General features: G+C 73.4%; 52 protein-coding genes and 1 pseudogene (2 of these 53 only partly in view). 26 read left to right on the forward strand and 27 right to left on the reverse strand.

Annotation, left to right across the window (positions count from 1 at the left end):
• The 3 genes in view from ACZ6ZN_RS05785 to ACZ6ZN_RS05795 are tightly spaced (at most 14 nt apart) and all read left to right on the forward strand, a layout consistent with a single transcriptional unit that may run on beyond the window.
• Window positions 1-494, forward strand: the 3' portion of a protein-coding gene (locus ACZ6ZN_RS05785) for a sugar ABC transporter substrate-binding protein (protein WP_469643978.1). The gene continues 586 nt to the left of window position 1, outside the view; only the last 494 of its 1,080 coding nucleotides appear in the window; its start codon lies beyond the left edge, outside the window; its stop codon occupies window positions 492-494.
• A gap of 14 nt (window positions 495-508) precedes the next feature.
• Window positions 509-1,288: an ATP-binding cassette domain-containing protein gene (locus ACZ6ZN_RS05790; protein ID WP_398109746.1), complete on the forward strand. Its 780-nt coding sequence runs from the start codon at window positions 509-511 to the stop codon at window positions 1,286-1,288.
• Window positions 1,285-2,547: a sugar ABC transporter permease gene (locus ACZ6ZN_RS05795; protein WP_451878773.1), complete on the forward strand. Its 1,263-nt coding sequence runs from the start codon at window positions 1,285-1,287 to the stop codon at window positions 2,545-2,547. The genes ACZ6ZN_RS05790 and ACZ6ZN_RS05795 overlap by 4 nt, the downstream gene beginning before the upstream one ends.
• Before the next feature lie 108 nt (window positions 2,548-2,655).
• On the opposite strand, the gene ACZ6ZN_RS05800 is transcribed toward ACZ6ZN_RS05795, so the two are convergent.
• Window positions 2,656-5,505, reverse strand: a complete 2,850-nt coding sequence (locus ACZ6ZN_RS05800; protein WP_469643327.1) for an aconitate hydratase — start codon at window positions 5,503-5,505, stop codon at window positions 2,656-2,658.
• Between the two features lie 319 nt (window positions 5,506-5,824).
• On the opposite strand from ACZ6ZN_RS05800, the gene ACZ6ZN_RS05805 reads away from it, so the two are divergent.
• The 11 genes and pseudogenes from ACZ6ZN_RS05805 to ACZ6ZN_RS05855 all read left to right on the forward strand — a co-directional run bounded on the left by ACZ6ZN_RS05805 (window position 5,825) and on the right by ACZ6ZN_RS05855 (window position 16,324).
• Window positions 5,825-6,025, forward strand: a complete 201-nt coding sequence (locus ACZ6ZN_RS05805) for a DUF4236 domain-containing protein (RefSeq protein ID WP_398109749.1) — start codon at window positions 5,825-5,827, stop codon at window positions 6,023-6,025.
• 83 nt (window positions 6,026-6,108) lie between these two features.
• Window positions 6,109-7,638 carry a helix-turn-helix domain-containing protein gene (locus tag ACZ6ZN_RS05810; protein ID WP_398109750.1) on the forward strand — a complete coding sequence of 510 codons (1,530 nt, stop codon included), beginning with the start codon at window positions 6,109-6,111 and terminating at the stop codon, window positions 7,636-7,638.
• Window positions 7,639-7,928: 290 nt separating this feature from the next.
• Window positions 7,929-8,420 (forward strand): annotated as a pseudogene (locus ACZ6ZN_RS05815) (AMP-binding protein); the annotation flags it as partial.
• Window positions 8,421-8,498: 78 nt separating this feature from the next.
• The gene (locus ACZ6ZN_RS05820) at window positions 8,499-9,158 is read left to right on the forward strand and encodes an acyl carrier protein (protein WP_469643980.1); all 660 of its coding nucleotides are present in this window, start codon (window positions 8,499-8,501) and stop codon (window positions 9,156-9,158) included.
• Window positions 9,159-9,288: 130 nt separating this feature from the next.
• A complete protein-coding gene (gene gntA / locus ACZ6ZN_RS05825; protein WP_469643330.1) occupies window positions 9,289-9,993 on the forward strand; it encodes a guanitoxin biosynthesis heme-dependent pre-guanitoxin N-hydroxylase GntA in 705 nt (234 codons plus the stop codon).
• Entirely contained in the window at window positions 9,990-10,685 is a 696-nt protein-coding gene (locus ACZ6ZN_RS05830) for an MOSC domain-containing protein (protein ID WP_469643332.1), read from the forward strand. The genes gntA and ACZ6ZN_RS05830 overlap by 4 nt, the downstream gene beginning before the upstream one ends.
• A gap of 288 nt (window positions 10,686-10,973) precedes the next feature.
• Window positions 10,974-12,470, forward strand: coding sequence for a type III PLP-dependent enzyme domain-containing protein (locus ACZ6ZN_RS05835; RefSeq protein WP_451878764.1), 1,497 nt, complete (start codon window positions 10,974-10,976; stop codon window positions 12,468-12,470).
• Window positions 12,467-13,786, forward strand: a complete 1,320-nt coding sequence (locus tag ACZ6ZN_RS05840) for a pyridoxal-phosphate dependent enzyme (RefSeq protein WP_469643337.1) — start codon at window positions 12,467-12,469, stop codon at window positions 13,784-13,786. Before ACZ6ZN_RS05835 ends, ACZ6ZN_RS05840 begins: the two co-directional genes overlap by 4 nt.
• Before the next feature lie 2 nt (window positions 13,787-13,788).
• Window positions 13,789-14,985 carry an aminotransferase class V-fold PLP-dependent enzyme gene (locus ACZ6ZN_RS05845; protein WP_451878762.1) on the forward strand — a complete coding sequence of 399 codons (1,197 nt, stop codon included), beginning with the start codon at window positions 13,789-13,791 and terminating at the stop codon, window positions 14,983-14,985.
• Between the two features lie 91 nt (window positions 14,986-15,076).
• On the forward strand, window positions 15,077-15,841 hold the full coding sequence (locus ACZ6ZN_RS05850; protein ID WP_469643341.1) for a class I SAM-dependent methyltransferase: 765 nt from the start codon (window positions 15,077-15,079) through the stop codon (window positions 15,839-15,841).
• 183 nt (window positions 15,842-16,024) lie between these two features.
• Complete coding sequence (locus ACZ6ZN_RS05855) at window positions 16,025-16,324, forward strand: hypothetical protein (RefSeq protein ID WP_398109764.1); 300 nt, start codon at window positions 16,025-16,027, stop codon at window positions 16,322-16,324.
• A 44-nt stretch (window positions 16,325-16,368) separates the two neighbouring features.
• Here the strand turns inward: ACZ6ZN_RS05855 and ACZ6ZN_RS05860 are convergent, their stop codons facing one another.
• From ACZ6ZN_RS05860 to ACZ6ZN_RS05885, 6 genes are all read right to left on the reverse strand, one after another.
• Window positions 16,369-17,022, reverse strand: a complete 654-nt coding sequence (locus ACZ6ZN_RS05860; RefSeq protein WP_451878759.1) for an ABC transporter ATP-binding protein — start codon at window positions 17,020-17,022, stop codon at window positions 16,369-16,371.
• Window positions 17,015-17,944, reverse strand: a complete 930-nt coding sequence (locus ACZ6ZN_RS05865; protein ID WP_469643982.1) for an ABC transporter ATP-binding protein — start codon at window positions 17,942-17,944, stop codon at window positions 17,015-17,017. The genes ACZ6ZN_RS05860 and ACZ6ZN_RS05865 overlap by 8 nt, the downstream gene beginning before the upstream one ends.
• A gap of 86 nt (window positions 17,945-18,030) precedes the next feature.
• On the reverse strand, window positions 18,031-18,930 hold the full coding sequence (locus ACZ6ZN_RS05870; protein WP_469643344.1) for an ABC transporter permease: 900 nt from the start codon (window positions 18,928-18,930) through the stop codon (window positions 18,031-18,033).
• The gene (locus tag ACZ6ZN_RS05875) at window positions 18,920-19,888 is read right to left on the reverse strand and encodes an ABC transporter permease (RefSeq protein WP_469643984.1); all 969 of its coding nucleotides are present in this window, start codon (window positions 19,886-19,888) and stop codon (window positions 18,920-18,922) included. The genes ACZ6ZN_RS05870 and ACZ6ZN_RS05875 overlap by 11 nt, the downstream gene beginning before the upstream one ends.
• 20 nt (window positions 19,889-19,908) lie before the next feature.
• Window positions 19,909-21,498, reverse strand: a complete 1,590-nt coding sequence (locus ACZ6ZN_RS05880; protein ID WP_469643347.1) for an ABC transporter substrate-binding protein — start codon at window positions 21,496-21,498, stop codon at window positions 19,909-19,911.
• Window positions 21,499-21,675: 177 nt separating this feature from the next.
• Window positions 21,676-22,152 carry a DUF6299 family protein gene (locus tag ACZ6ZN_RS05885; protein ID WP_469643349.1) on the reverse strand — a complete coding sequence of 159 codons (477 nt, stop codon included), beginning with the start codon at window positions 22,150-22,152 and terminating at the stop codon, window positions 21,676-21,678.
• A gap of 246 nt (window positions 22,153-22,398) precedes the next feature.
• On the opposite strand from ACZ6ZN_RS05885, the gene ACZ6ZN_RS05890 reads away from it, so the two are divergent.
• A complete protein-coding gene (locus tag ACZ6ZN_RS05890; RefSeq protein ID WP_398109770.1) occupies window positions 22,399-22,593 on the forward strand; it encodes a DUF5999 family protein in 195 nt (64 codons plus the stop codon).
• A gap of 35 nt (window positions 22,594-22,628) precedes the next feature.
• Here the strand turns inward: ACZ6ZN_RS05890 and ACZ6ZN_RS05895 are convergent, their stop codons facing one another.
• Window positions 22,629-23,027, reverse strand: a complete 399-nt coding sequence (locus ACZ6ZN_RS05895; RefSeq protein ID WP_469643352.1) for a RidA family protein — start codon at window positions 23,025-23,027, stop codon at window positions 22,629-22,631.
• Window positions 23,024-24,154, reverse strand: coding sequence for an acyl-CoA dehydrogenase family protein (locus ACZ6ZN_RS05900; protein WP_469643354.1), 1,131 nt, complete (start codon window positions 24,152-24,154; stop codon window positions 23,024-23,026). The genes ACZ6ZN_RS05895 and ACZ6ZN_RS05900 overlap by 4 nt, the downstream gene beginning before the upstream one ends.
• A gap of 127 nt (window positions 24,155-24,281) precedes the next feature.
• On the opposite strand from ACZ6ZN_RS05900, the gene ACZ6ZN_RS05905 reads away from it, so the two are divergent.
• The 3 genes from ACZ6ZN_RS05905 to ACZ6ZN_RS05915 all read left to right on the forward strand — a co-directional run bounded on the left by ACZ6ZN_RS05905 (window position 24,282) and on the right by ACZ6ZN_RS05915 (window position 27,390).
• Window positions 24,282-25,904: an AMP-binding protein gene (locus ACZ6ZN_RS05905; RefSeq protein WP_469643357.1), complete on the forward strand. Its 1,623-nt coding sequence runs from the start codon at window positions 24,282-24,284 to the stop codon at window positions 25,902-25,904.
• A 15-nt stretch (window positions 25,905-25,919) separates the two neighbouring features.
• Window positions 25,920-26,732 carry a PaaX family transcriptional regulator gene (locus ACZ6ZN_RS05910; protein WP_398109774.1) on the forward strand — a complete coding sequence of 271 codons (813 nt, stop codon included), beginning with the start codon at window positions 25,920-25,922 and terminating at the stop codon, window positions 26,730-26,732.
• A gap of 88 nt (window positions 26,733-26,820) precedes the next feature.
• Entirely contained in the window at window positions 26,821-27,390 is a 570-nt protein-coding gene (locus ACZ6ZN_RS05915) for a cysteine hydrolase family protein (protein ID WP_469643360.1), read from the forward strand.
• Window positions 27,391-27,400: 10 nt separating this feature from the next.
• Here ACZ6ZN_RS05915 and ACZ6ZN_RS05920 read toward each other — a convergent pair whose 3' ends face one another.
• Together ACZ6ZN_RS05920 and ACZ6ZN_RS05925 are read right to left on the reverse strand one after the other, a co-directional pair.
• Window positions 27,401-29,752: a bifunctional salicylyl-CoA 5-hydroxylase/oxidoreductase gene (locus tag ACZ6ZN_RS05920; RefSeq protein ID WP_469643362.1), complete on the reverse strand. Its 2,352-nt coding sequence runs from the start codon at window positions 29,750-29,752 to the stop codon at window positions 27,401-27,403.
• Window positions 29,737-30,564, reverse strand: coding sequence for an enoyl-CoA hydratase family protein (locus ACZ6ZN_RS05925; RefSeq protein WP_398109777.1), 828 nt, complete (start codon window positions 30,562-30,564; stop codon window positions 29,737-29,739). The genes ACZ6ZN_RS05920 and ACZ6ZN_RS05925 overlap by 16 nt, the downstream gene beginning before the upstream one ends.
• Window positions 30,565-30,875: 311 nt before the next feature.
• Here ACZ6ZN_RS05925 and ACZ6ZN_RS05930 point away from each other — a divergent pair, with 311 nt between their 5' ends.
• On the forward strand, window positions 30,876-31,343 hold the full coding sequence (locus ACZ6ZN_RS05930; RefSeq protein ID WP_398109778.1) for an ATP-binding protein: 468 nt from the start codon (window positions 30,876-30,878) through the stop codon (window positions 31,341-31,343).
• Here the strand turns inward: ACZ6ZN_RS05930 and ACZ6ZN_RS05935 are convergent.
• The 6 genes from ACZ6ZN_RS05935 to ACZ6ZN_RS05960 all read right to left on the reverse strand — a co-directional run bounded on the left by ACZ6ZN_RS05935 (window position 31,300) and on the right by ACZ6ZN_RS05960 (window position 40,457).
• A complete protein-coding gene (locus tag ACZ6ZN_RS05935; protein ID WP_469643367.1) occupies window positions 31,300-32,730 on the reverse strand; it encodes an amino acid permease in 1,431 nt (476 codons plus the stop codon). The genes ACZ6ZN_RS05930 and ACZ6ZN_RS05935 overlap by 44 nt on opposite strands.
• 103 nt (window positions 32,731-32,833) lie before the next feature.
• Window positions 32,834-33,841: an ornithine carbamoyltransferase gene (argF, locus tag ACZ6ZN_RS05940; RefSeq protein WP_469643369.1), complete on the reverse strand. Its 1,008-nt coding sequence runs from the start codon at window positions 33,839-33,841 to the stop codon at window positions 32,834-32,836.
• Window positions 33,842-33,951: 110 nt separating this feature from the next.
• Window positions 33,952-35,175, reverse strand: coding sequence for an arginine deiminase (locus ACZ6ZN_RS05945; RefSeq protein WP_469643372.1), 1,224 nt, complete (start codon window positions 35,173-35,175; stop codon window positions 33,952-33,954).
• 168 nt (window positions 35,176-35,343) lie between these two features.
• Window positions 35,344-37,884, reverse strand: coding sequence for a polynucleotide kinase-phosphatase (locus ACZ6ZN_RS05950; RefSeq protein ID WP_398109782.1), 2,541 nt, complete (start codon window positions 37,882-37,884; stop codon window positions 35,344-35,346).
• A complete protein-coding gene (locus ACZ6ZN_RS05955; protein ID WP_469643374.1) occupies window positions 37,881-39,344 on the reverse strand; it encodes a 3' terminal RNA ribose 2'-O-methyltransferase Hen1 in 1,464 nt (487 codons plus the stop codon). The genes ACZ6ZN_RS05950 and ACZ6ZN_RS05955 overlap by 4 nt, the downstream gene beginning before the upstream one ends.
• A gap of 192 nt (window positions 39,345-39,536) precedes the next feature.
• Entirely contained in the window at window positions 39,537-40,457 is a 921-nt protein-coding gene (locus ACZ6ZN_RS05960) for an LLM class F420-dependent oxidoreductase (protein WP_469643376.1), read from the reverse strand.
• Window positions 40,458-40,694: 237 nt separating this feature from the next.
• On the opposite strand from ACZ6ZN_RS05960, the gene ACZ6ZN_RS05965 reads away from it, so the two are divergent.
• Window positions 40,695-40,877 carry a hypothetical protein gene (locus ACZ6ZN_RS05965; RefSeq protein ID WP_469643380.1) on the forward strand — a complete coding sequence of 61 codons (183 nt, stop codon included), beginning with the start codon at window positions 40,695-40,697 and terminating at the stop codon, window positions 40,875-40,877.
• Window positions 40,878-41,663: 786 nt separating this feature from the next.
• Here the strand turns inward: ACZ6ZN_RS05965 and ACZ6ZN_RS05970 are convergent.
• The 4 genes from ACZ6ZN_RS05970 to ACZ6ZN_RS05985 all read right to left on the reverse strand — a co-directional run bounded on the left by ACZ6ZN_RS05970 (window position 41,664) and on the right by ACZ6ZN_RS05985 (window position 44,373).
• Window positions 41,664-42,134, reverse strand: coding sequence for a DUF6099 family protein (locus ACZ6ZN_RS05970; RefSeq protein WP_451878742.1), 471 nt, complete (start codon window positions 42,132-42,134; stop codon window positions 41,664-41,666).
• A gap of 195 nt (window positions 42,135-42,329) precedes the next feature.
• Complete coding sequence (locus tag ACZ6ZN_RS05975; RefSeq protein ID WP_398109787.1) at window positions 42,330-42,680, reverse strand: nucleotide pyrophosphohydrolase; 351 nt, start codon at window positions 42,678-42,680, stop codon at window positions 42,330-42,332.
• Complete coding sequence (locus ACZ6ZN_RS05980) at window positions 42,673-43,881, reverse strand: AAA family ATPase (RefSeq protein WP_469643384.1); 1,209 nt, start codon at window positions 43,879-43,881, stop codon at window positions 42,673-42,675. The genes ACZ6ZN_RS05975 and ACZ6ZN_RS05980 overlap by 8 nt, the downstream gene beginning before the upstream one ends.
• 96 nt (window positions 43,882-43,977) lie before the next feature.
• Window positions 43,978-44,373, reverse strand: a complete 396-nt coding sequence (locus tag ACZ6ZN_RS05985) for a cell division protein SepF (RefSeq protein ID WP_398109789.1) — start codon at window positions 44,371-44,373, stop codon at window positions 43,978-43,980.
• A gap of 322 nt (window positions 44,374-44,695) precedes the next feature.
• On the opposite strand from ACZ6ZN_RS05985, the gene ACZ6ZN_RS05990 reads away from it, so the two are divergent.
• From ACZ6ZN_RS05990 to ACZ6ZN_RS06005, 4 genes are all read left to right on the forward strand, one after another.
• On the forward strand, window positions 44,696-46,048 hold the full coding sequence (locus ACZ6ZN_RS05990) for a hemolysin family protein (RefSeq protein WP_469643386.1): 1,353 nt from the start codon (window positions 44,696-44,698) through the stop codon (window positions 46,046-46,048).
• Window positions 46,045-47,067 carry a hemolysin family protein gene (locus tag ACZ6ZN_RS05995; RefSeq protein ID WP_451878739.1) on the forward strand — a complete coding sequence of 341 codons (1,023 nt, stop codon included), beginning with the start codon at window positions 46,045-46,047 and terminating at the stop codon, window positions 47,065-47,067. Before ACZ6ZN_RS05990 ends, ACZ6ZN_RS05995 begins: the two co-directional genes overlap by 4 nt.
• A gap of 386 nt (window positions 47,068-47,453) precedes the next feature.
• On the forward strand, window positions 47,454-47,681 hold the full coding sequence (locus tag ACZ6ZN_RS06000; protein ID WP_451878738.1) for a hypothetical protein: 228 nt from the start codon (window positions 47,454-47,456) through the stop codon (window positions 47,679-47,681).
• A gap of 225 nt (window positions 47,682-47,906) precedes the next feature.
• Window positions 47,907-48,080: a hypothetical protein gene (locus ACZ6ZN_RS06005; RefSeq protein ID WP_451878737.1), complete on the forward strand. Its 174-nt coding sequence runs from the start codon at window positions 47,907-47,909 to the stop codon at window positions 48,078-48,080.
• A gap of 89 nt (window positions 48,081-48,169) precedes the next feature.
• Here the strand turns inward: ACZ6ZN_RS06005 and ACZ6ZN_RS06010 are convergent, their stop codons facing one another.
• The 5 genes from ACZ6ZN_RS06010 to ACZ6ZN_RS06030 form a co-directional block, all read right to left on the reverse strand.
• Window positions 48,170-48,505 carry a DUF3140 domain-containing protein gene (locus ACZ6ZN_RS06010; RefSeq protein ID WP_398109794.1) on the reverse strand — a complete coding sequence of 112 codons (336 nt, stop codon included), beginning with the start codon at window positions 48,503-48,505 and terminating at the stop codon, window positions 48,170-48,172.
• Window positions 48,506-48,511: 6 nt separating this feature from the next.
• Entirely contained in the window at window positions 48,512-48,742 is a 231-nt protein-coding gene (locus tag ACZ6ZN_RS06015) for a hypervirulence associated TUDOR domain-containing protein (RefSeq protein ID WP_398109795.1), read from the reverse strand.
• A gap of 117 nt (window positions 48,743-48,859) precedes the next feature.
• A complete protein-coding gene (locus ACZ6ZN_RS06020) occupies window positions 48,860-49,921 on the reverse strand; it encodes a peptidoglycan recognition protein family protein (RefSeq protein WP_469643391.1) in 1,062 nt (353 codons plus the stop codon).
• A gap of 357 nt (window positions 49,922-50,278) precedes the next feature.
• Window positions 50,279-50,527, reverse strand: coding sequence for a hypothetical protein (locus tag ACZ6ZN_RS06025; protein ID WP_469643394.1), 249 nt, complete (start codon window positions 50,525-50,527; stop codon window positions 50,279-50,281).
• Window positions 50,524-51,027, reverse strand: a complete 504-nt coding sequence (locus tag ACZ6ZN_RS06030; RefSeq protein WP_398109937.1) for a DUF2243 domain-containing protein — start codon at window positions 51,025-51,027, stop codon at window positions 50,524-50,526. The genes ACZ6ZN_RS06025 and ACZ6ZN_RS06030 overlap by 4 nt, the downstream gene beginning before the upstream one ends.
• Before the next feature lie 139 nt (window positions 51,028-51,166).
• Here ACZ6ZN_RS06030 and ACZ6ZN_RS06035 point away from each other — a divergent pair, with 139 nt between their 5' ends.
• The gene (locus ACZ6ZN_RS06035; protein ID WP_469643396.1) at window positions 51,167-51,460 is read left to right on the forward strand and encodes a DUF3253 domain-containing protein; all 294 of its coding nucleotides are present in this window, start codon (window positions 51,167-51,169) and stop codon (window positions 51,458-51,460) included.
• 111 nt (window positions 51,461-51,571) lie between these two features.
• Here ACZ6ZN_RS06035 and ACZ6ZN_RS06040 read toward each other — a convergent pair whose 3' ends face one another.
• Window positions 51,572-52,183 (reverse strand): flavodoxin family protein, encoded by a 612-nt coding sequence (locus ACZ6ZN_RS06040; RefSeq protein WP_469643398.1) that lies wholly within the window; start codon window positions 52,181-52,183, stop codon window positions 51,572-51,574.
• Between the two features lie 259 nt (window positions 52,184-52,442).
• Here ACZ6ZN_RS06040 and ACZ6ZN_RS06045 point away from each other — a divergent pair, with 259 nt between their 5' ends.
• On the forward strand, window positions 52,443-53,906 hold the 5' portion of the coding sequence (locus ACZ6ZN_RS06045) for a thiamine pyrophosphate-requiring protein (RefSeq protein WP_469643400.1). It continues 381 nt past the right edge of the window; only the first 1,464 of its 1,845 coding nucleotides appear in the window; it begins with the start codon at window positions 52,443-52,445; the stop codon falls past the right edge of the window.

Below are 53,906 nucleotides of genomic sequence, written 5' to 3' on the forward strand. Positions count from 1 at the left end.
ACGACATCCTGGGCTGGCGTGCGGAGAACGCGCACGACCGGATGTCGGCCGCCATCCGTGCCCTGGGCCCGGACCGGATCGACGGGGTGCTCGCGGCCAACGACTCCATCGCCGCCGGTGTCGTCTCCGCTCTCAAGAGCGCCCGCGTCACACCGCTGCCGCCGGTCACCGGCCAGGACGCCGACCTGGACGCGGTGCGGCGCATCGTGCGGGGTGAGCAGTACATGACCGTCTACAAGCCGTTCCGCAAGGAGACCGAGGCGGCCGCCGCCATGGCCGTGGCCCTGGCACGCGGCAACGACCTGGACGCCCTCGTGAGGACGAGCGTGGACAGCCCCACGACGAAGGACGTCCCGGCCCTGCTGCTCCGGCCGGTGCCGGTGACGCGGGAGAACATCGGCCGGACCCTCGTCCGGGACGGTGTGTACACCGTCGACCAGGTCTGCACCGCGGAACTCCGGTCCGCCTGTGCCCGGATCGGGCTCACCGAGTGAGGGAGGTGGTCCCCGTGGCTCGTCCCCCGGTGCTGGTGCTGCGCGGCGTCTGCAAGCGGTTCGGCGGCGTGCAGGCGCTGGTGGACGTGGACCTCAGGGTCCGGGCCGGCGAGGTCGTGGCGCTCGCGGGCGACAACGGCGCGGGCAAGTCCACGCTGGTCAAGGTGGTCTCCGGGGTCGGCCCGGCCGACCGGGGCGTGATCGAGTGGGAGGGGCGCCCGGTGCAGATCAGACGCCCCCACGACGCCCACGCCCTGGGCATCGCGACCGTCTACCAGGACCTGGCCATGTGCGACAACCTGGACGTGGTGGGCAATCTCTTCCTCGGCCGGGAGATCTCCCGGGCGGGCATCCTCGACGAGGTGGAGATGGAGCGCCGCGCCCGTGATCTGATGCGCGCGCTGTCGATCCGCGTCCCCGACGTACGGGCGCCCGTGGCGACGCTGTCGGCCGGGCAGCGCCAGGCGGTCGCGATTTCCCGCTCGCTCATGGGCTCGCCCAGGGTGCTGCTGCTCGACGAGCCGACCGCGGCGCTCGGCATGGAGCAGACGAGTCATCTGCTGGACCTCGTCGAGGAGGTCCGGGACCGCGGGCTCGGGATCATCCTGATCAGTCACAACATGGGCGACATCAAGGCCGTCGCCGACCGCGTGGCGGTGCTCCGGCTGGGCCGCAACAACGGCCTGTTCGACGTGAGCACCGTGACGCAGGAGCAGATCATCTCCTCGGTGACCGGCGCCGCGGACAACGCCGTCGCCCACCGTGCGAAGGGCGGCGGGGAGGCGTGGCCGTGAGCCGGGACGGCCCGTCCCCGGGGCCGGTCACCACCGGTCCGCGGCCGGCGGCGCGCGCCCGGCGGGACGGTCTGCGAGCGTACGCCGCCCGGGTGCTGGGCGGTGTGCGGGACGGCGAGCGGGGGCCGCTGCTGGTCGTCGCCGGGCTGATCGTGATCTGTGCCGTGTTCCAGGCGCTGGACGACAAGTTCCTCTCGCCGCGCAACCTGTCCAACATCGGCGTGGACGTCGTCGGGACGGGTCTGGTGGCCGTGGGCATCGTGTTCGTGCTGCTGATCCGCGAGATCGATCTGTCGGTGGGGTCGGTCAGCGGGCTGGCGGGAGCCGCGTTCGCCGTGCTGAACGTGAACCAGGGTGTGCCGGAGTGGCTGGCCGTGGTGGTGGCGGTGGCCGTGGGCACGGCCGTGGGCGCCTTCCACGGCGCGTTCTTCGCCTGGGTCGGCGTGCCCGCGTTCGTGGTGACGCTGGCGGGGCTGCTGGTGTGGAACGGGCTGACGCTGTACCTGCTCGGCGCGAGCGGCACGATCAACATCGACGAGGAGGGGCTGGTCGCCTCGCTGACCGGCAGGCACTTCGGCAACGACCTGGCGGCGTACGCGGTCGCGGCGCTCGGCACGGGCGGGTACCTGCTGGCCGCGGGCCGCAGGCGCAGCCGGCACCGGGCCGCCGGGATGCCGTACCGGCCGTGGGGCGGTGTCTGGCTGCGGACGGCGCTGCTGGCCGTGGTGTCCTTCGCCGCGGCCCACACGCTCAACCGCTTCCAGGGGCTGCCGCTGGCGCTGCTGATCTTCCTGGTGGTCCTGGTGGTGTCGGACTACGTGCTGCGCCGCACCCGCTGGGGACGCCGGGTGTACGCGCTGGGGGGCGGTGTGGAGGCGGCGCGCCGGGCGGGCGTCGGGGTGGACCGGGTGCGGATCGCGATGTTCATGGTGTCGGGGACGCTGGCCGCGGTGGGCGGGCTGTTCGTGGCGTCGGGCCTGACCTCGGCGAGTCCGACGACCGCGCGTGCCGCCGGTTCCGGGGTGCTGCTGGTCAACGCGATCGCGGCGGCCGTGATCGGCGGGACCAGCCTGTTCGGCGGGCGGGGGTCGCCCTGGTCGGTGCTGCTGGGCGTCCTGGTCATCCAGTCCCTCGCCTCGGGGATGGCGCTGCTGGGGGTCGAGGACGCGGTGCAGTTCATGATCACGGGCGGGGTGCTGCTGGCCGCCGTGGCGGTGGACGCCCTGTCCCGGCGCTCCCGGGCCCGGGACCGCCCCTGACCGTCCGCGGCGCACCCCGTGACTTTCCGGCGCCGCACCCCGGGGAACGGCGAGGGCCGCGCCCCCGGTCACCCGGGGACGCGGCCCTGCGCCGCACTGCGGTGCGGCCTACTTGCGGATCAGGCTGCGCAGCACGTACTGCATGATGCCGCCGTTGCGGTAGTAGTCCGCCTCACCCGGGGTGTCGATGCGGACGACCGCGTCGAACTCGACGCCGGTGTCGGTGGTGACCTTCACCGTGCGCGGGGTGGTGCCGTCGTTCAGCTCGGTGACGCCGGTGATGGAGAAGGTCTCCTCGCCGGTCAGGCCGAGGGACTCGGCGGTCTGCCCCTCGGGGAACTGCAGCGGCAGCACGCCCATGCCGATGAGGTTCGAGCGGTGGATGCGCTCGTACGACTCGGCGATGACGGCCTTGACGCCGAGGAGCGCGGTGCCCTTGGCCGCCCAGTCGCGGGACGAGCCGGAGCCGTACTCCTTGCCGGCCAGGACGACCAGCGGGATGCCGGCGGCCTGGTAGTTCTGCGAGGCGTCGTAGATGAACGACACCGGCGCGTCGGCCTGCGTGAAGTCGCGGGTGTAGCCGCCCTCGGTGCCCGGCGCGATCTGGTTGCGCAGGCGGATGTTGGCGAACGTGCCGCGGATCATGACCTCGTGGTTGCCGCGGCGCGAGCCGTAGCTGTTGAAGTCGCGGCGCTCGACGCCGTGCTCCGTGAGGTACTTGCCGGCCGGGGTGTCGGCCTTGATGGCACCGGCCGGGGAGATGTGGTCGGTGGTGACCGAGTCGCCCAGCTTGGCGAGCACCCGGGCGCCGGAGATGTCGGAGACCGGGGTGGTCACCATCGTCATGCCCTCGAAGTACGGGGGCTTGCGCACGTAGGTGGACTCGCCGTCCCACTCGAAGGTGTCGCCGGTCGGGATCGGCAGCGCCTGCCACTGGGCGTCGCCCGCGAAGACGTCCGAGTAGGACTTGGCGAACATGTCCTCGCCGATGGCGTTGGCGACGACGTCGTTCACCTCGGCCTCGGAGGGCCAGATGTCCTTCAGGAAGACCGGGTTGCCGTCCTGGTCGGTGCCCAGGGCGTCCTTGGTGATGTCCACCTTCATGGAGCCGGCGAGCGCGTAGGCGACGACCAGCGGCGGGGACGCCAGGTAGTTCATCTTGACGTCGGGGTTGATGCGGCCCTCGAAGTTCCGGTTGCCGGAGAGGACCGAGGTGACGGCGAGGTCGTTGTCGTTGACGGCCTTGGAGACCTCCTCCGGCAGCGGGCCGGAGTTGCCGATGCAGGTGGTGCAGCCGTAGCCGACGAGGTTGAAGCCGACCTTGTCGAGGTAGGGGGTCAGGCCCGCCTTCTCGAAGTAGTCGGTGACGACCTTGGAGCCCGGGGCGAGGGTGGTCTTGACCCAGGGCTTGCGGGTCAGGCCCTTCTCCACCGCCTTCTTGGCCACCAGGGCGGCGGCGACCATGACGTACGGGTTGGAGGTGTTGGTGCAGGAGGTGATGGCCGCGACCGTCACCGCGCCGTGGTCCAGCTCGTAGGAGGAGCCGTCGGGGGCCGTGACGCGCACCGGGTTGGACGGGCCGGAGCCGGCGACGACGGCGGAGTGCTGCGGGGCACCGGCGCCGTTGTCGTCGCTGCCGTAGGCCGGGGCGTCGGAGGCCGGGAAGGACTCGGCGGACGCCTCGTCGACCGGGGACTGCACGCCGTGCGGCTGCTCCTGCTGCGGGACGCCCGCCTTGCGGTCGTCGCCGCCCGTGACGCCGGCGTCGACGTAGTTGAGCACGTCGGCGCCGAACTGCTCGGCCGCGCGGGACAGCTCGATGCGGTCCTGCGGGCGCTTGGGGCCGGCGATGGAGGGGACGACCGTGGACAGGTCGAGCTCCAGCTTCTCGGAGAAGTCCGGCTCGGCCTTCGGGTCCAGCCAGAGGCCCTGCTCCTTGGCGTACGCCTCGACGAGCGCGACCTGCTGCTCGGAACGGCCGGTCAGCTTCAGGTAGTTCAGGGTCTCGTCGTCGATCGGGAAGATCGCGGCGGTGGAGCCGAACTCCGGCGACATGTTGCCGATGGTGGCGCGGTTGGCCAGGGAGGTCGCGGCCACGCCCTCGCCGTAGAACTCGACGAACTTGCCGACCACGCCGTGCTTGCGCAGCATCTCGGTGATGGTGAGCACCAGGTCGGTGGCGGTGGTGCCGGGCTGGAGCTCGCCGGTGAGCTTGAAGCCGACGACGCGCGGGATGAGCATGGAGACCGGCTGGCCGAGCATGGCGGCCTCGGCCTCGATGCCGCCGACGCCCCAGCCGAGCACGCCGAGGCCGTTGACCATGGTGGTGTGCGAGTCGGTGCCGACCAGGGTGTCCGGGTAGGCCTTGCCGTCGCGGACCATCACGACGCGCGCCAGGTGCTCGATGTTCACCTGGTGCACGATGCCGGTGCCCGGCGGGACGACCTTGAACTCGTCGAAGGCGGTCTGGCCCCAGCGCAGGAACTGGTAGCGCTCCTTGTTGCGGCCGTACTCCAGGTCGACGTTCACCTTGAACGCGTCGTTGGTGCCGAACTTGTCGGCGATGACGGAGTGGTCGATGACCAGCTCGGCCGGGGCCAGCGGGTTGATCTTCGCCGGGTCGCCGCCCAGCTCCTTGACGGCCTCACGCATGGTGGCGAGGTCCACGACACAGGGCACGCCGGTGAAGTCCTGCATGATCACGCGGGCCGGCGTGAACTGGATCTCCTGGCTGGGCTGGGCCTGCGAGTCCCATCCGCCGAGAGCGCGGATGTGGTCGGCGGTGATGTTCGCGCCGTCCTCGGTGCGGAGCAGGTTCTCCAGCAGGACCTTGAGGCTGTAGGGAAGGCGGGCCGAGCCCTCCACCTTGTCCAGCCGGAAGATCTCGTACGACTCGTCGCCCACCTGCAGCGTGCTGCGGGCGTCGAAGCTGTTCGCCGACACGACAGTCTCCTTCATTGATGTGCGCGTACCACCACGATCCTGCCGCCACGGCATCTCGACCGATCCGCTAAGGTAAGGCTAAGTTAGGTAACCCTTACCGAGTGGCGGCGTGCGGTGCTTCTCGGCAGATATCTCGATGTCGAGATAACTCTAGTACACGAGGGCCGGAGCGTCATGCCCGGACTGCATGAGATGTGCGGCGGACTCCATGCGATGTGCCGCGGACTCCATGAGATGTGCGGCGAGGTCCGATCCCGCCTGCCATCCATCCGGGAACCCGGGGTAAGCGAACGGAACCGGGAAGGGCCCGGTGAACACCGGAAGGAGGCCCTGAATGCCCCTCACGTTCCGCAAGAGTTTCCGGATTCTTCCGGGGGTGCGGCTGAACATCAACAAGCGCTCCTGGTCCATCACCACCGGCGGCGGCAAGAACGGCCCGCGCTACACCCGCAGCAGCACGGGACGCCGTACGACGTCGATGGATCTGCCCGGACCCTTCGGATGGCGGCGCACCACCCGCACGTCGCGACGCTGAGGCTGCCGGGCGGGGTTGACGGTTCATCACCCGAACGGCCCCCCGGGCGGGCGCCATCTCATATCTGAGATAACCTCAACCCCATGGCAGACGACTACCTCGTACGCATCGGCAAGCTCATCCGTGACGCCCGGCAGCACCGGGGCTGGACCCAGTCGCAGCTGGCGGAGGCGCTCGGCACCAGCCAGAGCGCGGTCAACCGGATCGAGCGCGGCAATCAGAACATCAGCCTTGAGATGATCGCGCGGATCGGGGAAGCCCTCGACAGCGAGATCGTGTCCCTCGGCTACGCCGGTCCGATGCATCTGCGGGTCGTCGGCGGGCGGCGCCTGTCCGGTGCCATCGACGTGAAGACGAGCAAGAACGCGTGCGTGGCGCTGCTGTGCGCCTCCCTGCTCAACCAGGGGCGCACGGTGCTGCGCCGCGTCGCCCGCATCGAGGAGGTCTACCGCCTGCTGGAGGTGCTGGCGTCCATCGGCGTGCGCGCCCGCTGGATCAACGACGGCGTCGACCTGGAGATCGTGCCGCCGGCCGAGCTGAACCTCGCGTCGATCGACGCGGACGCGGCCCGCCGCACGCGCTCGATCATCATGTTCCTCGGCCCGCTGCTGCACCGCGCGGACCACTTCAAGCTGCCCTACGCCGGCGGCTGCGACCTCGGCACCCGCACGATCGAGCCGCACATGATCGCGCTGCGCCGCTTCGGCCTGGACATCGCCGCGACCGAGGGGCAGTACCACGCGCAGGTGGACCGCTCGACCGTCCCGGACCGGCCCATCGTGCTGACCGAGCGCGGCGACACGGTGACCGAGAACGCGCTGCTGGCGGCCGCCCGGCACGACGGCACCACCGTCATCCGCAACGCCTCCTCCAACTACATGGTCCAGGACCTGTGCTTCTTCCTGGAGGCGCTGGGCGTCAAGGTCGACGGCATCGGCACCACCACGCTCACCGTGCACGGCGTGCCCACCATCGACGTCGACGTGGACTACTCCCCCTCCGAGGACCCGGTCGAGGCGATGAGCCTGGTGGCCGCGGCCGTCGTGACGGAGTCGGAGCTGACGGTGCGCCGCGTGCCCATCGAGTTCCTGGAGATCGAGCTGGCGGTCCTGGAGGAGATGGGGCTCGACCACGACCGCACGCCGGAGTACTTCGCCGACAACGGCCGCACCCGGCTGGTGGACCTCACCGTCCGGCCCTCCAAGCTGGAGGCGCCGATCGACAAGATCCACCCCATGCCGTTCCCCGGCCTGAACATCGACAACGTCCCGTTCTTCGCGGCCATCGCCGCGGTCGCCCAGGGCAAGACCCTCATCCACGACTGGGTCTACGACAACCGCGCGATCTACCTCACCGACCTGAACCGCCTCGGCGGCCGGCTGCAGTTGCTGGACCCCCACCGGGTGCTGGTCGAGGGCCCGACCCGCTGGCGCGCCGCCGAGATGATGTGCCCACCGGCCCTGCGCCCCGCGGTGGTCGTCCTGCTGGCGATGATGGCGGCCGAGGGCACGTCGGTGCTGCGCAACGTGTACGTCATCAACCGAGGGTACGAGGACCTGGCGGAGCGGCTGAACTCGATCGGGGCGCAGATCGAGACGTTCCGGGACATCTGACCGGACAGAACCGCGGCACCTTCTCGCCCCCTGCCCGCCCGCCCGCGGGCAGGGGGTGAGAAGCGGTGCTTTCAGACATCCGCGGCACCTCCGACCGGACGGCGGACGCTCACCCGGAATCGCACCCCCTCCCACCGCACCACCGGTGCCTCCCACCGCACCACCGGTGTCACGGACTGCGTGAACGACTTCGGTGGTCCAGCGAATTCAGCCACTGAGCGCAGCACCCGGGGCGCGTCCGGCCTTCCTCAGGACATTGCCGACCGCCGTCCGCAACCGGCTTCGACGTCGCCCAGGAGGAGATCTGGCCGACGCTCGCCGTCGGAGGCACGGTGGCCTTCCTGAACACCCCGGACCGTGCCCTGAGCCCGGCGGAGCTCGCCCGCCGGGTGCGGGACCTGGGCGTGACCGTGCTCCAGCTGCCCACCGCGTACTGGCGCCTGCTCTGCGCCCAGATGCAGGGGCGGGACGGCACCGGCCCCTCCTTCGAGGGCGTGCGCACCGTCGTCATCGGCGGCGAGGCGGCGGTCACGAAGGACGTGCGGGCGCACCGCGACGGTCCGCTGGGCCACAGCACGCTGGTCAACGGCTACGGCCCGACCGAGACGGTGGTGACCTGCACGGCCTTCGTCCTGCGGCCGGACGAGCCGGTCCCGGCGACGACCGGGCTGCCCATCGGCGGGCCGGTGGGCGCCCGCCGGCTGTACGTCCTGGACGCAGACGGGCGCCCCTGTGAGGACGGCAGCCCCGGTGAGCTGTGGGTCGGCGGGAGTCCGCTCGCCCACGGGTACCTCGACGACCCGACGCGCACGGCGGAGCGCTTCCGTCCCGACCCGTTCACCGCGGTGGCCGACGCGCGGATGTACCGCACCGGGGACCAGGTCGTACGCCACGCCGAGGGTGCCCTGGAGTTCCTGGGCCGTCTGGACAACCAGGTCAAGGTTCGTGGCTACCGGATCGAACTCGACGACGTGGACCGGCACTTGACCGCCACACCGGGCGTCACCGGCGCCGCCGCCGTGGCGCTCGACGACGGGACCGGGACCGGCGGGCGCGTCCTGGCCGCCGCGCTCTCGGTGACCACGGGTGGCCCGACGGCCGAGCAGATACGCGAGGACCTGCGCGGACGCGTGCCCTCTCACCTGGTCCCGGGTCTGATACGGGTCCACGACCGGCTCCCGCTGACCGGCTCCGGCAAGATCGACCGCCGCGCCGTGGCGGCGCTCCTCACGCAGGAGTACGCGGCGCCCGTGCCGCAGACGCCCCCCGCCTCCGGTGCGGCCCGGGACGGCTCGGCGGGGCAGGACGACCCACTCGCCCTGCTGCTGGACCTGGTGCGGGCCCAGCTCCGCATCCCCGCCTTCGGGCCCGACGACGACTTCCTGGCCCAGGGCGGCGACTCGCTCGCCGCCCTGCGGGTGAGCTCCGCGATGCGGGAACGCGGGTGGCGCCTGCGGCCGTCGGACCTGCTGACGGCGCGCGACGCACGCTCCGCCGCGGCCAGTGTCGTGCGGTGCTGAACAGGACGCGGTGCCGGTCGACGAGCGGCAGCCGCACGAGCGCCTCGGCACACCCCGGCAGATCACAGCCCGCCACACCTAAGCGCGGCGCAGAAGAGCACGTTGACCGACACACCGAGGGAGAGGTTCGATGACAGCCGTGCCCGTCCATGACCAGTTGGCGGCCTGGATAGAGAGCGAGGAGTTCTCCTGCCTGGGGGCGAAGTCGGCCCTGCGCCGCGGGAGCCTGCGTCAGGTCCACGTGGGTGCCATGGGCACCGGGAGTGCGACGACGGCGCTCCACGACGCCCTCACGGAGTTCGTTTCGCGCGACCTGGCCCCCGAGCAGAACTTCGCCACCGTCGTCGCGGTCTTCGACGGGCCGCTGGGGCTCACGGAGCCGGACTTCCACACCCTGCTGTGGCGGCAGCTGACCGAGCTGCACGCCGTGGACGCCGAGCGCGGTTTCGCCTGGGCGGAGGGTGCGGATCCGGATCCCGCCTCCCCGCGGTTCGGTTTCAGCGTGGCAGGACACCCGTTCTTCATCGTGGGCCTGCACGAGAACGCGTCGCGGGTCACGCGCCGCTTCCCGTTCCCCGCGATGGCGTTCAACTCCCACCACCAGTTCAAGCGCCTGGTGGACAACGGCGTCTACCAGGGCCTGCAGCACCGCATCCGTGAGCGCGACATGCGCCTGCAGGGTTCCATCAACCCCAACCTCGCCGAGTTCGGCGAGGCCTCCGAGGCGCGCCAGTACTCCGGTATGCGGACGGACGCGCACTGGCGCTGCCCGTTCGCCCCCGAGGCCGGTCCGACCGCGGGCGCGCAGCCGGTCACGCGGCGGCCCGACGCGTGAGCGGTGCGCACGGCTCCGTGCTCAGCGTCAACGTCGGCCGGGCCCGCGCGGTGGCCTTCACGGACGCTCCGGGTGGCGCGACCGGAATCGACAAGCGGCCGGTCGACGGGCCGGTCCGGGTGGCCCCCGCGGGGCCACCCGGCCTCGCGGGCGGCGGGGTCCGTGGTGACACGGTCTGCGACCTGCGCTTCCACGGCGGTGCCGATCGCGCCGTGTACGCCTTCGCCCGCGAGGACCTGGACGGCTGGCAGCGGGAGCTGGGACGGGTCCTGGGCAACGGTTCCTTCGGCGAGAACCTGACGGTCGTCGGCATGGACCTGCGCGACGCGCTGGTCGGGGAACGGTGGCGGGTCGGTCGCTCCACCGTCCTGGAGGTGACCGGCGGACGCATCCCCTGCCGTACCTTCGCCGGCTGGCTCGGCGAGAAGGGCTGGGTGCGCCGTTTCACGCAGGCGGCGTCGCCGGGCGCCATGCTCCGCGTCATCGAGGCAGGCGACATCCGCGCGGGCGACCGCATCACCCTCGTGCACCGCCCGGACCACGACGTCACCGTCTCCCGTCTGTTCCGCGCGGTGACGCTGAAGCGGGCCATGCTGCCGGACGTACTGGTCGCCGCCCCCTGGATGGAGCGCGAGCAACGGGAGATCGCTCAGCGGTACACCGCCAAGTACCGCGCCGGCAAGGGCCGGTGACCCGCCGCCGGCCAGCGGCCTCGCCCGGCCGGACGACCGCCCCGGGACCCGTCCGGCGTGGGCGACCGGCTGCACGGGGTGCCCCTCCGGGCGGTGGGGGCGCGCAGTGGGCGCCCGGCGCGCGCCGCCCCCGGGCGTCGTGATCCGCTTCGCACCGGCCGCGGGAGGGGCCCCGGCCTTGCAGGGCGTAAAGCGACCGGGGAATGGATAGGGGTCATACGGCGACACACGGGGAGTGTCCGACGTGCCCGGACATCGGGCCCAGCGGCTTCAGGGGAGGGAGCGCGCATGGACGGCCGGCCGTTGTACGTCGAACCACCGCCGGAGCCCTTGTACCTCGCACCACGGCTGGAGCCGCGGCTCCGGTCGCTCATGGCGGCGCACGGGACGCTGCACACGCTCGCCGACGCGTTCGGCTCGCCCCTGCACGTCGTGGTGCCCGACCAGATCGCGGAGAACGTGGAGGGCTTCCGGTCGGTGTACCGGGCGCACCGGCTGCCGGGGCAGATCTTCTACGCCCACAAGGCCAGCCGCTCCAGCGCCCTGCTGCGGCGGCTCGCGGCGACGGACGCGGGCGTGGACGTCGCCTCGCTCGGCGAGCTGCAGCACGCGCTCGGGGCCGGGTTCGACGCGCGGCGGATCACGGCCACGGGCCCCAAGAACCCCGAGTTCCTGTGGCTGGCGGCCCGTACGGGCGTCACCGTCAGCGCCGACTCCGCCGCCGAGCTGGAGCAGGTGGCGGCGCTGGTGCGCAAGCACGCCCTGCCGCCGGTGCCCGTGCTGCTGAGACTGTCGGGGTTCGAGGCCCCGGGGGTGCGGGTACTGAGCCGCCGCAGTCGTTTCGGCACGCCCGTCCGGGAGTTGGCGCTGCTGCTGGAGACGGTCGAGCGGCACGGCGACGCGATGGAGGCGACCGGGGTGGCCTTCCACCTCGACACCACGAGCGTCGCGGAGAAGGCCGTCGCCCTGGAGGGGTGCCTGGCGGCGCTGGAGGCGTTCCGCAGCCGGGGGCTGCGGCCCCGCGCGGTCGACATCGGCGGCGGGTTCGGCGTCAGCTACCTCGCCGAGCGGGAGCAGTGGGAGGCGTACACGACGGAGCTCACCGCGGCCGTCCTGGGCCGCCGCCCGCCGCTGGCCTGGGGCGGTCACGGGTACGGGCTGCGCGAGGAGTCCGGCACCCTGCGCGGCACGCTCGGTCTGTACCCGGCGTACCGGCCCGTCGCGGGCGCGGCCTACCTCGACGAACTGCTCGGCCGGCCCGCCGCCGCGCTGGGCGGCCGGCCGCTGGCCTCGCTGCTGCTGGAGCACCTGTACGACCTGCACACCGAGCCCGGCCGGGCCCTGCTCGACCAGTGCGGGCTGACGCTGGCGCGCGTGCTGGAGGTGCGCGCCCAGGACGGCGGCGGCCCGCTGCTCGTCCGGCTGGCCGCGAAGGCGGACGACATCGCCCTGGAGGACCACGGCGTGCTGGTGGACCCGGTCGTCGTCCCCCGGGGCGCCGCCGGAGCCGCCGGGGAGCGGCCCGTCGCCGTCCACCTCTTCGGGAGTCTGTGTCTGGAGTCGGATCTGATCACCCGGCGCACGGTCTTCCTGCCGCGCCGTCCCGAGCCGGGTGACCTGCTGGCCTTCGCCAACACCGCCGGATACGCGATGGACTTCCACGCCACCGGCGCCCAACTGCAGCCCGCCGCACGGAAGGTCGCCGCCTGGCAGGACGGCGACCACTGGCGGTGGTGTCTCGACGAGCAGTTCTGGCCGACCACGCCCTCGGGGGGAGTCCTGTGAGGTACGACAGCATCACCGAGGCGATAGGCAACACGCCGCTGGTGCGGATCGACCCGGCCGTGCACGGGCTGCGCCACATCGACCTGTACGCCAAGCTCGAGATGCTCAACCCCTTCGGCTCGGTGAAGGACCGGGCCGCCTGGAGCATGGCGGAGCCGCTGCTGGCCGAGGCGGCCCAACGGGGCAGCCAGGTGGTGGAGTTGTCCAGCGGCAACACGGCGAAGGCCCTGGCGGTCATCGCGGGCATGCACGGGCTGGGTTTCCGGAGCGTGACCAACCGCATGCGGGTGCCGGAGATCAGGGACCTCCTGCTGCTGCTCGGGGCGCGGATCGAGGAACTGCCCGGCCAGAGCGAGTGCCTGGACCCGACCGCCGCGGACGACCCGCTGACGCAGTTCCACCGGACCCTGTCCGCCTCGGGCGACTCGTACCTGCACACCGACCAGTACTTCAACGCGCGCAACACCGAGGCGCATCTCACCGGCACCGGCCCCGAGATCGTGAAGGACCTGGACGGCAGGGTCCCGGACTGGTTCGTCGCCTGCGTGGGCACGGCGGGCTCGTCCACGGGCGTCGCCCGGGCGCTGCGCGCGGAGGACCCGTCGGTGCGCGTGGTCGGCCTGGTCGCGGCCAAGTCCGACTTCATCCCCGGCATCCGCACCATCGACGAGGTGCAGGAGGTCGGCCTGTTCGACCCGGACACCTACGACACGATGGACTCGGTGACGGCGGACGAGGCCATCGAGGGGATGCTCACGCTCAACCGCCGCTGCGGCATCCTGGGCGGCCCCACCGGTGGCGCGGCCTACTTCGGCGCCGTCCGCCACCTGCGCGCCCTGGACGACGAGCAGGCCGGGCGGCGGACCGCGGTGTTCATCGTCTGCGACCGCGTGGAGAGCTACGTCGGCTACGTCCGGGAGCGCCGCCCGGACCTGCTGGGCCGGCCGGCCCGGAGGAACGCGGCGGAGGACCTGACCGAGGCCGAGGTCGCCGGGGCGGCGACGGTCACCGTGGACGAGGCGCGGCGCTGGATCGGGACCGGTGCGCCGCTCGTCGTGGACCTGCGCAGCCCCTTCGCCTACGCGGCGCTGCACATCGACGGATCGGTGAACATCGTCGACGAGCTGTTCGCCGAACTCGCCCGCGGTGGCCTGCCGTTCAGCCGGAGCCGCCCGGTCCTGCTGGCCTGTCCGGTCGGTGAGCAGTCCGCCCGGTACGCGGCGCTGCTGACCCGCATGGGCCACCCGGACGTGCGCAGCCTGGCCGGCGGCATCATCGCCTGGCGGGACGCGGGCGCGCCCCTGGTGCGGGACTGACCATGACGGCACCCACCACGGGCGAGGACCTGCACGCGTGGCAGCGGGAGCTGCGTGCCCAGTTCCCCCTCGTCGCCGGGCACCCGGAGCTGGCGTACCTGGACAGCGCGGCCACCTCGCAGAAGCCGCAGGCCGTGCTGGACGCGGTGCAGACGTACCTGACCACGTCGAACGCCAACGCCGCGCGCGGCACCTACACCTGGGCCAACCGGACGACGGACCTGGTGGAGCGCACCCGGGAGCGGGTCGGGCGGTTTCTCGGGGACACCCGTCCGGGGCGTTCCGGCGTGCACTTCACCAGCGGCACGACCGAGGGGCTGCGCACGATCGCACGGGACTGGCTGCCCGGATTCCTGCGCGACGGGGACGAGATCGTCGTGCCCGGGGCCGACCACCGGGCCAACATCGAGCCATGGCTGGAGGCCCGGCGGCAACTGGCCCGCGAAGGAGTACGGGTGCGGGTCGTGCCGATGCCGTACCAGAGCGGCTCGTGGGACTACGACCACCGCGCGCTGGCCGAACGGGTGGGGCCGCGCACCCGGTTCGTCGCGGCCACCCACGTGCACCACGTGTACGGCGGTGACATGAACGTGCAGCGCATCCGCCGGGCGGTCGGCCCGGAGGCGGTGATCTGCCTCGACGCGGCCCAGGGGGTGGGCCATGTGCCGCTGTCCGTGGACGACCTGGACGTGGACTTCGTGGTCTTCTCCGGGCACAAGACGCTGGCGCTGCCGGGTACCGGGGCGGTGTGGGCGCGGCAGGAGCGCGGGCCGCGGTTCACGCCCGGCGGGTGGGGCGGCACGCCGAACACGGTGGGCATCGCCTCCCTGGAGGCGGCCCTGGACTGGCTGGACGCCGCCGGGGTGGAGCGCGTGGAGCGCTGGACGGTCGGCCTGGCCGCCCGACTCACCGAGGGTCTGCGCGGCCTGGACGCCTACGAGGTGCTGGGCTGCCCGCTGAGTCTGGCCGCGGACTCGGCGGTGCAGCGACGGCGGGGCATCGTGACCCTGCGGCACCGGGGTGTCGACTCGGGTGATCTGGGCTTCGTCCTGTTCAGCCACGGCTTCATGGTCCGCTCCGACCACCTCTGCCAGGGCGACGCCGGCGAGCGGACCGGTTCGGTCCGGGTGAGTCTGCACGTGTACAACACCGTGGAGGAGATCGACCGGTTGCTGTCCGTTCTCGCCTCACTCGCCTGATGGCGGCGGCAGTGCGTAATGGGAACCGTTTCCACCTGTAGGCTCGGGTCCGCAAGGGTCGGGTGCGAGGCGGCTAGGTGGCGCGAGGCGGATGGGGCTGAGTCTGGCGACGGCACAGCGGTGGGTGGAGCGGTGGGAGCTCCAGCAGCAGCGCTACGCCGTCGACCGCGAGGAGCGGTTCACCGTGATCTCCGACGTCGTCGAGCACGCGACGGCGGGCCGGACGGCCCGGCCCCTGGTCGTGGACCTGGGCTGCGGCCCGGGGTCGCTGGCCGCACGGCTGGTCCGGCGGCTGCCGGCGGCCGAGGTGGTCGCCGTGGACCGCGATCCGCTGCTGCTGGAGCTGGGCCGCACCCACCACCCGGACGCGGCCCGCTACGTGGACGCGGAGATCGGCGCGCCCGGCTGGCTCGGGGCTCTGGAGCTGGACCGGCCCCTGGACGCGGCCGTGTCCACCACGGCCCTGCACTACCTCGACCGGGAGACCCTGTCCGCCGTGTACCGGCAGCTCGCCGCGGCGCTGCGGCCCGGGGGCGTCCTGGTCAACGGCGACCACCTGCCCCAGGGCGTGGGGGCTCCGGCCGCGATCGCCGCGCACGTCGGGCGATGCCGTGCCGTGCGCGAGCGGGTGTTCGCCCAGGAGGACTGGGACTCCTGGTGGGCCGCCGCCGCCCGCGACCCGGAGCTGACGGACCTGCTGGCCGACCGCGACCGAAGCGAGGGGTCGGCCGGCACCGGCGCCCCCGCCGGGCTCTCGCTCCCCGCCCACCTGGACCTGCTGCGGCAGGCCGGTTTCGGCACGGTGGGCGTGGTCTGGCAGTACGGCGACAGCTGCGTGGTCGTGGCGGTGCGCTGACCGCGCCGGCCCGGTCACCCGTCCGCACTCCCCCGCACCCCGGTCACCCGTCCGCACTCCCCCGAACGGTGCACGGCGGCCCGCCGCCGGGACAATCGAGACGGAAGCCGCTATAGGTCGAGGTCGCCGAAGAGCCCCCGCGTCCGCCGGGTCCGGCCCGGCGCACAGGCAAGGAGCACCGCCATGACCACCGCTGAGCACCGCACCCACCAGGACCACGCCCACGCCCACGGCGACGACTGCGGTCACCTCGCCTTCCCGCACGGCGACCACACCGACTACGCCCACGACGGCCACATCCACCGGATGCACGAAGGCCACGCCGACGAGTGCGGCGCCGACGGCCACACCGTGCACCACAACCACGACCACCAGCACGGCGACCGTTGCGGCCACCAGGCCGTACGGCACGGCGACCACACCGACTACGTGCACGACGGCCACCGGCACGCCGCCCACGAAGGCCACTGGGACGACCACTGACGGGCCGGCGTCCGCCCCGGCGGCGCACGCGAGCGCGCCGCCGCTCAGCCCAGGTCGTCCCAGTGGACCGTACGGTCGCACCAGCGCCGCAGCAGCGTGCGGTCGTGTCCCACCGCCAGCAGGGCGGCACCGGTCGCGGACCGGTACTCCTCGACCGCGGCGACCAGGGCGGCGGCCGTGGACGCGTCGAGCATCGCCGTCATCTCGTCGCAGACCAGCAGGCGCGGGCGCAGGGCCAGCGCCCGCGCCAGGCACGCCCGTTGCAGCTGCCCGTCGCTGACCTCGTGCGGCCGGCGGGTCAGCAGGTCGTCGGTGAGGCCGACGGCCGGGGCCAGCTCGGCGACCCGCCGCGCCGCCTGCCCGCCCCGGCCGGTGGCCCGCAGGGGCTCGGCGATCAGGTCGGCCAGCGGCAGCCGCGGGTCGGCGGAGAGCCTGGCCTGCTGGAAGACGACCCCGAAAGCGGTACGCAGCTCGCGCGGGGCGCGGTGGCGCCAGCGCCGGACGGGCGTGCCGTCGAGCAGGAGGGTGCCCGAGTCGGGGCGGTGCAGCAGCGCGGCGACACGGGCGAGGGTGGACTTGCCGCAGCCGCTCGGCCCGAGCAGGCCGACGGACTCCCCGGCCGCCACGGTCAGCGAGACGCCCCGGACGACCGGGGCGTGCCGGTCGTATCCGGCGGTGACGGAACGCAGTTCAAGCACGGACGTCCTCCGGCACGTACGGGTGGTGGCAGGCGACCGTGCCGGGCGGTGGAGTGCCGGTGGTGCAGGTGCCGGTGGCCCGGTCGCAGCGGGCGGCGAAGGCGCAGCCCGCGGGGAGGTCGCCGAGTTCGGGCGGCATGCCGGGGATCGGGGTGAAGGCCCGGTCCGGCAGGGCCCGCAGAAGGCCGCGGCTGTAGGGGTGGCGGGGGCCGGGCGATCCGAAGAAGTCGCGGGCGTCGGCCAGTTCGACGATCCGGCCCGCGTACATGACGGCGACCCGGTCGGCGATCCGCTCGGCGGCGGACAGGTCGTGGGTGATCATCAGCAGGGCGCGTCCGCCGCCGTCGGTCCCCGTGGGGTCGTCGACGTGCCGGCGCAGCTCGTCGACCGTACGGTCCACGAGGTCGCGGTCGAGTCCCGTGGTGGGTTCGTCGGCGAGCAGCAGGGGCGCGCCGCCCACCAGGGCGAGGGCGGTGGCGGCCCGCTGGGCCAGGCCGCCGGAGAGCTGGTGGGGGTGGCGGTCGAGGTGGCCGGCGGGGAAGGCGGCCCGTTCGGCGGCGGCCTCGGCGGCGGCGCGCAGGGCGGACCGGCCCCGGGTGGCGGTGAGGGCCGCGACCGTCTCCTCCAGCTGGGAGCGGACGGTGCGTACGGGGGTGAGGTGCGCGGCCGGGCTCTGCGGGACCAGGCCGATGAGCCGGCCGCGCACCCGGCGGGCCAGGACGCGTTCGCCGGCCGTGAGCAGGTCGAGGTCGCCCAGCAGGGCGGACCCGGCGGTCTGCGCGTTGCCGGGGAGCAGCCCGAGCAGCGCGGACGCCAGCACGGACTTGCCGCAGCCGCTCTCCCCGATGAGGGCGAGGCACTCCCCCGCGGCCACGTCGAAGCGGGCGTCGGTGACGGCGGCGACCCGGCGCCCGCCGGGCATCAGGAACCGCACGGACAGCCCCCGCACGGACAGCACGGGCGCCCGCCCGGCCCCGGAGTCCCGCCCGGCGGTGTCGGTCTCGGTGCTCACAGCATCAGCTCCGATCGGTGACGGGGGTTGATCCGCTCCCGCCAGGCCCCGGCGAGACCGGCGACGGCGAGGGTCGGGACGATGAGGAAGAGGCCCGGGAAGAGGGTGGGCCACCACTGGCCGGCGAGCAGCGAGCCGCGGGCGGTCTGGATCAGGGTGCCGAGGCTCGCGGTGTGGGTCGGCAGTCCCAGTCCGAGGAACGACAGGGCCGACTCGTGCCACATGGCGTGCGGCACCATCAGCACGGCGGCGAGGGCGGCCTGGGGCAGCACCGCCGGCAGCAGGTGCCGCACGGTCACCCGCCACCTCGACGCCCCGCCGGAGACGGCCGCGTCGATGTACGGCCGGGACCGCAGGGACAGCACCTCGGCGCGGACGATCCGGGCGGTGGACAGCCAGTGGGTGAGCGCCACGGAGATCACCACGGGCCACACCCCGGGCCGGAACATGGCGACCACGAAGATGCCGAGCAGCAGGTGCGGCACGGACGAGAACGTGTCGACCAGCCGCATCAGCGCCCTGTCGGCCCAGCCGCCCAGCGCCCCGGCGGCCGCGCCCACGGCCGTGCCGACGACGGTCGCCGTCAGGGCGGCCGCCACCCCGACGAGCAGGGAGACGCGCAGCCCGTACACGCAGCGCAGCAGCAGGTCCCGGCCGACGTCGTCGGTGCCGAAGGGGTGCGCCCACGACGGCGGTTGCAGCTTGGCGGCCAGGTCGACGGCCTGCTGGTCGAGCTGGACCAGCGGCGGGACGAGCAGCACGGCCAGCACGGTGAGGGCCACCAGCGCGGCGGAGGTGCGCACGCGCAGGGCGCGGGTGGAGCGGCGGCGCGGGCCGGACGACCGCCACTCGGTCCGCTCCGGGGTGCCTGCGGGCGCGGGCGCGTCACATGTCACTGAGCTTCACCCTCGGGTCGAACAGTCCGTACAGCAGGTCGGCGAGCAGGTTCCCGGCGAGCACGGCGGCGGTGGCCAGGGTCGTCAGGGCGGCGAGCAGCGGGAAGTCGACCGCGGTGGCCGCCTCGACGGTGGCGGCGGCGATGCCGGGCCAGCTGAAGACGCTCTCCACGAGCAGGGCCCCGGTGATGAGTTCGGGCACGCGGGAGCCGATGAGCGTGAGCACCGGCAGCAGCCCGGAGCGCAGGGCGTGGCCGAGCAGGACGGTGCGTTCGCTCAGGCCGCGGGCGCGGGCGCCGCGCACGGGGTCCTCGGCCAGGGCGTCGCCGACGCCCTGGCGCACGTACAGCGTGAACCAGGGCAGCTGCGACACCGCCAGGACCCCTGCGGGCAGGACGAGATGGCTCGCGACCTGGCCGGACGTGACCTGTTCGCTGCCGGTGTCGGTGAGTCCGCCGGCCGGCAGGACGTCCCACTGCAGGGCGAACAGCCAGACGGCCAGCAGGGCGATCCAGAAGACCGGGGCCGCCTCCAGGGTGTAGGCGAGGGAGGTGACGACCCGGTCGACGGCCGAGCCTGGGCGGCGTGCGGCGAGCACGCCGAGGACCGTGCCGGCGAGCACGGCGACGGCGAACGCGGCCGCGCACAGCAGCGCGGACCACACGAGCCGTTCGCCGATGACCTGGGTGACGGGCTGGCGCATGACGGTGGAGTGGCCGAAGTCGCCGCCGAGGGCGGAGGTCAGCCAGTGCCACCAGCGGGCGGCGAACGGCTCGTCCACCCCGAGGTTCTCGCGCAGCCGGTCCAGGGTCTGTCGGTCGGCGCCGAGCGCGGCGGTCCCGGCGTAGGCCTTGACGGGGTCGAACGGGGAGGCGGCGGCGATGGCGAACACGCCGAAGGTGACGACGAGCAGGACGGGGCCGGCGAACAGGGTCCGCCGCCCCGCCAGCCGCGCCATCGCGGCCCAGGGCAGGCGGGTCACTGCTCGGGCTGCCAGTCCTCGATGTTCCACCAGGGGCCGCTGGCGAAGCCGTGCTCGTGCGGCTCCAGCTGGGTGCTCAGCCCCTCCCAGCGGTCGGCCAGCACGTACAGGTGGTCGAGGTGGGTGAGGAACGTGTAGCCGGGGTCCCGCACCAGGGCGCGCTGGAGCGTGTCGTAGGCGGCCTTGCGCTCGGCCGGGTCCTGGCTGTGGCGGCCGTCGTCGAGGGCGCGGTCCACGGCCGGGTTGTCGTAGCGGGGCATGTTGTTGAAGCCGTCGCCGGCGAGGGAGGAGTGCAGCAGGGTGTAGAGGCCGAAGTCGGGGTCGCCGGTGCTGCCGAAGCCCGCGAGGACGGCGGTGTCCTTCATGCGCGGTTCGATGACCTCCCAGGTGGCGCTCTCGGCCGTCACCTCGATGCCCGCCTCCTTGGCGTCGGAGGCGTAGGCGAGGGCGTGGTCCTGGCGGACCTTGTCGCCGGAGGGGTAGAGCAGGGTGAAGGCCGCGCGTCGGCCGTCCTTGGCGCGCACGCCGTCCTTGCCGGGCTTCCAGCCGGCCTCGTCGAGGATCTCGCGGGCCTTGTCCAGGTCCCGGGGGCGCTCGATGTCCCGGGTGAAGGCGGGGTCGTCGACGGGCAGCGGCCCGTAGGCGGGCCGGCCCGCGCCGTCGAGGATCCTGTCGACCATGGCCTCGCGGTCGACGGCGGCGTCGAGGGCCCGCCGGACGGCGCGGTCGCCGGTGACCGGGTTCGCGGTGGGGAGGGCGACGGCGCGGAAGTCGTAGGACCGGGCCCGGTGGGTGCGCTTGCCGTCGTCGTTCTTGAAGGTGGCCGCGAGGTTGGGGGGCAGGACGGCGCCGTCGAGGTCGCCGGAGCGCAGCCGGGTGGCGCGCACGTTGTCGTCGCCGATGACGGCCATGGTGAAGGAGGTGACCTTCGGCTTGCCGCCCCAGTAGCGGGGGTTGGCCTTGAAGGTGAGCTTCTCGCCCTTGCTCCACCTGCTGAGGACGTACGGGCCGGTGCCTATGGGCCTGGTGTTGAAGGTGCCGGTGTTGGGGTCCTGCTCCGCCGCGACGTGCTCGGGGACGATGGGCAGGACGGTGCGTGCGGCGAAGGGCGCGTAGGGGTACTTCAGGGTGAAGACGACCTTGTCGTCGCCGTCCGCCCGGACCTCCCGCACGGCGTCCAGCTCGCTCTTGAAGGTGTTGTTGGTCTTGGCGTCCAGCGCGGTCCGGTAGGTGTAGACGACGTCGGCGGAGGTGAGCGGCTCGCCGTCGCTGAACTCGACGCCGTCGCGCAGGGTGTACGTGTACGTCCGGCCGCCGTCGGTGATCTCGGGCAGCTTCGCCGCGAGGGCGGGCTTCAGCTTCAACTGGGCGTCGCGCGCGAGGAGCCCGTCGAAGATCTTGGAGTTGCCGTCCTTGCCGTAGCCGAGCAGCGGGTTGAGGGTGTCGGGCTCGGTGGCCACGCCGATGACGACCGACGCGGCGGACCCGGCGCCGTCGGCTCCGCCACCGCCGGGAGCGGAGCAGGCGGTGACCGCCGCGGCCAAGGCCGCCGTGGCGGCGGCCCCTCGTATCCGACGGGTCGACATGTGACCTCACACCCTTGTTGCTTCGGTCTGGCTTTTGCACAGACCTCGCAATTAAACAGTCAAGGAGGGGTCGGGCGCACCACCCCCCCTCGGAGGAAGCCGCCGGTCGACCGCGCGCGACGGACCGGCGGCGCCCGCGGGTGCGGCTCGCGCGCCGGTCCGTCGGGGCTCCCGGCCTCAGCCCTGGGTCAGGGTGACCGCCTGGCCCGAGGTGGCGTGGGCGCTGGGCAGGGGCAGGCCGCCGAAGAGGCGCAGTTCCATCAGCGTGGCCTCGACCCGGGCCGCGCCGGGCACGAGGGAGCCGGGCATGGGGCGGCCCGTGTTCACCCAGCGGTGCTCGGCGCCGTCGCACACGGCCCGGGTGCCGCCGATGCCGTGACGGGTCGTGGACACACCCTGACTCACGGAGGAGCTGACGAAGACCGGGCCACTGGCGCTCGCGCAGCGGTAGGTGCCGGTCAGGGTGACGGTGCCGTCGGCGGCGATCCGGCCGATGGCGTCGACGGTGACGCTGTCCGCCACGGCGGCGGAAGCGGTGCCGGGGGTGGCGGTGCCGGGCGTGGCGGTGGACGCGGTGGCGGGGGTCGCGCCCGCGCCGGTCAGCAGGAGCAGCGCGGCACCGGCCGCCGCGCCGAGAAGGGAACGTGGACCCATGAGGGAAACCTCCAGAATGAGGTGAAATGTCCGTCTCCCACTCGTACCGGCCCCCGGGGCCGGGGCCCGTGACCCTCACCCCTTCGGTGGCGAGTCCGCACCGGCCGTCGTGGAACGGTCGCGGCGATGTCCTGGACTCGTCACGCTTGCCGGCGCTCCGTTCCCCCGCGGTCGAGACGGGAGGATCGTCTGTCCGTAAGAGGTAGGGGAAAGCTTCACACGGCCCAATCGACGTGGAGGTGCGCCATGTGTGCCCACCGGACCCAGTGCCCCGCGACCGACTCGTCCGCCGCGCACGTCGTCGCCGCCCACCCCGAGCAGGGGTGGAGCCTGCTGTGCGACGGCGCGATCGTCTTCGACGACACCGGCGAACTTCTGCCGGACGGCCGGGTGGTGGAGCCCCACCGGGGCACGGCGCAGGGCCTGGCCGTCGCCGCCTGACGCCCCGGGGCCGCGGCCCCGCCCGCACGGCGCGGCTAGGGAAGGACGGCGAAGCCGTCCAGTTCCACCAGGGCCTGCGCGTCCCACAGGCGGACGACCTGGACGACCGCCATCGCCGGGTAGTCGCGTCCGGCCGCCTCGCGCCAGATCGCGCCCAGCCGGGGAGCGTGCGCGCGGTAGTCCTCGACGTCGGTGGCGTAGACGGTGACCCGCGCGAGGTCGGACGGGGTGCCGCCCGCGGCCGCCAGCGCGGCGAGCAGGTTGGCGAGGGCGCGTTCGAACTGCTCGGGCAGGGTCGCACCGACCACCTTGCCGTCGCCGTCGAGCGCGGTCTGGCCGGCCAGGAAGACCACGCGCGAGCCGGAGGCCACCACGGCGTGGGAGAAGCCGGCCGGCGGGGCCAGCCGGGACGGGTTGACGCGCTCGACGGTCACCGCTGGTCCTCCAGGTGGGCGTACAACTCCTTGGCGATGATGCCGCGTTGCACCTCGCTGGCCCCTTCGTAGATGCGCGGCGCGCGCACCTCGCGGTAGAGGTGTTCGAGCAGGTGGCCGCGTTGCAGCGCGCGGGCGCCGTGCAACTGGACGGCCGTGTCGACGACGTACTGGGCGGTCTCGGTGGCGAGCAGCTTCGCCATGGCCGCACGCCGGGGCACGCCCGGGGCGCCGTCGTCGTACGCGGTGGCCGCCGCGTAGACCATCAGCCGGGCGGCCTCCGTGCGCAGGGCCATCTCGGCGACCTGGTGGGAGACGGCCTGCAGGTCGCGCAGGGTGCCGCCGAAGGCGTCCCGGCCGGCGGTGTGGGCCAGGGTGGCGTCGAGGGCCGCCTGGGCCATGCCGACCGCGAAGGCGCCGACGCTGGGCCGGAACAGGTTCAGGGTGCCTATGGCGACGCGGAAGCCGGAGCCCACCTCCCCGAGCACGTCGGCGGCGGTGACCGGTACGGCGTCGAAGTCCAGTGCGCCGATGGGGTGCGGGGAGAGCATGTCCAGTGCGCGGCCGGTCAGCCCCGGGCGGTCGGCGGGCACCAGGAAGGCCGTGACGCCGCGGGCCCCGGCGTCCGGGCCGGTCCGGGCGAACACCGTGTGGAAGTCGGCCTCGGGGGCGTTGGAGATCCAGCACTTCTCGCCGGTCAGACGCCAGCGGGCGGAACCGTCGGGGACCGCGCGGAGGGCGAGGGCGGCCGCGTCGGAGCCCGCTCCGGGCTCGCTCAGCGCGAAGGCGGCGATCGCGCTGCCGTCGGCCACCTCGGGCAGCCAGCGCTCCCGCTGCTCCGGGGTGCCGTGCAGGTGGACGGGGTGGGCGCCGAGGCCCTGGAGCGCCAGGGCCGTCTCGGCCTCGGTGCAGCCGTGGGCGAGGGACTCGCGCATCAGGCACAGCTCGAGCGCGCCGGAGGTGAACAGCCGGCCGAGCAGCCCCGCCCGGCCCAGTTCGGCGACCAGGGGGCGGTTCACCCGGCCGGGTTCGCCCTTCTCGGCGTACGGGCGCAGCCGTTCCACGGCGAGGGCGCGCAGTTCGGCGCACCAGGCGAGTTGTGCCGGTTCGAGCGAGAATGCGGTCATCGCCGGTCCCTTCTCCGCCACCCTGCGTTCCGGCCGGGTCACTCCGAGGCTATCGCGAACCGTTGACTGTCGTCACCAACACGATACGCTCCAGGGGCGAGCCACCCACGCCAAGGGGGCGAACCGTATGGATGCACGGCGCACGGCCCACGTCGACACCTTCGCGCGCGACCATCTGCCTCCCCCGGACCAGTGGCCCGAGCTGCGCTTCGACCTGCCGGAGCTGCGCTACCCCGACCGCCTCAACTGCGCCGCGGAGCTGCTGAGCGGCCCGCCGGACGACCGCCCCGCGTTCCTCACCCCGGCCGGCGAGCGGTGGACCTACGGTGAGCTGCGCGCCCGCGTGGACCGGATCGCCCACCTGCTCACCGGCGAACTCGGCGTCGTCCCCGGCAACCGCGTGCTGCTGCGCGGCCCCACCACGCCCCGGCTCGCCGCCTGCTGGCTGGCGGTGCTGAAGACGGGGGCCGTGGCGGTCACGGTGCTCGCCCAGCAGCGGCCGCACGAGCTGAGCACCATGTGCGAGATCGCCCGGGTCCGGCACGCCCTGTGCGACGTGCGGGCCGTCGACGACCTCGTCAAGGCCGAGGTCCCCGGTCTGCGCATCACGACCTACGGCGGCGACGGCCCGGACGACCTCTTCGCCCGCCCCGCGCCCGGCACCCCCTACGAGGCCGTCGGCACCGCGGCCGACGACGTGGCGCTGATCGCCTTCACCTCGGGCACCACCGGCCGCCCCAAGGGCTGCATGCACTTCCACCGGGACGTCCTGGCGATCGCCGACACCTTCTCCCGGCACGTCCTGCGGCCGGGCCCCGACGACGTCTTCACCGGCAGCCCCCCGCTGGGCTTCACCTTCGGCCTCGGCGGCCTGGTGGTCTTCCCGCTGCGGACCGGGGCGAGCGCGCTGCTGCTGGAGCAGGCCGGGCCGCGGCAGCTGCTGCCGGCGATCGCCCGGCACCGGGTGTCGGTGCTGTTCACGGCCCCGACGGCCTACCGCGCGATGCTCGCCGACCTGGACGGCCACGACGTGTCGTCCCTGCGCCGCTGCGTCTCGGCCGGCGAGAACCTGCCCGCGGCCACCTGGCGGGCGTGGCGGGAGCGGACGGGGCTGCGGATCATCAACGGCATCGGCGCCACCGAGCTGCTGCACATCTTCATCTCCGCGGCCGGCGACCGGATCCGGCCGGGGACCACCGGGACGGCCGTCCCGGGCTGGCAGGCGCGCGTGCAGGACCCGGACGGCAACCCGGTGCCCGACGGGGAGCCCGGACTGCTGGCCGTGCGCGGCCCGGTCGGCTGCCGCTACCTGGCCGACCCGCGGCAGCGGGAGTACGTCCGCGGCGGCTGGAACATCACCGGCGACACCTACGTCCGCGAGCCCGACGGCTGGTTCCGCTACGTCGCCCGCGCCGACGACATGATCATCTCGGCCGGGTACAACATCGCGGGCCCCGAGGTGGAGGACGCGCTGCTGCGGCACCCGGACGTGGTCGAGGCCGCGGTCGTGGGCCGCCCCGACGAGGCGCGCGGGCAGGTCGTGGTGGCGTTCGCCGTCCTGCAGGAGGGCGCCGCACGCGACGCCGAGGCGCTGCGCGCCTTCGTCAAGGCCGAGCTGGCGCCCTACAAGTGCCCCCGGGAGATCGTCTTCCTCGACGCCCTGCCCCGCACCGCCACGGGCAAGCTCCAGCGGTTCCGGCTGCGCACGGCGGGGACCGGGGACGGATCGGCGGAAGAGGACCGGCACTGATCCGTACGACCTAAGATGATCAACGTGTCCGACCAGCATGCACCACGGTCTCTCATCGTCACGCTCTACGGCGCGTACGGGCGCTTCGCGCCGGGCCCCGTGCCCGTCGCCGAGCTGATCCGGCTCCTGGCCGCGGTCGGCGTGGACGCCCCGTCCGTGCGCTCCTCGGTGTCGCGGCTGAAGAGACGCGGGCTGCTGGTGCCCGCCCGCACCGCGCAGGGCGCCGCCGGGTACGCCCTCTCCCCCGACGCCCGCCAGCTCCTCGACGACGGTGACCGGCGCGTGTACGCCACCGCCCCGCCCGAGGACGAGGGCTGGGTGCTCGCGGTGTTCTCGGTGCCCGAGTCGGAGCGGCAGAAGCGGCACGTGCTGCGCTCGCGGCTGGCCGGCCTCGGCTTCGGCACCGCGGCCCCGGGCGTGTGGATCGCGCCCGCGCGGCTGTACGAGGAGACCCGGCACACCCTGGAGCGGCTGCGGCTGGACGCGTACGTGGACTTCTTCCGGGGCGATCACCTGGGCTTCGCGCCGACTGCCGAGGCCGTGGCCCGCTGGTGGGACCTGGCCGCCATCGCCAAGGAGCACGAGGCCTTCCTCGACCGCCACGAGCGCGTGCTGCGCGACTGGGAGGAGCGCGACGGCACCCCCGAGGAGGAGGCGTACCGCGACTACCTCCTCGCTCTGGACTCCTGGCGGCACCTGCCCTACACCGATCCGGGGCTGCCCGCGGCGCTGCTGCCCGGGGACTGGCCCGGGGTGCGCTCGGCGGAGGTGTTCCGGGGGCTGCACGAGCGGCTGCGGGACGCGGGGGCCCGGTTCGTGGGGCTGTGACCTGCCCGTACGGTGTTGTTAGTCTCCTCGGCCCCCCGGGTACCCGGCGCGTCCCCGTACCCCACGCTGCACATCGGGAGACGCGACCATGGAAGAACAGTCGGGTCCGAAGCGGCCGGCACTGATCGTGGTCGACATGATCAACACGTACGACCACGAGGACGCGGAACTGCTGCTGCCCTCCGTCGAGAAGGTCGTGCCGGTCATCGCGGACCTGATCGGCCGGGCCCGCGAGGCGGACGTGCCGGTCATCTACGCCAACGACAACTTCGGGCGGTGGCGCTCGCACCACGGAGAGCTGGTGGAGAACGCCCTCGCCCGGCCGCACGCGGACCTCATCGAGCCGATCCGGCCCGACGACGAGTCCCTCTTCGTGATGAAGGCCCGCCACTCCGTCTTCTACGAGACGCCCCTCGGCTACCTGTTGTGGAGCCTGGGGGTCGGTCACGTGGTGCTGACGGGTCAGGTCACCGAGCAGTGCGTGCTCTACTCCGCCCTGGACGCGCACATCCGGCACCTTCGGGTCACGGTGCCGAGCGACGCCGTCGCCTCCATCCACCCCCATCTGGCCTCCGCCGCCCTGGAGATGATGGAGCTCAACATGGGCGCCCGCATCATCACGGCCGAGGAGACGGACTTCACCGAGGGCGCCGCGTGAGGGCCGCCGCTCACAGGCTCAGGCGGGGCTTCGGGGCGTCCGTGCGGCCCGTCCGGGGAGGGCGGCTGCCCGCGCGGTAGGGCGCCGGCCACACCGCCGCCTCGCCCGAGTAGCCCTGTTCGGCCGCGGCGTGCAGGGTCCAGTGCGGGTCGTACAGATGGGGCCGGGCCAGGGCGCACAGGTCGGTGCGGCCCGCCAGGATCAGGGAGTTGACGTCGTCCCAGGAGGAGATGGCGCCCACGGCGATCACGGGCACGCCGGTGCCGTGGCGGATCCGGTCGGCGAACGGCGTCTGGTACGAGCGTCCGAAGTCGGGCCGTTCGTCGGCCACGACCTGGCCCGTGGAGACGTCGACGGCGTCGGCGCCGTGCGCGGCGAAGGCCCGGGCGATCTCGACGGCCTCCTCGGCCGTGGTGCCGCCCTCCGCCCAGTCGGTCGCGGAGATGCGCACCGTCATGGGCCGCTCCCCCGGCCACACCGCGCGCACCGCGTCGAAGACCTCCAGCGGGAAGCGCAGCCGCCTGTCCGGTGAGCCGCCGTAGGCGTCGGTGCGGCGGTTGGTGAGCGGGGAGAGGAACCCGGAGAGCAGGTAGCCGTGCGCGCAGTGCAGTTCGAGCAGGTCGAACCCGGCCCGGGCGGCCCGGCAGGCGGCGGCCGCGAACTGCTCGCGGAGGTCCGTGAGCTGGGCCCGCGACAGCTCCCGCGGGGTCCGTCCGTCCGGCTTGTAGGGCAGCGCGGAGGCGGCCACGAGCGGCCAGTTGCCGTCGTCGAGCGGCTCGTCCATGCCCTCCCACATGCGTTTCGTGGAGCCCTTGCGGCCGCTGTGGCCGAGCTGCACGCCGATGGCGGTGCCCGGTGCCTGCTCGTGCACGAAGTTCGTGATCCGCTTCCACGCCTCGGCCTGCCGGCCGGTGTACAGACCGGCGCAGCCGGGCGTGATGCGGCCCTCCTCGCTGACGCACACCATCTCGGTCATCACCAGCCCGGCCCCGCCCAGCGCCCGGGCGCCCAGGTGGACCAGGTGGAAGTCGCCGGGGACGCCGTCGGTGGCCGAGTACATGTCCATCGGCGAGACGACGACCCGGTTGCGCAGGGTCAGGCCGCGCAGCCGGAACGGGGTGAACATCGGGGGCGTGCCGGGCGGGCAGCCGAACTCGCGCTCCACCGCCTCCGTGAAGCGGGCGTCCCGCAGCCGCAGGTTGCCGTGGGTGACGCGGCGGCTGCGGGTGAGCAGGTTGAAGGCGAACTGGTGCGGCGGCTGGTCGAGGTAGAGGGAGAGGTTCTCGAACCATTCCAGGCTGGCCCGGGCGGCACGCTGGGTGGAGGCGACGACGGGGCGCCGCTCCGCCTCGTACGCGGTGAGGGCCTCGGGAAGCGTGTCGTGCTCGCTCAGGCAGGCGGCCAGGGCGAGGGCGTCCTCGACGGCGAGCTTGGTGCCGGAGCCGATGGAGAAGTGGGCCGTGTGGGCGGCGTCGCCCAGGAGGACGACGTTGCCGTGCGACCAGTGGTCGTTGACGACCGTGCGGAACGTGGTCCACGCCGAGTTGTTCGACTTCAGGGGGCGGCCGTCCAGGGCGTCGGCGAAGATCTTGGCGCAGCGTTCGACGGACTCGTCCCGGCCGAGCTCGTCGAGGCCGGCCGCCTGCCAGACCTCCTCGCGCATCTCGATGATCACCGTCGAGGCGTGCGGGGAGTAGGGGTAGCCGTGCAGTTGCATCACGCCGTGCTCGGTCTCGGCGATCTCGAAGCGGAAGGAGTCGAAGGCGAAGTCGCCGGCGAGCCAGATGTAGCGGCAGCGGTGGGGGGTGATCCGCGGCCGGAAGACGTCCGCGTGCCGCTCGCGCGTGGTGCTGTGGACGCCGTCGGCCGCGACGACCAGGTCGTGGGTGCGGGCGAGGTCCTGCGGGGCCTCGGTGGAGAAGCGCAGGCGTACGCCGAGGTCGCGGCAGCGGGCGTGCAGGATCTCCAGCAGGCGCCGGCGGCCCAGGGCGGCGAATCCGTGTCCGCCGGAGGTGTGGCGGGTGCCGCGGTGGACGATGTCGATGTCGTCCCAGCGGACGAAGTCCCTGCGCAGGGCCTCGTAGACCTCCGGGTCGGCGTGCTCGATGCCGCCGAGGGTCTCGTCGGAGAGGACGACGCCGAAGCCGAAGGTGGTGTCCGCGGGGTTGCGTTCCCAGACGGTGATCTCGCGGGACGGGTCCAGGCGCTTGAGGAGGGCGGCGGCGTAGAGACCGCCGGGGCCGCCGCCGACGACCGCCACGCGCCGGGCCCGGCCGGGGCCCGGGTGCGGGTGCCGCTCGTCCGCGGCCCGTCGCGCGGTTCCGCGCGTCCCGGAGGGCGTGGCCGTCACCGTCCGCTCCATTTGGGAGGGCGTTTCTCGGTGAACGCCGCGTGGAACTCGGCGTAGTCCGCGCCGTTCATCAGGAGCGCCTGGGTCGACGCGTCCAGTTCCACCGACGCCGCCAGGGGCATGTCCAGCTCCGCCGTCAGCAGCGCCTTGGTCTGGGCGTACGCCAGGGCGGGGCCCTGTGCCAGGCGCTGGGCGAGCTGCCCGGCCGCCTCGTCGGCCCGGCCCTCCTCCGTCAGCTCGCTGATCAGGCCGATGCGCTCCGCCTCGGTGGCGCGGACCGGGTCGCCGAGCATGAGCAGCCGGGTGGCGTGGCCCAGCCCGACGACGCGGGGCAGCAGGTAGGCCGCGCCCATGTCGCCGCCGGACAGGCCGACGCGGGTGAAGAGGAAGGCGAAGCGGGCGGTGGGGTCGGCGATCCGGAAGTCGCAGGCCAGGGCCAGCACCGCACCGGCGCCGGCCGCCACGCCGTGCAGGGCGGCGATCACCGGGAAGGGGCACTCGCGGATCGCGCGGACCACCTGCCCGGTCATCCGGTTGAAGTCCAGGAGCTGGGCGGTGTCCATGGCCAGGGTGGCGCCGATGATCTCGTCGACGTCGCCGCCGGAGCAGAAGCCGCGGCCCTCACCGGCCAGCGTCAGCGCCCGCACGGACCGCTCCCGGGACAGCTCGGCGAGCAGGTCGCGCAGGTCGGCGTAGGCGCCGAAGGTGAGCGCGTTGAGCTTCTCGGGGCGGGCGAGCGTGACGGTGGCGACGCCGTCGGAGACCTCGACGCGCAGATGCTCCCAGCGCGGGGTGCGGGCGGCGGAGCCGGTGAAGGGACTCATGACGTGCGGCCTCCTCGGGCGGGCACTGCCTCACTGAGCTCTACCCCCCGAAGCTATCACTCATTCGTGACTGTCGTCAGGAGTGCGCGATACGCCGCAGGGGTAGGAACGGAGTGAGGGGCCCGGACGCGACCCGGGCCGGTTACATCCGTCACAGGTCGTCCACACCGGCGTAACGGCGGGAGCGGCGGTGCGCAACACCGCCTTCACCTGGGTAGGCCGTCCGGCGAGGGGGCGACGGCGCCTCCTCGCGGTGCCCCTCGGACGTCCTCCGGAGGCGGCGCCGTACCATTCATCAGGTTGAAAGCAGGATGTCCTGCTCCATGAACGGACCCGCCTTGTACGAACTCCCCTCAGCCCCCGCCTCCTGGCGCGTCGCGCTGCCGCACACCGCCGCCGCGGTGCCCGTGGCCCGCGCCCTGGTCCGCACGGCGCTGGCCGAGCTGGAGCACGGGGCGGACTGCGACACCGCGGAGCTGCTCACGGCCGAGCTGGTGGCGAACGCCGTGGAGCACACCACCGGCGAGAAGCCGATAGAGCTGGTCGTGGAGCTGATGCCGTCGGGCTGCCGGGTCGAGGTGCACGACACCGACCCGGCACCGCCCGGCGATCTCACCCGCCCGGCCGGCGGACCGCCCGACCCCTGGCAGGAGCACGGGCGCGGACTGCTCCTGATCCGCGCCCTGAGCTCCTCCTGCGGACACCGGCCGACCGAGTCGGGCAAGGCGGTCTGGTTCAGACTGCCTGCGGTACCCGCTCCTCGGCGTCCGGCGCAGTGACGCGGGCCAGCCGGGAGTTGCGGCGCCCGTAGAGCAGGTACAGGGCCGCCCCGACCGCCAGGAACACGGCGAACTGGATCCAGGTCGTCACGCCCGTCTCGTACATCAGGTACAGGCAGAAGCCGACGCCGAGCAGCGGGGTGACGGGGTACAGCGGCACGCGGAAGGTGCGGTCGAGGTCCGGCTCGCGGCGGCGCAGGGCGATGACCGCGAGGTTGACCGCGGCCATGACGGCCAGGGTGCCGATGGTGCACAGGTTCACCACGGCGTCCAGCGGCGCGAAGGCGGCGGGCACGGCGAAGACGACGGCCACGATCAGCGTGCCGGCGACCGGTGTGGCGGTGCGCGGCGAGACCTTCTCGAAGACCCGCGGGACCAGTCCGTCGCGGGACATGGACAGCAGGATCCGGGTCTGGCCGTACATCACGGCGAGCACCACCGAGGCGATGGCGACGACCGCGCCGAAGGCGATCACGCCGCCGCCGACCGTGGACCCGGTGACCTGGTTGACCACGTAGGAGAGGGCGGCGGGACGGCCGCCGACGGCGTCGCCGCCGATGGCGCCGATCGCGGCGAGGGCGACCGCGCAGTACAGCAGCGTGACCAGGCCGATGCAGACGAGGATCGCCACCGGGATGTCCCGGCGCGGGTTCTTCGCCTCCTCGCCGGCCGTGGTGATCGCGTCGAAGCCGATGTACGAGAAGAAGGCGGCGGTGGTGCCCGCGCCGATGCCGGCCAGGCCCTCCGGCGAGAACGGCGTGAGGTTGCCGTCCTCGAAGGCGGTGAAGCCGATCGCGACGAAGGCCACGAGGACGGCCAGCTTCAGCACGGCCATCGCGGCCGTGGCCCGGGCGCTCTCGCGCACCCCGCGCACCAGCAGCACGGCGGCCATGGCGATGACGAGGACGGCCGGCAGGTTCACGACCCCGCCCTCGGCCGGACCCGCCGACAGCGCGGCGGGCAGGTGCAGCCCGACGAGGCTGTCGAGCAGCTCGTTGACGTACTGGCTCCACCCGACCGCCACCGCGGACACCGACACGCCGTACTCCAGCAGCAGGCACCAGCCGACGAGGAAGGCCGTGCCCTCGCCGAGCCCGGCGTAGGCGAAGGAGTACGAGGAGCCGGACACCGGGATCGCGCCGCCCAGTTCAGCGAAGGCGAACGCGGTGAAGACGCAGGTGATCGCCGCGAGGACGAAGGAGACGACGACGGCCGGACCGGCCTGGGCGACGGAGTCGGACAGACCGACGAAGATGCCGGTGCCGACGATGGCACCGACGCCGAAGCAGACGAGCTGGAAGAGGCCCATCGTGCGCTTGAGGCCGTGGCCTTCACGGTCGGCGCCGGATTCGGCCACCAGCAGATGGGGCGACTTGTAGCGGGGCATGCGGGTGGTGCTCGTTTCTGGTGGTGCGGAGTGCGACGGGTGTGTCGCGCGGGCGGCCGCGGAGGAGGGGTGGTTCCGGGCCGCCGGTCAGCATAGGGCCTGTTCAGGCCAGCGTGGCCACCATGACCGCCTTGATGGTGTGCATCCGGTTCTCCGCCTCGTCGAAGACGACCGAGTGGGCGGACTCGAAGACCTCGTCGGAGACCTCCAGGTACTCCCGGCCGTGCGCGGCGTGGACGTCCCGGCCGACCTGAGTGCCCAGGTCGTGGAAGGCGGGCAGGCAGTGCAGGAACGTCACGTCCGGGTTGCCGGTGGCGCGCAGCACGTCCATGGTCACCGCGTACGGGGCGAGGGCGGCGATGCGCTCGGCCCAGACCTCCTTCGGCTCGCCCATGGAGACCCAGACGTCCGTGGCGACGAAGTCGGCACCGCGGACGCCCTCGTCCCGCGTCTCGGTGAGCGTGATGCGCGCCCCGCTGTGCTCGGCGAGCGCCCGGGCCCGCTCGACGACCTCCTCGGCGGGCCAGTAGGCCTTCGGCGCGACCAGGCGCACGTCCATGCCGAGCAGGGCGCCGGTGACCAGGTAGGAGTTGCCCATGTTGAAGCGGGCGTCGCCGAGGTAGGCGAGGGAGATCTCCGTGAGCGGCTTGGCGCAGTGCTCGGTCATGGTCAGCACGTCGGCGAGCATCTGGGTGGGGTGCCAGTCGTCGGTGAGCCCGTTGTAGACGGGCACCCCGGCGTACGCGGCCAGCTCCTCGACCTTCTGCTGGCTGTCGCCCCGGTACTCGATCGCGTCGTACATCCGCCCCAGCACCCGCGCGGTGTCCCTGACGGACTCCTTGTGCCCGATCTGGGAGCCGGAGGGGTCGAGGTAGGTGGTCGAGGCGCCCTGGTCGGCGGCCGCGACCTCGAACGCGCACCGGGTGCGCGTGGAGGTCTTCTCGAAGATCAGGGCGATGTTCCGGCCCCGCAGGTACCGGGTCTCCGCCCCGGCCCGCTTGGCGGCCTTCAGCTCCGCGGCCAGCTCGACCAGGGCGCGGAACTCCTCCCCCGTGAAGTCCAGCTCCTTGAGGAAGTGGCGGCCGGCGAGGGCGGTCGGGACAGTCGCCATGGGGGCGCTCCAGGGATACGGGGACACGGACGATTGGAATACTATACGTGAGTCAGCATGTCTATACGGCCGGTGTCCTGGGAGCGGCGCCGGAGCGCCCCGGGCCGCGCCTACACCGGGTCGCGCTCCACCGGGCAGCTCATGCAGCGCGGGCCGCCCCGGCCCCGCCCCAGTTCGCTGCCCGGGATCTCTATCACCTCGATGCCCTGCTTGCGCAGGTGGGTGTTGGTGGTGGCGTTGCGTTCGTAGGCGACGACGACCCCGGGCTCGACGGCCAGCACGTTGCAGCCGTCGTCCCACTGCTCGCGCTCGGCCGCGTGGACGTCCTGGGTGGCGGTGAGCACCCGGATCTCGTTCAGGCCCAGCGCGGCGGCGATCGCCCGGTGCATGTGCTCCGGCGGGTGGTCGGTCACCTTCAGCTCCTTCTCCCCCACCCCCGGCTCGATGGTGTAGGAGCGCAGCATGCCCAGGCCCGCGTACTGGGTGAAGGTGTCGCCGTCGACCATCGTCATCACGGTGTCGAGGTGCATGAACGCACGCCGCTTGGGCATGTCGAGCGCCACGATCGTCTCGGCGGAACCGGCGGCGAACAGCTTGTGCGCGAGCATCTCGACGGCCTGCGGGGTGGTGCGCTCGCTCATGCCGATGAGGACGGCCCCGTTGCCGATGACGAGCACGTCCCCGCCCTCGATGGTCGACGGGTAGTCGCTCTGCCCCTCGGACCACACGCGGAAGGACTCGTCGCGGAACAGCGGGTGGTGCCGGTAGATCGCCTCGAAGTGCACGGTCTCGCGCTGCCGGGCCGGCCAGCGCATGGCGTTGATGGACACGCCGTCGTAGATCCAGGCCGAGGTGTCGCGGGTGAACAGGTGGTTGGGCAGCGGGCCGATGAGGAAGTCGTCCAGTTCCATGACGTGGAAGCGCACGGAGGTCGGCTCCGGGTGCGCGTCCAGGAACTCACGCTTGGTCATGCCGCCGACCAGCACCTCGGCCAGTTCCCGGCCGGGCAGGGCCTCGAAGGCGGCTCTGAGGTGGTCGGTGGCCAGCGGGCCGTACTCCTTCTCGTCGAAGACCCGGTCCAGGACGAGGGTCCGGGCCGCCGGGACCTCGAGCGTCTCGGCCAGCAGGTCGCCGAAGAGGTGGACGTCGACACCGCGGTCGCGCAGCACGTCGGCGAAACCGTCGTGCTCGGCGCGGGCCCGGCGCACCCACAGCACGTCGTCGAAGAGCAGCGAGGTCTTGTTGCTGGGGGTGAGCCTTTTGAGCTCCAGATCGGGCCGGTGCAGGATGACGCGGCGCAGCCGCCCGGCCTCGGAGTGGACGTGGTATGCCATGCCTCCATCCTGACCACGGAAGCCCGCCTTGACGCGCTCCTCGCGCGTTTCCGTCCCCGGTTGTTCGTTTCCGGGCAACGGCAAGGGGACCACGCGGGGACGACACGGGGGCGACGGCGACCGCGACGCCGGGCCGGGCACCTGTCTCGGTGCCCGGCCCGGCCGCCGTCACAGCCTCGGGTCCACCGGCTCGGACTCCAGGGCCAGCACCCCGAACACCGCCTCGTGCACCCGCCACAGCGGTTCGCCCCCGGCCAGGCGGTCCAGGGCCTCCAGGCCCAGGGCGTACTCGCGGATCGCCAGGGACCGCTTGTGGTTGAGGAACCGCGAGCGCAGCCGCGCCAGGTTCTCCGGGCGCGTGTACTCCGGGCCGTAGATGATCCGCAGGTACTCGCGGCCGCGGCACTTGATGCCGGGCTGCACCAGGCGGCCCTGGCCGTCCCGGACCACCGCGCCCACGGGCTTGACGACCATGCCCTCGCCGCCGCGGCCGGTCATCTCCAGCCACCAGTCGACACCGGCCTGCACCGACACGGGGTCGGCGGTGTCGACGCAGAGCCGCCGGGTGGTCTGCAGCAGGCCGCTCGCGTCGTGCTCGACGAGCCGGTCGAGCAGGGCGAGCTGCTCGTCGTGCGGCAGCGCGGCCAGGCTCCGGCCCTGGACGGCGAGCAGCTGGAACGGGGCCAGGCGGACCCCGTCCAGACCGTCGGTGGTCCAGCAGTAGCGGCGGTAGGCCGCGGTGAACGCGGCGGCGTCGGCCGCCCGGTCACCGGTGCGCTCCAGCAGGCCGGAGACGTCCACGCCCCGGCCGGCCGCACCCCGCAGCGCGTCCAGCGCCCGCGGGAGCACCGCACCGGACGCGGCGCCCACGGCCGCGTACTGCGAGCGCAGCAGCCCGGACGCCTTCAGCGACCAGGGCATCAACTCGGCGTCCAGCAGCAGCCAGTCCGTCTCCAGCTCGTCCCACAGCCCGGCCTCGCCGGCCGCCGCGCGCACCCGGCCGAGGATCTCCTCGGTGAGCGCCTCGTCGTCGAGGAAGGGACGGCCGGTCCGGGTGTAGAGCGACCCGGTGGGACCCTCCACCCCGAAGCGCCGGCGGGCCGCCTCGGCGTCGCGGCACACCAGGACCACCGCGCGGGAGCCCATGTGCTTCTCCTCGCACACCACGCGCGCGACGCCGTCCTCCCGGTACTGGGCGAACGCCTCGGCCGGGTGCTCCAGGTAGCCCTCGACGCTGCTGGTGGCCGTCGGGGCCATCGTCGGCGGCAGGTACGGCAGCAGCCGCGGGTCCACCGCGAAGCGGCTCATGACCTCCAGGGCGGCCGCCGCGTTCTCCTCGCGGATCGCGACGCGGCCCTGGTGCCGGGTCTCCACGACCCGGCGGCCCCGCACGTCGGCCAGGTCCAGCGGCCGGCCGTCCTGGCCGCCGGGTGCCTCGGTGCGCAGCGGCTTCGCCGGCTCGTACCAGACCCGCTCGGCGGGCACCTCGGCCAGTTCGCGCTCCGGCCAGCGCAGCGCGGTGAGCTTGCCGCCGAAGACGGCGCCGGTGTCCAGGCAGATCGTGTTGTTGAGCCAGGTGGCCTCGGGGACGGGCGTGTGCCCGTAGACGACGGCCGCCCGGCCCCGGTAGTCCTCCGCCCACGGGTAGCGCACCGGCAGGCCGAACTCGTCGGTCTCCCCGGTGGTGTCGCCGTACAGCGCGTGGCTGCGGACCCGGCCGGAGGTGCGGCCGTGGTACTTCTCGGGCAGACCGGCGTGGCAGACCACGAGCCGGCCGCCGTCGAGGACGTAGTGGCTGACGAGGCCGTCGAGGAAGCGGCGCACCTCGGCGACGAACTCCTCGCTCTCGCCCGCCATCTGCTCGATGGTCTCCGCGAGCCCGTGCGTGTGCTGGACGTTGCGGCCGCGCAGGTAGCGGCCGTACTTGTTCTCGTGGTTGCCGGGCACGCACAGGGCGTTGCCGGACTTCACCATCGCCATCACGCGGCGCAGCACGCCCGGGCTGTCCGGGCCGCGGTCGACCAGGTCGCCGACGAAGACGGCCGTGCGGCCCTCGGGGTGCACCCCGTCGACGTAGCCCAGCTTGCCCAGCAGGGCCTCCAGTTCGGCGGAGCAGCCGTGGATGTCGCCGATGATGTCGAAGGGGCCGGTGAGGTGGGTCAGGTCGTTGAAGCGCTTCTCGGTGACGACGGTGGCCTGCTCGACCTCCTCGACACCGCGCAGCACGTGCACCTTGCGGAAGCCCTCGCGCTCCAGGTGGCGCAGGGAGCGCCGCAGTTCGCGGGTGTGGCGGTGGACGACCCGGCGGGGCATGTCGGCGCGGTCGGTGCGGGCCGCGTTGCGCTCGGCGCAGACCTCCTCGGGCACGTCGAGGACGATGGCGACGGGCAGCACGTCGTACTGCTTGGCCAGGTCGATCAACTGGCGCCGGGCGTCGGACTGCACGCTGGTCGCGTCCACGACCGTGCGGCGGCCGGCGGCCAGGCGCTTGCCGGCGATGTAGTGCAGGACGTCGAAGGCGTCCTTGGTGGCGCTCTGGTCGTTCTCGTCGTCGGAGACGAGACCGCGGCAGAAGTCGGAGGAGATCACCTCGGTGGGCTTGAAGTGCCTGCGGGCGAAGGTGGACTTGCCGGAGCCGGAGGCCCCGATCAGCACCACCAGGGACAGGTCGGTGACGGGCAGCACGCGCCCCTGCGTCTCGTCGGTCATGCCGCCTTCGCCTCCTTCGGGGTGGTCATCGTGAACACGGCCATCTGCGTGGGCGGCCCGACCTCGGGGTCGTCCGGGCCGACGGGGACGAACTCGACGCCGTAGCCGTGCCGTGCGGCCACCGCGTCCGCCCAGGCGCGGAACTCGGCGCGGGTCCACTCGAAGCGGTGGTCGCCGTGCCGGACGTGACCGGCCGGGAGGCTCTCCCAGCGGACGTTGTACTCGACGTTGGGGGTCGTCACCAGGACCGTGCGCGGCCGGGCCGAGCCGAACACGGAGTACTCCAGGGCGGGCAGCCGGGGCAGGTCCAGGTGCTCGATCACCTCGCTGAGCACGGCCGCGTCGTAGCCCTTGAGCCGGACGTCGGTGTAGGCGAGGGAGCCCTGGAACAGCGTGACGCGGGACGCCTGGCGCTCGCCCATGCGGTCCAGCTTCAGGCGGCGGGAGGCGATGGTGAGCGCGCGCATCGACACGTCGACGCCGACGATCTCGGTGAACGCCGGGTCCTTGAGGAGTGTCTGCACCAACTGGCCCTGGCCGCAGCCGAGGTCGAGCACCCGGGCGGCGCCGGACCGCCTGAGCGCGGTGACGATCGCCTCCCGGCGCTGCACCGCCAGCGGGGTCGGCTTCTCCTCCGTCTCGGTCTCCGCCGCGACCGCGTTGTCGATGTCCTCGACCTCGCTGTCGTCGGCCTCGGCGAGCCGCACCAGTTCCAGCCGCTCGGCCGCCGCACGGGTCAGCGACCAGCGGCGCGTCAGGTAGCGGCTGGTGATGAGCCTCTGCTGCGGGTGGCCGGGCAGCCAGCCCTCACCGGCGCGCAGCAGCTTGTCGACCTCGTCGGGGGCGACCCAGTAGTGCTTGGCGTCGTCGAGGACCGGCAGCAGCACGTACAGGTGGCGCAGGGCCTCGGCGAGGGTGAGCGTGTCCGACTCCAGGACCAGACGCACGTACCGCGAGTCACCCCACTCGGGGAACTCGTTGTCCAGCGGCACCGGTTCGGCCGCGACCCGCCAGCCCAGCGGCTCGAACAACCCGGCCACGAGAGCCGGGCCGCCGCGGGCGGGCAGGGCCGGCACCTCCACGCGCAGCGGCCTCACCTGCCCGGGCAGCTCCGGGCGGGCGTTGCAGACGCCCTTCATGGCGCTGGAGAAGACGCTGCTCAGCGCGACGGCGAGCAGCGAGGAGGCCGCGTAGGGGCGGTCGTTGACGTACTGCGCGAGGGCCGCGTCCGGGGCGCCGCCGCGGCCCTTGCCCCTGCCCTTCCTGACCAGCGCCACCGTGTCGACCTCCAGCAGCAGGGCCGCCGTGCAGCGCCGGTCGTCCGCCTCGGGGTAGAGGACGTGGGCCGTGCCGTGGGAGGTGGAGAACGTCTGCGCCTTGTCGGGATGCTTGTGCAGCAGGTAGCCGAGGTCGGTCGCGGGGCGTTCGGGCGTGCCGGTGGTGGTGATCGTCAGGAACATGCGGAGGGCCTCTCCGGCCGGGTGGACGTCTGGGGTGCCGTGCACGCAAGAGCCCCCAGGAGTGGTGATCCTGGGGGCTCGGCAGGACGACGCCCACAGCTTCGCACACGCGTGCCCACCAGCGCCTTCGGTTATCCGGGCGGCCGGTGGGTCCCGGCGGGCCCCGGCGGGCCCCGGCCTGTTGCGGGCCGGTCAGGACAGCTGCGACTGCACCTGCGCGGAGATCAGCTCCAGGTGGTCCAGGTCGTGCAGGTCGAGGACCTGGAGGTAGATGCGGCTCGATCCGGCCTCGGCGTAGCGGCCGATCTTGTCGACGACCTCGGCCGGGGAGCCCGCCAGGCCGTTGAGCTTCAGCTCGTCGACCTCGCGGCCGATCGCCGCGGCTCGCCGGGCGACCTCCTGGTCGTCCCGTCCGACGCAGACGACCAGGGCGTTGGAGTAGGTCAGGGCGTCACCGCGGCCCGCCTCCTCGGCGGCGGCGCGGACCCGGGCGAACTGTCGCTCGCTGTCCTCGACGGAGGCGAAGGGCATGTTGAACTCGTCGGCGTACCGCGCGGCGAGCCGCGGGGTGCGGGTCGGGCCGTGGCCGCCCACGAGCACGGGGATCTTGCGCTGTGCGGGCTTGGGCAGCGCGGGGGACTCCGTCAGGTCGTAGTACGTGCCGTGGAAGTCGAAGGTCTTGCCGGCTTCCGTCGCCCACAGGCCGGTGACGATCGCAAGCTGCTCCTCGAGACGGGCGAACTTCTCTTTGGGGAACGGGATGCCGTACGCCTTGTGCTCCTCCTCGAACCAGCCCGCGCCGAGGCCGAGTTCGATGCGGCCGCCGGACATCTGGTCGACCTGGGCCACCTGGATCGCCAGCACGCCGGGCAGCCGGAAGGTGCCGGCCGTCATCAGGGTGCCGAGACGGATGCGCTTGGTCTCGCGGGCGAGTCCGGCCAGGGTGATCCAGGCGTCGGTGGGGCCGGGCAGGCCGTCGACGTTGCCCATGCGCAGGTAGTGGTCGGAACGGAAGAAGGCGTCGAAGCCGAGGTCCTCGGTGGCCTTGGCGACGGCGAGCAACGTGTCATAGGTGGCCCCCTGCTGGGGCTCGGTGAAGATGCGCAGGTCCATACCTCCATCCTGCACGCCGGGGTGGACGATCTCGCGGCCGGACCCTCACCCGGGCGGTCCCCGGTCGGGTGAAATTACGTCCATACCGCGGCCCGTGCCCGGTCCGGCCAGTGACCGGCCCCGGCGAAGATCGTTGGCTCGGGCGGAGCCGATCACCCGGCTTCCGCACCGGCCGGTGAGCGCCGGGGCGTCAACGTGTCGGCCTCCGGCTGGGGGCCAGGGGCCGGGGAGGCCGTCATGCCCGAGGGAACCGTGCCGCAGCCGAAGGGGCTGTTGCAGCAGATGGAGGAGCTGATGGCGGCGCTGGACGCGGACCTGTCGGCGCTCGACGCGGACCTCCAGTCGGCGGGTGGGGCGGACCGCGGACCGGAGGTCCGCGGGACGGACCACGCGACGGCGGAGGAGGGCGGGCCGGCGTAGGCGCTGGGCCCGGGGCACGCGGAGGGTTGAGGCGTGCCGCCCCGTTGGGCACTCGGCCTGCCCGGGGTGCGGAGCGAACAGGAACCTGCGCCGCGGCTCCGCGGGGTGACAGGCTGCGCCGCGCCAGACCCCAGGCTTCGCGCCGCGAGCAGCCCCACCCGCAGCTGCGCCGCATCCATGACACCGGCCCACGCGTCCCGGGTCCACCGAGCGCCCAGGCGCGCCCGCAGCCGGGCACGGGGCTTGCCCGGGGGCACCGCGAACGGCCGCCCCGGTGCGCCGTAGCGCGCGGGGCCGCGCCGCGCACGACCCCAGGCCTCGCGCCGCCAGCGGCCCCACCCGCGCTGCCCCGCATCCACGACACCGGCCCACGCTCCCCGGGCCCACCGAGCACCCAGGCGTGCCCACCGTCGGGCGCAGGGCCTGCCCGAGGGGTGCGCGTACAGGGGCCCTCGCCTGGGCGCCGCGGCGCGAGGGGCCGCACCGCGCGGCCACCCCACCGCACCCCGGGGTCCACGCCGTGAGCGGCCGCACCGCGCAGGCCCCCAGGCTTCCCGCCCCGAACGGCTCCACCCGCGCTGCGCCGCATTTATGACACCGGCCACACCCATGCCGGGCCCAGCGAGGGCCCAGGCGTGCCCGGGAATCTGCGGCGAGCAGGAACCCCCGCCGGGGCTCCGTGGCGCACGGGATCCAGCTGCACCCCGGGCCCGTGCCGTCCCGTCTGCGTCAGCGCTCCCTGCGCGATCTGCCTCGTCTCCTCCCCGGAGAGGGCCCGTTCGAGGGCTAGCCCGCTTCCCTTTCCGGGAGGGCCTGTTCGCGGTCGGCGAGTCTGCGGAGCATCTCCAGGACGCGGTCGCGGGACTCGTCCGCCGCGTCGATGGCCTCCATGCACTGCCAGTACGTGCCCTCGTCGTCCGCGGCGCAGGCCAGGGCGACCAGGGCGATGCCGACCTCGCCGAGGAGACCGCCCAGGTACATCAGCGTGTGGCGGGCGTCGCCCAACTCCGTGAGCTGGCCCGCCCGCAGCTCGCCGGGGGCCAGCTCGGGCGCGTCCAGCACACCGCAGCCGCGGCCCGCCAGCTCCGTCAACCCCAGGGCTTCGCCGCGCAGTTCGGGCGGTCCGGCGACCGCGAGGCGGCTGCCGATCGCCTGCGCGAGGGCCTGCGCCTGCCACACCTCGGCCAGGATCTCCCGGACCTCGCCGCCCGCGGCCAGGGACCGTTTGCTCGTCACGATGAGCCGCACCGCTTCCATGCGCTGCCCCCGTCTGTCCCGACGCGCCGCGCGCGTCCGCTGCCCGAACTCCCTTGTTCACTACCCAGAGTGAGGTGCCCTGAGACGAAAAGCCAGAGGAAGACGGAAATTAACGGACAACAATTCGGATTCGGACCGCGGTTCAACTACGCAGAGTGCAAACGGACTGCGCGGCTCCTGTCGTTCACCCGGGCGTCACTCGACCGGGAACCTCCGTTCGTTGCGGTCGATCTTCGCGGCCAGCGCTGCCAGCGGGTCGACGCCGAGCACCTCGCACAGCTGCAGCAGGTACGCGAGCACGTCGGCGACCTCGTCCCTCACGCGGTGCGCGGTGTCCGGGTCGTCCATGACCCGGGCCGACTCCTCGGGGGTCGACCACTGGAAGATCTCGACCAGTTCGGACGCCTCGACGCTCAGCGCGGAGACCAGGTTCTTCGGCGTGTGGTACGGCTGCCAGTTGCGCGCCGCGGCGAATTCGGCCAGGCGGCGCTGGAGGGCCGCCAGGTCCGGGCGTTCGTCGTGCGGGGCGGGGGACGGATCAGTCACGGTCCAGGTCTACCACCGTCACGCCCTCCGTCCCCGCGGCCCACGAAGCGTCGCTGACCGCCCCGACGAGCCTGATGTGCCCCCGCTCGCACATCCGCACCGCCAGCTCCAGCAGTTCCCGCCGCTGCCGCGGGTCCAGCCCCCGGTCGAAACCGTCGGCCAGGACGGTGAGCGTCTGCAGCGCCGCGGGCACCTCGCCGGCCGGGTCGACCTCCAGGACTCCGGGGCCGGTGAGCAGGACCAGCGCCAGGGCGAGGTAGCGGAGCTCGCCGTGCCCGAGCCGGGCGAGGTCCGTGCGCACGCCGGCGCCGCGGTCCAGCAGGGCGCGGACCGAGGCGAGATCGTCCGGGCGGGCGGAGGGAGCCGCCCGGGGCACGGCGGTGAGCGTGCCGGTGGAGTGCCCGGCGTGGACGGGAGCCGACCGCTCGGCGCACACGTCCTCCACGGGCCCGGCGCAGCCGGCCCGTACCGCCGCCACGAACAGCGCGTGCCGGCGGCCGCACTCGGTCCGGGTGCGCCACAGGACGTCGGCGAGGTTGGCGCAGTCGCCGAGGAGCCTGCCGGAACCGGCCGGGACCCGTCCGCGCATGCGGGAGGGCTCGGGGTCGCAGGAGTAGGCGGAGCGCAGGGCGACGACCATCTGCTCGGCGGCGGCGAGCACCCGCCGCTGCCCGGGGGTCCGGCCCGCCACGCGCAGCGGGAGCAGCGCCGTGCCGAGCCGGTCGTCGGGCAGCGGGCCACGGGTCACCGGGGCCGGTCCCGCCGTGTGCCAGGCGGCCTGCACGGTGCGTTTGCGCGGGTCGCGCAGGGCGGTCTCCAGCAGCACCGTCCCGTCCGCCGACAGCCGTTCGCCCACGATGCGCAGGTCCGGTTCGGCCTGCACGGCGAGGTCGAGCCGCACGGGGCCGGCCGGGCCGTCGGCCGTGCAGCCGATGCGGAAGCCGCGCCGATGCTGGGCGTCCGGCCGGGCCCCTTCGGGCACGCAGGCGGCCGGATCCGGGAACACCTCGCCCAGTTCGGCGCCGCCCCCGAGCCGGGCGAGCGCCTCGTACGCCCGGAGCGCGCTCGTCTTCCCCGCTCCGCTGCGGCCGGCGAGGAGGGTGAGCGGCCCGAGCGGGAACGCGGCGCGGCGGTGGCCGGCGAAGGCGGCCAGACGCAGCTCGGTGACACGGGGGCGGTGGGGAAGCGGGGGGTGGGTCATGCCCGGACGGTAGGGCCGCGGGAGCGGGCCGAACCGTTCCGTCTCCGGCCGGTTCCTACGAACGGGCGACCCGCCGGGGGCGGGAGCCGCCGGGGCTCACGCCTCGGGGACGCCGATGCCCTCCATCAGTCCCGTCACCTCGGTCCCGGCGGGCGTCAGCAGGAACACGTTGCGGTCGACGCGGTGCATCCCGCTCGCCAGGCCGAAGACGACCCCGGTGCTGAAGTCCAGCACCCGCTTGGCGACGTCCGTCTCGGCGCTGGTGAGGTCGAGCAGGACCGGCACGCCCGCCATCAGCGTCTCGGCGACGTCGCGGGCGTCGGCGAAGACGTTCACCCGCAGCACGACGAAGCGGCGCCGGGCCTCCGTCATGGCCTCGGGCACCGAGCGGTGGCCGACGGAGGAGGGCCAGGCGTCCCTTCCTCGCAGCGGCACGACCTGGGCGAGCCCCTCCCACTGTTCGTCGGTGACATCGTGGCTGTTCACCGGCATGCTCCGTCCTGGCTGGCACTCGCTGTCTGCATCGGCCAATTGTTGCGCACCGTCACCCGTTCGGCCCAATGCGACACGCTCCGCGATGTCAATGCGGCGCGCAACGGGTTTTCGGGAACGCCCCCGCGGCCTCGCCCGGGCACTGTCATCTACACGGCCGTAGAATCCGGGAACACCGGGGCGGCGGCAGACGTTGAACCGGAGACACACCGCACCTAAGGAGCACGTTCTTGTCCGCCAGACCGACGGACCCTCCGGGGCACAGTCCCCGACCATCCCGCCACGGCATCACTGATCGCGGCACACGGCGGGGTGGTGTTCGATGAGTGCCGCCGACGCCCTGCTGGGCCTGCTCGCCGTGTTCGTGCTGACCGCCGGCACCGGCTACTTCGTGGCCCAGGAGTTCGCGTACGTCTCCGCCGACCGGCTCACCCTGGCCCGTGAGGCCGAGGCCGGCGACCGCCGGGCCGCCCGCGCCCTGAAGGTGCTGGAGCGGCTGTCGTTCATGCTGTCGGGCGCGCAGCTCGGCATCACCGTCACCGGGCTGGTCGTCGGCTTCATCGCCGAGCCGTCGGTGTCCGCCCTGCTCCGGCCCGCCCTGTCCGGCCTCGGCCTGCCCGACGCCGCCGTCGGCGGCGTCTCCGTGCTGCTCGCGTTCGTGCTGGCCACCGTCGTGCAGATGGTGCTGGGCGAGCTGGCCCCGAAGAACCTCGCGATCGCCGTGCCCGAGCGGCTGGCGAAGGCGCTGGCGCCTTCCACGCTGGGCTACCTCAAGGTGGTCGGCCCCCTCGTCCACGTCTTCGACTCCGCGGCGAACAAGCTGCTGCGCAGGGTGGGCATCGAGCCGGTGGAGGAGCTGCACCACGGCGCCACGCTGGAGGAGCTGGGCCACCTGATCGGCGAGTCGCACGAGCAGGGCGCGCTGCCCAAGGACACGGCCGCGCTGCTGGACCACGCCCTGGAGTTCTCCGAGCGCACCCTGGACGAGGTGATGGTGCCGCGCGCCGACGCCGTCTTCGTCCGCCGGGACGCCGTCGCCGGTGAGGCCATCGGCCTGATCGCCCGGCACGGCCACTCCAACTACCCGGTCCTCGGCGACCACCCGGACGACGTCTCCGGCGTGCTGGGCGTGCGCGAGCTGATGGCCCTGCCCGCCTCCCGCGTCGACGGCGCGACGGCGGGCGAGCTGGCCCGGCGGCCGCTGCTGCTGCCCGACACCCTGGCCCTGCCCGACGCGGTCGCACGGATGCGGGAGCACGACGACGAGTTCGCCGTGGTCCTGGACGAGCACGGCGGCGTCGCCGGCATCGTCACCTACGAGGACATCGCCGAGGAGCTGGTCGGCGACATCGCCGACGAGTCGGACACGGTCACGGCCGTCGCCGTCGCCGACGGAAACGGCTGGCTGGTGGACGCCGGCCGCCGGCTCGACGAGGTGGCCGAGGCCACCGGCGTCCGGCTGCCGGAGGACGACGACTACGACACCGTGGCCGGTCTGGTCGTGGACCGGCTCGGCCGCTTCCCGACCGTGGGCGACCGGGTCACGGCCGAACTGCCCGGCGGCGGGAGCGCGCTGATCGAGGTGCGCACGCTGGACCGGCACGTGGCCGACCGGGTACGGATCGGTCCGCCGGCGGCGGCGGAGGAAGCCGCGGAAGCCGAGGAGATGGCGTGAGTTTCCCGATGGCGGTCTTCGTGACCGTGCTGCTGCTGATCGGCAGCGGCTTCTTCGTGGCGGCCGAGTTCGCACTGGTCGCCGCCAAGCGGCACCGCATGGAAAAGGCGGCGGCCGAGGGCCGGCGCGGCGCCGGGGCGGCCCTGGCCGGGATGCGCGAGCTGTCGCTGATGCTGGCCGGTGCCCAGCTGGGCATCACCGTGTGCACGCTCGGCCTGGGCTCGGTGTCCAAACCGGCGATCTCCCACGAGCTCGACCCGCTGCTGCACGCCCTGGGCCTGCCCAGCGCGGTCAGCTACGGTGTGGCCTTCGCCGTCGCCATGATCGTCGTGGTGTTCCTGCACATGGTGGTCGGCGAGATGGCGCCCAAGTCCTGGGCCATCGCCCACCCCGAGCGCTCCGCCATGCTGCTCTCGCCGCCGTTCCGTGCGGTGGTGCGGGCCGTGCGCCCGCTGATCCGGCTGCTGAACCGGGTGAGCAACGGCCTGGTACGGCTGTGCCGGGTCGCCCCGCGCGACGAACTGGCCCCGGTCCACGACCGGGAGCAGCTGACGCACCTCGTGGAGGAGTCCGAGCGGCTGGGCCTGATCAGCACGACCGATTCGGAGCTGCTGACCCGCTCCCTGACCGAGCCGGAGACGCCGGTGGCGGCGCTGCGCGTCCCGGCCGCCGACATCACCTGGGTCGAGGGCGGCGCGGACGTCGAGGCGCTGCTGCGGCTGGCCGCCGAGCACGACCGGACACGGCTGCTGGTGCGGGAGCGGGGTGCGGTCCTGGGGTCCGTGCACGCCCGGGACGCCCTGGTCGCCCGAGCCCGGGGCCGCGCCACGTCCGCGCGGGAACTGGCCCGGCCGGTTCCGGAGCTGACCGAGGCCACCACGGTCGCCGACGCCATCGAGGTGCTGCGCCGCCGCCGGGCCTCCCTGGCGGTGGTCCGGGACGACGCGGGCCGGCTGACCGGCCTGGTCACCCTGGACGATCTCCTGGCCCGCCTGATGCAGCCGGCCGCGGCGGCGTGACGCCGCGGCTGGCCGTTCCGCGAGGCGGCCCGCCCGATCGCCCCACCCGGGGCGCCGGGACCGTTCGGCGGACCGGGCCCCGGCGCCCGGATCTCCCACGGATCTGCACACCGCCCGCCCGGGGGCGGCGGCCCGCCCGGGTCGCCGTCACCCGGCACGCGCGGCGCGGGAATGCGGCACCGAATGGCCCGCTTCGTCATTCCGGGCGCAACCCTTCGGGTCGCCGCGGGCCGCCGGACTTCGTGAATGAGTGGGGTTTTCCTGTGACCCCGCGGTCACAGCGGTGAAAACCGTCGGGGATCGACACGTCGAACTGCCCGTCACCGACTGGCCGTTCCGCTTCGGCGGTGTTTTGATCCTGCGACATTCACGCGAAGGGAATTCCCATGCATCTCACCGACCCGGCCCACAGCATCGAGCTCCCCGACGCCGAGCTGGAGAACGTCTGCGGCGGCAACGCCGGCGTGGGCGCCTCCGCGAGCCTCGTCGGCGGTCTGTCCACCGGCCTGGTCACGCCGGTGACCGCCGGTGCCTGCGCCGACCTCCAGGCCGTGCTGACGCCGCAGGGCGCCGCGGCGGGCGCGCACACGGGCGTGCACACCACCTCGCTCTGAGCGACCGCGCGCAGAAGGCCCCGGGACGACTCCCGGGGCCTTCTGCGTGCCGGCAGGGCGAGCATCGCGCCGTACCCCCATTGCAGCGGGTCACACATGTGGGGATTGTGCGAAACCCGTGACGGAAATCTGCACGGGACGGGGGTGGGTAAGGCGCCGGAAAGGCGTGTCGCAGACTTACCCGGTCCCTTCAGACCTCGCCCGACACAGCGATAGGAAAACACGGTGACGACCGACACGACCCGGATCGAAGAACTGCCGATCTACGAAAGCCTCATACGTGAACGCGGCGATGTCGTCGAGGAGGCCCGCGCGGTCTCCGAGGAGACCCAGCACCGCATGAGCCAGGCGCTCGCCGGGCACGCCGTACCCGCGCAGGAGGAGCCCGCCGAGCACTGAGCCCGGGCCGTCACATCTGCCGCCGTGCCGTGCGCAAGGCCAGCGGGGGGCGCGGGCTGTACCTCCCGTCGCGCCGCTGGACCGGGCCGTCACCCGTCGAGCGGGTCGTGACCCCAGTTCATCAGCGAGTACCGCCACTTCGTGTCCCGCACGTCCCCGGAGGGGCGCTGGGCCAGGTGGCGGCGGACGTACCCGACGACCTTGCGCATGTGCTGGTAGTCGTCGTCCGTGAGGTCGCCCTTCCCGGCCCGCAGGATCTCCACGATCCGGCGCCCGGAGGCGTGCCCGGTGGACTCGCCGCCGTCCTTGTGCTGACCGGCGCTCTGCGAGTCGTCGGACTCCAGCCACTTCTCCAGTTCGGCCGGTGACATGTTCACCAGCTCACGGAACTCTTTCCAGGTCTCCTCGCGCTGCCCGTCGTCCACGCCGCCTCACTTCTTCTTCTTGAGCGCGGACGGCTTGTGCACGGCGGTCCGGCCCGACTTGTCGCTGCGCACCTCGTACTGCGGGTCGTCGGGCGACGCGTCGACCGTCCGGCCCGCCGCCTCCGTCCGTTCGGTGATCTTCCGCTCGACCTCGCCCTCGGCGGTGCTGCCGTGGCTGCTCCAGGTGACCTTGTCGCCCTTCTTCGGCCGGTCGCCTTCGCTGCGGTTCTTCGCCATGCCGGTACTCCCTCGGGGTGACGTGCCGTCCCTCCAGCCTGCGGGTGCGCTCCGCACACCGCAGCTCGGCGGACGTCAACCGGGTACCCGCACAGGAGAGCCGCTCACGGCTGCTCCCTACGGCTCCTCCCACACGAGCGCCGTCAGCACCGCGCTCGCGACGGTGACCGGGACGGCGGCCTGGTTCAGCAGCCGCACCCGCATGCCGCGCCCGGAGGCCAGCCGCTTCGTCAGCGGCACGACGGCGAAGGTGCCGCCGGCGGTCCCGACGATCTCGTGCAGGGGGTGGTCGGACCGCAGCTCGTCACCCTGGTACTCCGACATGCGCGCCTGGACGACGGCGCCCGCCGGCAGGCCCTCCAGGTGCAGGCTGACGGTGCCCGTGAAGCGGGCGGGCCCCCGCACGAAGACGCTGCCGCCGGAAGCGTGGTCGCCGGCCTCGTCGGCCCACTCGGTGGCGAACTCCACCGAGTCCCAGGCGCCGGGCCGCAGCGGGTACGGCCGGGTCACTCCGAGGTTGACGTACTCGGGCATGGGGTCCTCTCCTTTCCAGCGGCCCGCGGGCAGGGCCAGGGCGTCGGCGACGTCGCGCCGGAAGTCGGCCATGTCGAACCCGCGCGGATCGACCTTCCAGTCGCTCCACTCCAGATGGCCGATCGTGCTCCTGCGGCCCCAGCCGTGGGCGCGGCAGACCGCCGCGGTGGCCTTGACCATCGCGAGGTACTGGGCGGGCGGCCAGGGGTCCTTGCCGTCGCCCTTGTTCTCGCACTCCCAGCCGTAGAAGCGGGCGTTGCCGTCGACCGAGCCGGCGGATCCGTCGTGTTCGTGCGTGGCGGGCGGGTAGGTGCCGTACGACTCGCCGATGACGGCGTTCAGCACGTCGCGGTCGCCGCCCCCGGCGTGGTTGGCCCGGCCGTTGCCGGTCAGGTGGACCACGCCGTCCTTGGTGATGCAGCCGGTGGCGAGGGGGCCGGGCAGGGCGCTGTGGCCGCGGTAGATCAGGCCGACGACGTCCGTGCCCGGGCCGGTGACGGTGTGATGGATCATCACCCCGTGCACGGGCCCCCAAGGGCCCACGTGGTTGCGGTTGTTGGTGCGCCATCCGGCCACCTCGTGGACGGCGCAGCCCTCGGCCTTCAGCGCGGCGACGAGCCGGGCGGCGGTGAGCGGGGTGGCCATGACTGGGTCCTCCGTTCCGGCGTGGGGTACCGGTCTGAAGACGGTGCGAACACACCTGGGGAGCGCGTCGGCTGGGGGACGCGGGGGTCGACTTTCCTGTACATACGTGCGGTTGGGGGGAAGCGTTGAACGGGCCGGGCGCCGTCTCGCGGAGCCTGCGCGGTGCGGTCCCGTGCAGGGGCCCGGGATGCGGTTATTCCCGCGGCTCACCCCCCTGCTCACCTTCACCGGACCGCGACTGCGAATTCGGCGCGAATACGACGCTGTCGACCGCCGCGCCGCCTGCGCGCGACAGCCTCCGAGGGGTGGCGGCAGCAACCGCCGCCCCTCGGAGGCTGTTCGAACGTGCCCGGCGGGTCAGGCGCCGAGGCGGGTCACGGAGGCGTCCAGGCGAGCGGCGATCTCCTCCAGCTCGTGGCGCGACGGGACCTCACCGTCCAGCCCGGTGAGGAGGTTCCTCCGGGAGGCGATCTCCAGGGCCCCTCGGTAGTCGTCCGTCTCCAGGGCCGACGCGGGGACGACCGCGGCGGCACCCGACACCACGACGAGGACCGGGTCGTCGGCGTCGGACTCCAGCAGGTCCTTGATCTGCTCAGGGGTGATCATGACAGTGGCTTCCTCCGTGTTCGTGATGCGTGACTCCGCCCCGCGCGGACGGCCAGCCCGGTGCCGACGAGGAGCAGCACCAGCGCGGCGATGTTCCAGGCCCAGTCGTACGGCGTGACGTCGACGCCGTAGCGGATCTGGTGCAGGCGCAGCAGCTTGTGGTCGACGATGCCGTCGAACAGCTGGAAGGCGCCCAGTCCCAGGAAGAAGCCCGCCCAGGCGTGGGCCCGGTCGAGCGAGCGCCGGCGGCGAAGGTCGGCGAAGAGAAAGAATCCGGCCACCAGGCCCAGCAGTTCGGCACTGTGCAGCAGACCGTCCGACAGCAGACCCACGCTGGTGGTGGACCGGTCGTAGAAGTGGTGCCAGCCGAGGATCTGGTGGAAGACGATCTCGTCGACCGCCGCCATCACGGCGGCCCCGATCAGCGCGCAGACGGCCGTCGTCCGCCGTGGCTCGGGCCGGGCGACCGCCGGGGTGCCCGGCCGGGCCGCTCGCGTCATGGACATCCGCCTCCGTCCGTGCGTTCCGCCTGCCGTCCACTCCGCGGCGGCCCGCACCGGGTACCCACACCGCCGCGCTTGTCGCACCCCCGTCCCCGCCGCCGCCCGCTCCCCGGCGGACGGTGCCAGACTGGAGAGCGTGGCGCAGACGGATCGGCAGCTCGAGAAGCGGCTGGAGCGGGCCATCATGGACCTGCTGGAGCGGCGGGCGGCCACGTCCTCCATCTGCCCGTCGGACGCCGCGCGGGCGGCCTACGACGGTGACGACGACGGCTGGCGGGCGCTGATGGACCCGGCCCGCCGGGCGGCCTGGCGCCTGGTCGCGGCCGGGGAGGTCGAGGTGACCCAGGCCGGCCGCCCCGTGTCGGAGACGGAGGCCCGCGGCCCCCTCCGCATCCGCCGCGCAACACCCCGCCGTCCGGATTCCGGGTGACCGCCCCGCCCTCGTCCGGCCGAGGTCACCAGCCCGTTCCTTCCTGTCCTGCGCGCCTTCGCCGGTCACGTCCGGGGCCGGCCGCGAGGTCGCGGGCCGGGCGACCGCGGCTCACTGGGGCGGAGCGTCCAGTGGGTTCGCGGCGAGCGCACGCGCGGTGCCGTGCAGGTTGGCCGCCATCGCGCGCCCGGTCTTGTGGGCCCAGTCGTGGCCGCGCCGGTCGTCGAGGTAGTCCGGGCCGGGCCCGGGGCCCAGGTGCCAGTAGGTCCACGACTGTCCGGGGACGGTGTAGCCGATGTCGCACAGGGCGCCGTTGATCTCGCTGATCACGTGGTGCGCCCCGTCCTCGTTGCCGGTGACGACGACTCCCGCGACGCGGTTGTAGGCGACGGGGCGCTCCTCGTCGTCCGTCTCGGACAGCATGGCGTCCATGCGCTCCAGGACCCGCTGGGCGACCGAGGACGGCCGGCCGAGCCAGGTCGGGGACGCGATGACGAGGATCTGCGCCTCCAGCAGCTTGGCGTGCACCGCGGGCCAGTCGTCACCGGCGGCGACGGCTTCGCTGACCACGCCGGGATGGATGTCGAGGTCCACCGCCCGGACGTACTCGACCTCGACGCCGGCGTTCTCGGCCAGCCAGTCGCCGACGACCTCGGCCAGCGCGGCGGTGTTGGACGGCTCGGGGGACTTCTTGAGCGTGCAGTTGATCACGAGTGCCTTCATGAGACAGCCGTACCCCGCTGCGGGCCGCGGACCCGGCCCTGCACCCGACCGGGCCAAGCCGGCGGCCAGCCGCGGCCGGGCCTCGGACGACCCGGCGGCCACCCGCGGCCGGCGCTCGGACGACCGGGCGGACTCCCCGACTCCGGCGTTTCGCCGGTAACCGCTCGGTTACCCCTGAAGAGTCGTCTCCTCGCGCGCCCCCAGCACGGTCCGGACGCCGGGGACAGTGGTTCACCGACGGGATCGGAACGGAGCTTGCATGGCCAGCACCAAGGTGTCCGACTACATCCTCCAGCGGCTGCGCGAGTGGGATGTCGACCACGTCTTCGCCTACGCGGGCGACGGCATCAACGGTCTGCTGGCGGCCTGGGGGCGGGCGGACAACCAGCCGAAGTTCGTCCAGGCACGGCACGAGGAGATGGCCGCGTTCCAGGCCGTCGGCTACGCGAAGTTCTCCGGCAAGGTAGGAGTGTGCGCGGCCACCTCCGGCCCCGGCGCCATCCACCTGCTGAACGGGCTCTACGACGCCAAGCTCGACCACGTTCCCGTCGTGGCGCTGGTGGGCCAGACCAACCGCAGCGCCATGGGCGGCTCCTACCAGCAGGAAGTGGATCTCGCGAGCCTCTACAAGGACGTCGCCTCCGACTTCTGCGAGACGGCGACGGTGCCCGAGCAGCTTCCGAACCTGATCGACCGCGCGTTCCGCACCGCCTACGCCAAGCGCACCGTGACGGCGATCATCCTGCCCGCAGACGTGCAGGAGCTGGACTACAGCCCGCCCACGCACGCCTTCAAGATGGTGCCCTCCAGCCTGGGGCTGGGACGGTACGCGCCGGTCCCGGCCGACGAGGACCTCCAGCGCGCCGCGGACCTGCTGAACGCCGGCGAGAAGGTCGCGGTGCTCATCGGGCAGGGGGCCCGCGGCGCCCGGGAGGAGGTCGAGCGGCTGGCGGACGTGCTCGGCGCCGGCGTGGCCAAGGCCCTGCTCGGCAAGGACGCCCTGCCCGACGACCTGCCCTACGTGACCGGCTCCATCGGGCTGCTGGGCACCCGCCCCTCGTACGAGCTGATGCAGGACTGCGACACCCTGCTGATGATCGGCTCCAGCTTCCCGTACACGCAGTTCATGCCGGAACTGGACCAGGCGCGTGCCGTGCAGATCGACATCGACCCGTTCATGATCGGTCTGCGCTACCCGAACGAGGTCAACCTCGTCGGCGACGCCCGCGAGACGCTCCGGCGGCTGCTGCCCCGCCTGCACCGCAAGCAGGACCGGACGTGGCGGGAGAAGATCGAGAAGGACGTCGCCCGCTGGTGGGAGGTCATGCAGCGCCGCGCCGCCGTCAGCGCCGACCCCGTCAACCCGGAGTACGTCGTCCACGCCCTGGACGGCAAGCTGCCCGACGACGCGATCCTGAGCGCGGACTCCGGCTCGGCCGCCAACTGGTACGCCCGTCACCTGCGGCTGCGCGGCCGCATGCGCGGCTCCCTGTCCGGGACCCTGGCCACCATGGGCCCCGGTGTGCCGTACGCGATCGGGGCCAAGTTCGCCCACCCCGACCGGCCCGCCATCGCCCTGGTCGGCGACGGCGCCATGCAGATGAACGGCATGATGGAGATGGTCACCGCCGCGAAGTACTACCGCGAGTGGTCCGACCCGCGGCTGATCGTGGCCGTGCTGAACAACGGCGACCTCAACCAGGTCACCTGGGAGATGCGCGCC

The organism is Streptomyces sp. NPDC053665 (genome assembly GCF_055585285.1).

Excerpts from the sequence above, each read along its gene's own strand:
- ACZ6ZN_RS05925 (WP_398109777.1), bottom strand. The coding sequence starts at position 30,564 with ATGAGTCCCTTCACCGGCTCCGCCGCCCGCACCCCGCGCTGGGAGCAT.
- ACZ6ZN_RS05985 (WP_398109789.1), bottom strand. The coding sequence starts at position 44,373 with ATGCCGGTGAACAGCCACGATGTCACCGACGAACAGTGGGAGGGGCTC.
- ACZ6ZN_RS05915 (WP_469643360.1), top strand. The coding sequence starts at position 26,821 with ATGGAAGAACAGTCGGGTCCGAAGCGGCCGGCACTGATCGTGGTCGAC.
- ACZ6ZN_RS06025 (WP_469643394.1), bottom strand. The coding sequence starts at position 50,527 with ATGATCACCCCTGAGCAGATCAAGGACCTGCTGGAGTCCGACGCCGAC.
- ACZ6ZN_RS05970 (WP_451878742.1), bottom strand. The coding sequence starts at position 42,134 with ATGGAAGCGGTGCGGCTCATCGTGACGAGCAAACGGTCCCTGGCCGCG.
- ACZ6ZN_RS05850 (WP_469643341.1), top strand. The coding sequence starts at position 15,077 with ATGGGGCTGAGTCTGGCGACGGCACAGCGGTGGGTGGAGCGGTGGGAG.
- ACZ6ZN_RS05835 (WP_451878764.1), top strand. The coding sequence starts at position 10,974 with ATGGACGGCCGGCCGTTGTACGTCGAACCACCGCCGGAGCCCTTGTAC.
- ACZ6ZN_RS05965 (WP_469643380.1), top strand. The coding sequence starts at position 40,695 with ATGCCCGAGGGAACCGTGCCGCAGCCGAAGGGGCTGTTGCAGCAGATG.
- ACZ6ZN_RS05900 (WP_469643354.1), bottom strand. The coding sequence starts at position 24,154 with ATGACCGCATTCTCGCTCGAACCGGCACAACTCGCCTGGTGCGCCGAA.
- ACZ6ZN_RS06030 (WP_398109937.1), bottom strand. The coding sequence starts at position 51,027 with ATGACGCGAGCGGCCCGGCCGGGCACCCCGGCGGTCGCCCGGCCCGAG.
- ACZ6ZN_RS05880 (WP_469643347.1), bottom strand. The coding sequence starts at position 21,498 with ATGTCGACCCGTCGGATACGAGGGGCCGCCGCCACGGCGGCCTTGGCC.
- ACZ6ZN_RS06020 (WP_469643391.1), bottom strand. The coding sequence starts at position 49,921 with ATGGCCACCCCGCTCACCGCCGCCCGGCTCGTCGCCGCGCTGAAGGCC.
- ACZ6ZN_RS05960 (WP_469643376.1), bottom strand. The coding sequence starts at position 40,457 with ATGGACCTGCGCATCTTCACCGAGCCCCAGCAGGGGGCCACCTATGAC.
- ACZ6ZN_RS06015 (WP_398109795.1), bottom strand. The coding sequence starts at position 48,742 with ATGGCGAAGAACCGCAGCGAAGGCGACCGGCCGAAGAAGGGCGACAAG.
- ACZ6ZN_RS05910 (WP_398109774.1), top strand. The coding sequence starts at position 25,920 with ATGATCAACGTGTCCGACCAGCATGCACCACGGTCTCTCATCGTCACG.
- ACZ6ZN_RS05805 (WP_398109749.1), top strand. The coding sequence starts at position 5,825 with ATGCCCCTCACGTTCCGCAAGAGTTTCCGGATTCTTCCGGGGGTGCGG.
- ACZ6ZN_RS05920 (WP_469643362.1), bottom strand. The coding sequence starts at position 29,752 with ATGGAGCGGACGGTGACGGCCACGCCCTCCGGGACGCGCGGAACCGCG.
- argF (WP_469643369.1), bottom strand. The coding sequence starts at position 33,841 with ATGGCGACTGTCCCGACCGCCCTCGCCGGCCGCCACTTCCTCAAGGAG.
- ACZ6ZN_RS05950 (WP_398109782.1), bottom strand. The coding sequence starts at position 37,884 with ATGACCGACGAGACGCAGGGGCGCGTGCTGCCCGTCACCGACCTGTCC.
- ACZ6ZN_RS05800 (WP_469643327.1), bottom strand. The coding sequence starts at position 5,505 with ATGAAGGAGACTGTCGTGTCGGCGAACAGCTTCGACGCCCGCAGCACG.
- ACZ6ZN_RS05855 (WP_398109764.1), top strand. The coding sequence starts at position 16,025 with ATGACCACCGCTGAGCACCGCACCCACCAGGACCACGCCCACGCCCAC.
- gntA (WP_469643330.1), top strand. The coding sequence starts at position 9,289 with ATGACAGCCGTGCCCGTCCATGACCAGTTGGCGGCCTGGATAGAGAGC.
- ACZ6ZN_RS05810 (WP_398109750.1), top strand. The coding sequence starts at position 6,109 with ATGGCAGACGACTACCTCGTACGCATCGGCAAGCTCATCCGTGACGCC.
- ACZ6ZN_RS05865 (WP_469643982.1), bottom strand. The coding sequence starts at position 17,944 with ATGCCCGGCGGGCGCCGGGTCGCCGCCGTCACCGACGCCCGCTTCGAC.
- ACZ6ZN_RS06000 (WP_451878738.1), top strand. The coding sequence starts at position 47,454 with ATGCATCTCACCGACCCGGCCCACAGCATCGAGCTCCCCGACGCCGAG.
- ACZ6ZN_RS05980 (WP_469643384.1), bottom strand. The coding sequence starts at position 43,881 with ATGACCCACCCCCCGCTTCCCCACCGCCCCCGTGTCACCGAGCTGCGT.
- ACZ6ZN_RS05990 (WP_469643386.1), top strand. The coding sequence starts at position 44,696 with ATGAGTGCCGCCGACGCCCTGCTGGGCCTGCTCGCCGTGTTCGTGCTG.
- ACZ6ZN_RS05820 (WP_469643980.1), top strand. The coding sequence starts at position 8,499 with ATGTACCGCACCGGGGACCAGGTCGTACGCCACGCCGAGGGTGCCCTG.
- ACZ6ZN_RS05935 (WP_469643367.1), bottom strand. The coding sequence starts at position 32,730 with ATGCCCCGCTACAAGTCGCCCCATCTGCTGGTGGCCGAATCCGGCGCC.
- ACZ6ZN_RS05905 (WP_469643357.1), top strand. The coding sequence starts at position 24,282 with ATGGATGCACGGCGCACGGCCCACGTCGACACCTTCGCGCGCGACCAT.
- ACZ6ZN_RS05945 (WP_469643372.1), bottom strand. The coding sequence starts at position 35,175 with ATGGCATACCACGTCCACTCCGAGGCCGGGCGGCTGCGCCGCGTCATC.
- ACZ6ZN_RS05845 (WP_451878762.1), top strand. The coding sequence starts at position 13,789 with ATGACGGCACCCACCACGGGCGAGGACCTGCACGCGTGGCAGCGGGAG.
- ACZ6ZN_RS05885 (WP_469643349.1), bottom strand. The coding sequence starts at position 22,152 with ATGGGTCCACGTTCCCTTCTCGGCGCGGCGGCCGGTGCCGCGCTGCTC.
- ACZ6ZN_RS05890 (WP_398109770.1), top strand. The coding sequence starts at position 22,399 with ATGTGTGCCCACCGGACCCAGTGCCCCGCGACCGACTCGTCCGCCGCG.
- ACZ6ZN_RS05930 (WP_398109778.1), top strand. The coding sequence starts at position 30,876 with ATGTCCTGCTCCATGAACGGACCCGCCTTGTACGAACTCCCCTCAGCC.
- ACZ6ZN_RS05955 (WP_469643374.1), bottom strand. The coding sequence starts at position 39,344 with ATGTTCCTGACGATCACCACCACCGGCACGCCCGAACGCCCCGCGACC.
- ACZ6ZN_RS05875 (WP_469643984.1), bottom strand. The coding sequence starts at position 19,888 with ATGGCGCGGCTGGCGGGGCGGCGGACCCTGTTCGCCGGCCCCGTCCTG.
- ACZ6ZN_RS06040 (WP_469643398.1), bottom strand. The coding sequence starts at position 52,183 with ATGAAGGCACTCGTGATCAACTGCACGCTCAAGAAGTCCCCCGAGCCG.